Annotated in this window: 36 protein-coding genes (2 of these 36 running past the window's edge); 20 read left to right on the forward strand and 16 right to left on the reverse strand. The window is 53.0% G+C overall.

Annotated features, from left to right (window positions below; all coding sequences use genetic code 11):
- Window positions 1–7,544: the 3' portion of a hypothetical protein gene (locus KOR42_RS01500; protein ID WP_146506853.1), read on the forward strand. Its footprint begins 523 nt before the window's first position; only the last 7,544 of its 8,067 coding nucleotides appear in the window; its start codon lies off the left edge, out of view; its stop codon occupies window positions 7,542–7,544.
- Between the two features lie 54 nt (window positions 7,545–7,598).
- Window positions 7,599–8,540, forward strand: coding sequence for a DNA-formamidopyrimidine glycosylase family protein (locus KOR42_RS01505; protein ID WP_231740582.1), 942 nt, complete (start codon window positions 7,599–7,601; stop codon window positions 8,538–8,540).
- Window positions 8,541–8,544: 4 nt separating this feature from the next.
- Here KOR42_RS01505 and KOR42_RS01510 read toward each other — a convergent pair whose 3' ends face one another.
- The gene (locus KOR42_RS01510) at window positions 8,545–10,356 is read right to left on the reverse strand and encodes a hypothetical protein (RefSeq protein ID WP_146506854.1); all 1,812 of its coding nucleotides are present in this window, start codon (window positions 10,354–10,356) and stop codon (window positions 8,545–8,547) included.
- Window positions 10,357–10,575: 219 nt separating this feature from the next.
- Between KOR42_RS01510 and priA the strand changes: the two genes are divergently transcribed.
- The 3 genes from priA to yidC all read left to right on the forward strand — a co-directional run bounded on the left by priA (window position 10,576) and on the right by yidC (window position 16,404).
- Complete coding sequence (gene priA / locus KOR42_RS01515) at window positions 10,576–12,861, forward strand: replication restart helicase PriA (RefSeq protein ID WP_146506855.1); 2,286 nt, start codon at window positions 10,576–10,578, stop codon at window positions 12,859–12,861.
- A 122-nt stretch (window positions 12,862–12,983) separates the two neighbouring features.
- Window positions 12,984–13,727, forward strand: coding sequence for a metallophosphoesterase family protein (locus KOR42_RS01520; RefSeq protein WP_146506856.1), 744 nt, complete (start codon window positions 12,984–12,986; stop codon window positions 13,725–13,727).
- Window positions 13,728–14,358: 631 nt separating this feature from the next.
- Window positions 14,359–16,404 carry a membrane protein insertase YidC gene (gene yidC, locus KOR42_RS01525; protein ID WP_146506857.1) on the forward strand — a complete coding sequence of 682 codons (2,046 nt, stop codon included), beginning with the start codon at window positions 14,359–14,361 and terminating at the stop codon, window positions 16,402–16,404.
- 142 nt (window positions 16,405–16,546) lie between these two features.
- On the opposite strand, the gene KOR42_RS01530 is transcribed toward yidC, so the two are convergent.
- Together KOR42_RS01530 and KOR42_RS01535 are read right to left on the reverse strand one after the other, a co-directional pair.
- Window positions 16,547–17,404, reverse strand: a complete 858-nt coding sequence (locus KOR42_RS01530) for an IS5 family transposase (RefSeq protein WP_146506858.1) — start codon at window positions 17,402–17,404, stop codon at window positions 16,547–16,549.
- A 276-nt stretch (window positions 17,405–17,680) separates the two neighbouring features.
- Window positions 17,681–19,105: a class II fumarate hydratase gene (locus KOR42_RS01535; protein ID WP_146506859.1), complete on the reverse strand. Its 1,425-nt coding sequence runs from the start codon at window positions 19,103–19,105 to the stop codon at window positions 17,681–17,683.
- 284 nt (window positions 19,106–19,389) lie between these two features.
- Here KOR42_RS01535 and rpsU point away from each other — a divergent pair, with 284 nt between their 5' ends.
- From rpsU to serS, 4 genes are all read left to right on the forward strand, one after another.
- Window positions 19,390–19,584: a 30S ribosomal protein S21 gene (gene rpsU / locus KOR42_RS01540; RefSeq protein ID WP_146506860.1), complete on the forward strand. Its 195-nt coding sequence runs from the start codon at window positions 19,390–19,392 to the stop codon at window positions 19,582–19,584.
- 132 nt (window positions 19,585–19,716) lie between these two features.
- Window positions 19,717–20,274, forward strand: a complete 558-nt coding sequence (locus tag KOR42_RS01545) for an inorganic diphosphatase (protein ID WP_146506861.1) — start codon at window positions 19,717–19,719, stop codon at window positions 20,272–20,274.
- Window positions 20,275–20,559: 285 nt separating this feature from the next.
- Window positions 20,560–21,942 (forward strand): dipeptidase, encoded by a 1,383-nt coding sequence (locus tag KOR42_RS01550; RefSeq protein ID WP_146506862.1) that lies wholly within the window; start codon window positions 20,560–20,562, stop codon window positions 21,940–21,942.
- 136 nt (window positions 21,943–22,078) lie between these two features.
- On the forward strand, window positions 22,079–23,362 hold the full coding sequence (gene serS / locus KOR42_RS01555; RefSeq protein ID WP_146506863.1) for a serine--tRNA ligase: 1,284 nt from the start codon (window positions 22,079–22,081) through the stop codon (window positions 23,360–23,362).
- Window positions 23,363–23,450: 88 nt separating this feature from the next.
- Here serS and KOR42_RS01560 read toward each other — a convergent pair whose 3' ends face one another.
- The 5 genes from KOR42_RS01560 to KOR42_RS01580 all read right to left on the reverse strand — a co-directional run bounded on the left by KOR42_RS01560 (window position 23,451) and on the right by KOR42_RS01580 (window position 29,591).
- A complete protein-coding gene (locus KOR42_RS01560) occupies window positions 23,451–24,407 on the reverse strand; it encodes a sugar phosphate isomerase/epimerase family protein (protein WP_146506864.1) in 957 nt (318 codons plus the stop codon).
- A gap of 77 nt (window positions 24,408–24,484) precedes the next feature.
- Window positions 24,485–25,879 (reverse strand): sulfatase-like hydrolase/transferase, encoded by a 1,395-nt coding sequence (locus tag KOR42_RS01565; protein ID WP_231740584.1) that lies wholly within the window; start codon window positions 25,877–25,879, stop codon window positions 24,485–24,487.
- A 254-nt stretch (window positions 25,880–26,133) separates the two neighbouring features.
- The gene (locus tag KOR42_RS01570; RefSeq protein WP_146506865.1) at window positions 26,134–26,994 is read right to left on the reverse strand and encodes a formyltetrahydrofolate deformylase; all 861 of its coding nucleotides are present in this window, start codon (window positions 26,992–26,994) and stop codon (window positions 26,134–26,136) included.
- Window positions 26,995–27,144: 150 nt separating this feature from the next.
- Window positions 27,145–28,560, reverse strand: a complete 1,416-nt coding sequence (locus KOR42_RS01575) for an arylsulfatase (RefSeq protein ID WP_146506866.1) — start codon at window positions 28,558–28,560, stop codon at window positions 27,145–27,147.
- A 182-nt stretch (window positions 28,561–28,742) separates the two neighbouring features.
- Window positions 28,743–29,591: a sugar phosphate isomerase/epimerase family protein gene (locus tag KOR42_RS01580; protein WP_146506867.1), complete on the reverse strand. Its 849-nt coding sequence runs from the start codon at window positions 29,589–29,591 to the stop codon at window positions 28,743–28,745.
- A gap of 217 nt (window positions 29,592–29,808) precedes the next feature.
- Here KOR42_RS01580 and KOR42_RS01585 point away from each other — a divergent pair, with 217 nt between their 5' ends.
- The gene (locus KOR42_RS01585; protein WP_146506868.1) at window positions 29,809–30,015 is read left to right on the forward strand and encodes a hypothetical protein; all 207 of its coding nucleotides are present in this window, start codon (window positions 29,809–29,811) and stop codon (window positions 30,013–30,015) included.
- 363 nt (window positions 30,016–30,378) lie between these two features.
- Window positions 30,379–31,008, forward strand: a complete 630-nt coding sequence (locus KOR42_RS01590; protein WP_197440772.1) for an RNA polymerase sigma factor — start codon at window positions 30,379–30,381, stop codon at window positions 31,006–31,008.
- Window positions 31,009–31,123: 115 nt separating this feature from the next.
- On the opposite strand, the gene ruvA is transcribed toward KOR42_RS01590, so the two are convergent.
- The gene (ruvA, locus tag KOR42_RS01595; RefSeq protein WP_146506870.1) at window positions 31,124–31,759 is read right to left on the reverse strand and encodes a Holliday junction branch migration protein RuvA; all 636 of its coding nucleotides are present in this window, start codon (window positions 31,757–31,759) and stop codon (window positions 31,124–31,126) included.
- 292 nt (window positions 31,760–32,051) lie between these two features.
- On the opposite strand from ruvA, the gene KOR42_RS01600 reads away from it, so the two are divergent.
- The 3 genes from KOR42_RS01600 (at window position 32,052) to glpQ (ending at window position 35,652) form a co-directional block, all read left to right on the forward strand.
- A complete protein-coding gene (locus KOR42_RS01600; RefSeq protein WP_146506871.1) occupies window positions 32,052–33,752 on the forward strand; it encodes an FMN-binding protein in 1,701 nt (566 codons plus the stop codon).
- A gap of 183 nt (window positions 33,753–33,935) precedes the next feature.
- Window positions 33,936–34,406, forward strand: a complete 471-nt coding sequence (locus KOR42_RS01605) for a PEGA domain-containing protein (protein WP_146506872.1) — start codon at window positions 33,936–33,938, stop codon at window positions 34,404–34,406.
- Window positions 34,407–34,638: 232 nt separating this feature from the next.
- Window positions 34,639–35,652, forward strand: coding sequence for a glycerophosphodiester phosphodiesterase (glpQ, locus tag KOR42_RS01610; protein WP_261342037.1), 1,014 nt, complete (start codon window positions 34,639–34,641; stop codon window positions 35,650–35,652).
- A 52-nt stretch (window positions 35,653–35,704) separates the two neighbouring features.
- Here glpQ and KOR42_RS01615 read toward each other — a convergent pair whose 3' ends face one another.
- Window positions 35,705–36,922 carry a lactonase family protein gene (locus KOR42_RS01615; protein WP_146506874.1) on the reverse strand — a complete coding sequence of 406 codons (1,218 nt, stop codon included), beginning with the start codon at window positions 36,920–36,922 and terminating at the stop codon, window positions 35,705–35,707.
- Window positions 36,923–37,141: 219 nt separating this feature from the next.
- Here KOR42_RS01615 and KOR42_RS01620 point away from each other — a divergent pair, with 219 nt between their 5' ends.
- The 4 genes from KOR42_RS01620 (at window position 37,142) to KOR42_RS01640 (ending at window position 43,815) form a co-directional block, all read left to right on the forward strand.
- Window positions 37,142–38,098, forward strand: coding sequence for a sugar phosphate isomerase/epimerase family protein (locus KOR42_RS01620; RefSeq protein ID WP_231740585.1), 957 nt, complete (start codon window positions 37,142–37,144; stop codon window positions 38,096–38,098).
- Window positions 38,099–38,514: 416 nt separating this feature from the next.
- Entirely contained in the window at window positions 38,515–41,199 is a 2,685-nt protein-coding gene (locus tag KOR42_RS01630) for a HEAT repeat domain-containing protein (RefSeq protein WP_146506876.1), read from the forward strand.
- A 225-nt stretch (window positions 41,200–41,424) separates the two neighbouring features.
- Complete coding sequence (locus tag KOR42_RS01635; protein WP_146506877.1) at window positions 41,425–42,795, forward strand: tRNA modification GTPase; 1,371 nt, start codon at window positions 41,425–41,427, stop codon at window positions 42,793–42,795.
- 45 nt (window positions 42,796–42,840) lie between these two features.
- Entirely contained in the window at window positions 42,841–43,815 is a 975-nt protein-coding gene (locus KOR42_RS01640; protein WP_146506878.1) for a ribonuclease H family protein, read from the forward strand.
- 102 nt (window positions 43,816–43,917) lie between these two features.
- Here the strand turns inward: KOR42_RS01640 and KOR42_RS01645 are convergent, their stop codons facing one another.
- The 3 genes from KOR42_RS01645 to thyX all read right to left on the reverse strand — a co-directional run bounded on the left by KOR42_RS01645 (window position 43,918) and on the right by thyX (window position 47,954).
- Window positions 43,918–45,384 carry a sulfatase family protein gene (locus KOR42_RS01645; RefSeq protein ID WP_146506879.1) on the reverse strand — a complete coding sequence of 489 codons (1,467 nt, stop codon included), beginning with the start codon at window positions 45,382–45,384 and terminating at the stop codon, window positions 43,918–43,920.
- Between the two features lie 198 nt (window positions 45,385–45,582).
- Window positions 45,583–47,001: a zinc-ribbon domain-containing protein gene (locus tag KOR42_RS01650; protein ID WP_146506880.1), complete on the reverse strand. Its 1,419-nt coding sequence runs from the start codon at window positions 46,999–47,001 to the stop codon at window positions 45,583–45,585.
- Window positions 47,002–47,033: 32 nt separating this feature from the next.
- Window positions 47,034–47,954 carry an FAD-dependent thymidylate synthase gene (thyX, locus tag KOR42_RS01655; RefSeq protein ID WP_146506881.1) on the reverse strand — a complete coding sequence of 307 codons (921 nt, stop codon included), beginning with the start codon at window positions 47,952–47,954 and terminating at the stop codon, window positions 47,034–47,036.
- Between the two features lie 204 nt (window positions 47,955–48,158).
- On the opposite strand from thyX, the gene KOR42_RS01660 reads away from it, so the two are divergent.
- Both KOR42_RS01660 and mtnA read left to right on the forward strand, forming a co-directional pair.
- Window positions 48,159–49,403, forward strand: coding sequence for an FAD-binding oxidoreductase (locus KOR42_RS01660; RefSeq protein ID WP_197440774.1), 1,245 nt, complete (start codon window positions 48,159–48,161; stop codon window positions 49,401–49,403).
- A 109-nt stretch (window positions 49,404–49,512) separates the two neighbouring features.
- Entirely contained in the window at window positions 49,513–50,577 is a 1,065-nt protein-coding gene (gene mtnA / locus KOR42_RS01665) for an S-methyl-5-thioribose-1-phosphate isomerase (RefSeq protein WP_146506883.1), read from the forward strand.
- A gap of 417 nt (window positions 50,578–50,994) precedes the next feature.
- Here mtnA and KOR42_RS01670 read toward each other — a convergent pair whose 3' ends face one another.
- From KOR42_RS01670 to KOR42_RS01680, 3 genes are all read right to left on the reverse strand, one after another.
- Window positions 50,995–51,612: a hypothetical protein gene (locus tag KOR42_RS01670; RefSeq protein ID WP_146506884.1), complete on the reverse strand. Its 618-nt coding sequence runs from the start codon at window positions 51,610–51,612 to the stop codon at window positions 50,995–50,997.
- 47 nt (window positions 51,613–51,659) lie between these two features.
- Complete coding sequence (locus KOR42_RS01675) at window positions 51,660–57,011, reverse strand: WD40 repeat domain-containing protein (RefSeq protein WP_146506885.1); 5,352 nt, start codon at window positions 57,009–57,011, stop codon at window positions 51,660–51,662.
- A gap of 63 nt (window positions 57,012–57,074) precedes the next feature.
- On the reverse strand, window positions 57,075–57,671 hold the 3' portion of the coding sequence (locus tag KOR42_RS01680) for a serine/threonine protein kinase (RefSeq protein WP_146506886.1). Its footprint extends 1,593 nt past the window's final position; 597 of the gene's 2,190 nt are visible here — the last part of the coding sequence; its start codon lies beyond the right edge, outside the window; the stop codon is at window positions 57,075–57,077.

The following is a 57,671-nucleotide window of genomic DNA, read 5'->3' on the forward strand; positions in this document are numbered from 1 at the left end:
TCTTTGTTGATGAGCCCGGCGAGCACGTATTGAAGCTGAGCGTGTCGAGTCCTTTGCAGTCAGCGGGCAGCGATCAAGCAGTGAAAGTCAGTCTGGTGGAAGCCAGTTCGGGCGTCTTTCAACTTTCTCTCCCGGCCGGAATACGATTGGAACTGGATCAGTCATCCGTCGACCGTCCGACTTCACTGGAAGAGCCGGCCACATATTCGATTCCGATCGGCGGACAGCAGGAATTGAGTATGACGATCACGGATCGGCAGAAAGAGACAAGAGGGGAAGTTCTGACATTCGCGAACACAGCGATGGCCATTCGTCTATTCCCGAGCGAACTCAGTTGGTCCGCGCAAACCGAGTTGCAGGTCTTCGGGCAAGAGATTGAGAAGTTGGTTTGTTCCGTTCCGAACACGTTAGAAATCACGGGGATTGATTCGAACGGACTGGAGTCGTGGGAACTCTCCGACGATCCTGACGATGCCTCTCAAACTCGCATCACGTTGAATTACCGACAGGGAATCAGTTCCCGCAGAACGCTGAATTTTCGCGGCATCCAGTCGTTTCAGCCGTCTCAGCCATGGACCGCTCCGACGCTGAAGATCTCGGGACTGACTTCACATTCTGGCTCCGTGACGGTGGATTATCCGTCCAGTCTCAGGCTTCAGGTTCTTCAAGCAGCAGGCGTTCGAGCAGCGGAAGCAGAAGCTCTTCCATCTCCGCCGGTCAATGGAGAAATCTCTCGCGTCGAATATCTTGTCTGGGACGAAAGCTTCACGTTGCAGTTTCTGACGAACTTGAAACAGCAGGAAGTTCAAGCGGCGATGACCAATGTATTGGACGTTGGAACTTCGGAATTGAAACTCTTTACGAGCGTCAGTCTGGAAACAAAAGTCGTTCCGCTGTTCGATGTTCGATTGCTCATTCCATCCGACTGGGAAGTCGAAATGGTCCAAGTCAACGGGGCCGATTCCGATTGGAACACTGTTTCCAATCAAGCTGGAATCAACGAAATCCGCATTCCTCTGGCCACTCCGCTCGCTCCCGGTGAGACTCGTGATGTGCTCATGCAGTCACGCAGAGTGCCGGACGGATGGCCGCTTCGCACGCAATTGCAGCGTATTTCCATTCCGGAAATTCGACTACCACAAGCAGCAATGGTGGAAGCACTTTACGGAATGACAGCAAGCGACGAGTTGACGTTAACTCCTCAGGATGTCACCGGACTCGATCCTGCCGGTCAAAGCGATCTTCAAGTCCTCAACGAGAAAGTCGCGGTCCTCAACAAGAGTGTCAAGTTGGGATTCACCTATCAGGACACCACATTTGAGGGTGAACTCGAAATCGAGCGGAAACCGAAAAACGTGACCGTTGAGACGCTGACGTTCTTTCGTGTCGACGATGAACAGATCTTCACGCGACTGGAAGCTGTGTTGTTGCTTTCGGGAGGAGGCGTTCAGGAATTGACCATTCAGGTTTCGGAGTCGGCCGGAGATTCGCTTCGATTCTCGCTCGCGCCGGACATTAAAATTCAGCGACAGCAACAGGCAGTGTTTCCCAATGCCGGGCGACTCGTGGAGCAAATTCCCGGGGAGGTCGCGGATGGATTCCGAACCTGGACACTGCGTTTCGATCGATTTCTCAAAGGCCAGTATCGTTTGAGCACGGATGTCATTCTTCCTCGTGATTCGGAAGTGACGCCGTTTCAGCCGGCGCAAATGCTGTTTCCTGATTTCTCAATCGTCAGCGGGCACGTGGCGGTTGAAGGAGGACTGGAGGAATTTGTTCGAGTTGAAGCAGTCGACCAGGCCGGACAACCGCTCGTCGTCGTTGATCCGGTCGATTTTCCAGCGGCGCTCTATCATCCGGACGAGCGTGTGATTGCCGGTTTTCAGTATGTTCATCCGGGTTGGAATTTGACCGTCACACAAGACGAGTTTGAACGCAGCGCGGTTCCGACAGTCGTCGGCCACGTCGCACAACTTGAAAGTGTGATCAGCAAAGCTGGACAGTTTCAGCATCAGGTCACATGGACCTTCACCGCAGTCGGGGCGCAGTCGCTGGTTGTTGTTCCTCAGACGGGAGCAGAATTGTGGTCGATGCTGATTGACGGCGTTCCCGTTGAAGTACGGCGTTCGAGGCACGGAGTTGAAGTTCCTGTCTCGAATCTCGATCCACTCAAGAAGCATCAGTTGCGAGTGTTGTACTCAACGAATTCTCAATCGTTGGCCACAATCGGTGAGCTGTCAGCGGTTGCTCCCACAATTGCCGTTCTGGACGGAAGTGGCGAGCTTCAACCTGTTGAGATTCTCAAACAGGACTGGGTGCTCCATCTTCCTCACGAGACAATGGTCATCGGAAGTGAAGGGGATTTTCTTCCGAAAGAGCAAATTGCACAGGCTGGTTTGTTTCACGAGTTTCGATCTCTTCTCCGTCTGCCTCGAGCTTCCGATGCTGTCGGGAAAGGGATTGCTCTGCTTGTGACGGGGCTGATCCTGCTGTTGATCGGATGGTGGCGAGTCCGGTGGCAACGTCACTCCGCGAAGAAAGAACCGGCTGGATTCTCAATGTGGCGGACACTTGTTCTGCTCGGGGTTTTGATTTGTGTGATCTCTCCACTGCTCTATTTCAGTTTGCTGTCACGTCCTGCTCGTGAAGCGAGCGTCGCCAGTACGTACTTCGCCACATCTGATGCAGAATTTATTGAGCCATCTGCTGCGGAGGGAATCGTCCAATTCGAGTCGGAGGAAGCTGAAGCAGAAATGAAAGCAGGACAACCCGCGAGTGGTGGAGCTGAGTTCGGTCGGGACAATCTATTGGGACTCAGCGACATGGACATGGATGGCGCTGAGCAAATGTTTGACTATGCCGGCGGATATCGGCAGAACGATTTTGTACAGCCACAAGGACTTCCACCGACAGCGCCGCCGTCAGATCAACCGGTTCCTGCAACGATCATTCAACAGCCAAATCAAAGTCTCGCAGTCCAAGCAATTCCGGAGGAAGAATCGGCATCTCAATCGAACTTCGGAGAAGCCGAAGTGAGAGAGCGTTCCCGCGCTCGCGCGCAACGTGGTCGATTTTCCACAGGCGGACTGTTGTCGATGACTTTTCAACTGGAAGTACCCGAAGATTCCCGCACGGAGCGATTCACCTACCAGGGCAACGGCACAGCGGCCAGCGACGTTGATCTCCGAGTGAGATTCGCCAATCGGACCACCGGGCGCGTTCTCGTTTGGTCGGTCGCTTTGGGGATCGCACTCCTCGGCTGGTGGCTTCGACGCACACAGCCAGCGACTCGTGCATTCTGGATCTTTCTGACGCTCGTGGTTCCCGTGGCACTTATCGAAGTTGTTCCGATGCTTTGGGAACTTCTCCTTGAAGGTGTCGTCTGGGGCGGACTCCTGTCGATGGCCGGTTGGGTTCTCCGAGGCATCGTTCAGTGGTGTTGGAATTTGAGAGTTCCGCTCACGAAACAGGCAGCGGGGCTGATTGTCGCCGCTGCGGTTGTCTTCGCGGGGAATTCGACGTTTGCTCAAGACGGGGCAACTGTCGCGAGTGAACAGTCCGGTCCGGCAGTCATCATTCCCTATTCTGATATCAGCGATGTCAAGAATGCCGACCGGGTTTTCGTCAGCCATGCTCTGTACAAACAGCTTTGGGAATCGGCAAACGCTCCAAATGCTGTATCTGAAGACGGACCGATCGATTCGACGGTTTCTGAAGCAACCTATTTCGCGACTCTGAATGATTCGGGGGATGATCCGAAGATCTCGATTCAGGCACGCTGGGTGGTTTCCGTTCTCACGGATCAACCCATTCTGGTGAAGCTGCCGATTCAGGGAGTCGCCATTTCTTCGATCAGTATCGATGGCGAACCGGCTCCAGTGCTCGCTGGCTGGGACCAGTCCACAGAAGTCAGGCTCCTTGGCCGAGGCATTCACATTGTCGACGGAACACTGGTTTCACCGGCGGCCGTGAATGGACTTGTCGGTCAGTTCCAACTGAAGCTGTCTCCCGTCGGAGCGGCGAATCTGATTTTTGAACTTCCGGAAGCTGAGGGAGAGACTCGCGTTCAGGTCGATGGGCAGCAACGGTCATATCGACGCACGACCGAAGACGACAAAACACGCATCGAAATCGCTTGTGATCGAGGTGGCACTCGCTCAATCACATGGTTCCCCGAATCTCAAATCGACGGTCAGGATCGGACAGTTCAAGTCGAGACCGCGATTGCAGCCAGTTTTCGAGATGTTGGTTTCGATGTAAGTCACAGCTTTCGGGTTCGAGTCCGACAGGGAACGCTGAACGAAATCTCATTTTCTCTGCCTGAAGGCGTGGCTGTCCGTGATGTCGGCGGTAACGATCTCGGCGGTTGGGATATGATTGACGCAACGGATGACGAAGGGGCTCAGCTTCGCGTTTTCTTCAGAAGAGGTATCACGGCTGATACGAATCTCTTTGTCGATCTCTTCAAAAAGCAGGAAGTGGATGAGTCGGGGACCACTGTTACGTTGCCAACTCTGGCACCGCTCGGAGTCCTGCGAGAGACCGTTCAACTTGCTGTCTTTGTGCCGGATCATTTGAAGGTGCGTGTTGATTCCGTCGAGGGACTGTTGCAAACCGACGTGTCTCGATTCTCACCGGTTGTCGCTCCGCGCGAGACATCGGGAACATTGCAGTTGGCCTATCGGACGTCTGTTCGACCGTTTGACCTTCAGCTGACAATTCGTCGGCAGGAGGCCGATTCGAAAACGACGATCGAGTACGGAGTTCACATTGCGCGACGAAGAACGCTCGTCGCAACGCGAATTGTCTGGACTCTCACAGGGGCACCTCAACGGCGACTGGATATCGAAATCCCTGAGGATTATCTCCCCATGAGTGTGATCTGTGCGGAGAGTTCGGACTGGTATGTCCATCAATCCAATGGACGAAGGATGCTCACGATTGAATTTCCTCAGCCTCGAGTGGGAACTGTCGAAGCGGGCATTGAAGGACATCTCCCGAAAAGTCCGGGTCAGACTCGGCTCGAAGTGCTGTTGCCGCGACCTGCAGGAATCAACAGTCAATCCGCAACGCTTGGGATTTGGCTGGACGAAGGATATCAGGCGTCCATGGCACAGCCCGGCGGGTGGAGATCAATTCGACCGGGCGAACTCTCCGGAAGCTACCGAAATCTGGATCCGGATCCCGTGCAGTTCGCGTTCTCGACGATGGTGACGAATCCAGAAAATGTCATCCTTCAAATTCGGGCAGCGACTGCGAAATTGACCGGAGACTCCGTCACCTTGATTGCTGTTGGAGAAGCAACCATTGACTACGGAATGACTCTTCGGTGGAACATCTCTCAGGCTGCGGCGGATCAGTTTGTCTTTACAACTCCGTCATGGCTGCAAAACGTGGAAATGAACGGCCCGACGATTCGACAGATTACGAGTGAAGAACTGGAAGACGGCCGAACGCGCTGGACGGTTTCTCTGATTGATCCGGTGATTGATCAGTACATGCTCACGATTGTTGCGACCAATCCTCATCCGGATGACCTCATCGTCCGCACGCCTCGCATCGTTTTTGAGTCGCTCAAACCGGGTGGGGAGTACGAACGACTCACCGTGCAGCAACAATTTGCGTTCCTGGTCAATCTCTCGCACGATCAGCTCGTTGCCGAGGATCTCGATCAGTTCGAACTCGTGCCTGCTGGACGTCTTCCTTTCCGAATTCACGACAACCTTTTGAAACAGGCTGTTGAAATCACACAGGTGCGAGATGACAAAATTCCGACCTGGAAGATTCAGCGCATGGATGGAACAGGGGCTGCGAAAGCCGTTGTTTTGGGGGCGCATCTGGAAACCGTCCTGGAACTCGATCGAAGCTGGAGGATGCAGGCGAATTATGCTGTGCGCAATCGAGGACGTCAGTTTCTTGCTCTCGACATTCCAGAAGGGTCGCGAATCCTCTCGGTCTTTGTACGGAACAAGCCCTCTCGAACTGTGACAACGGATCTCGATGGACGCACGATCCATCTCATCGCATTGCCGCAAACAAGCGCCGTCGATCTTGCATTCGATGTCCGAGTATTATTGGCGGGACGACTTCCGGGAACCAACGCGGATGACTTTGACGTGATGGGAGAGTCGCTTTCGCTTCCCGCTCCGAAAGTCCTGTCGCAGAAGGAATCCGAAGAGTTCGGGATGCCTGTCACTCAGACGCTGTGGACGGTTCACTTGCCTGACGAACTCAAGGCGCGAGTCATGTCGGCAGTGAAAGATACCAATCTGACTCCCCATGCCGAGGACGCCTGGCTTGCCGCTGAAAAGCAAACACTCGACCGGCTTCAGGCGGACATCTCAGAAATGTCACGGATCGTTTCAGACCAGCAGGTCAGTCGCTCGCGCCGGGTGCAGGCCCAGAATAATCTCAAAACATTAAGCCTGACGCTTGAGCAAGTGAATGATAATTATCTTGCGAATTCTTCAAGCGGCAGTGATCAAGTTGAGTTGCTCGAAGAGCTCATCCGCGACAATCAGTTCCTGCAAAAAGAAGTGGAGAAGGCATCTCAAGGAGACATCAGCGTTACTCCATTAGACGCGGGATTCGGGAACAATCGCGATTTCATCATCGTCAACAATGGAGAGTTGCTGGCGAACAACTCGGCGAATGGAATTGTTTTCTCGGATGAAAGCAAAACCCAGAACTTCAACTTTCTACAGATCGAGGGCGAAGAACTTAATCGGAAGAAATTTGACGACACCGCGCAAGAATCAGCGTCGCGATCGAGGTTGAAGTCCAGGTTGTCGTCACAACAACTGATTGTTTCCGGATCCGGAAGAATGTCTGGAATGGGACTAGCTTCACCGGGAAGCTCGGAGGAGAGTCAACCCCGCGGCGGTGGTGTTGGTGGGGGAGGCTTCGGCGTTTCAGGACTCACGGACAATCTGCAATCGGAAATTGAGCTTCAGCAGCAAGATGCGCAGCGACATTATCAAGATGCGTTGGGACGTACGAGGCGGTACGATTTGGGTTATGCAGGAGGCGAGTCGGTCCAGCAACAGCCAAGCGATTCGCTTACATTTGATACCAACAGCTTGTCTGCTTTTGGAGCGATCGCAGAAGAAGCTCCCGGTCAATTCGGAGATGCGAGCGGACTTGCCGTTCCCGCAGCGACGCAACCTTGGACTTCCGTGGGTGGGCTGAGTGTCGAGATGGGACTGCCGAAGCATCGTCAAACGATTTCCTTCTCGAAACCGGGGGGAAGTCCAGTCCTTACGCTGAGCGTTCAACCCGCCGAATCAAACCGATTCCTGTGGGGAGTGGGCTGGTGCTTTGGCGTTTTGATCTTTGGGATGTGGTTGTTCAAGAAAGTGCGCGACGCCATCGCTGATGATCGGGCCACCCAATTTCTCAGTAGCCTCGCGATGATTCTCGGTGCACTGGCACTGCTGTTTCTTCCCGGAGACTTTGAGGCCGTCGGTTTCATTATGTTCGTCGTTGCCGGAATCGTGAAGATTGTGGTTTGGAGACCTGCGGCGACTCAGTCCCCGACGGCATAGACGAAGTGGCAACAGGGATCGACGCAGTTGAAAGTTTGTCGCTGGGGAGGTTGAATGGGATGTCAACATCCTTTGAGCTTCTGGAGCGACTGGCTTCAATCCATGCCGGAACTGCCCGACATTTCGATCTATCTCGAAGCCCTTCAGAGTCGAATTGTCGGGGCCAATCTAGTTCGGGCTCGAATCATCAGTCCGTTCTTGCTGCGGACCTTTGATCCTCCCGTTGATGCGGTCCTTGAGCATCGCGTGACCGAGTTGCGAAGGCTCGGAAAACGAGTCGCGATCGGATTCGACAATGATGTCTGGTACGTCTTCCATTTGATGATCGCAGGACGTTTTCAATGGAAGGCAGAGGGCGACCAGTTTTCGAAGCGCTATGGATTGGCTCAGTTAGAATTCACGACCGGAACGCTCATTCTCACCGAAGCAGGCTCGAAGAACCGTGCGTCGCTGCATGTCGTGACATCGGCCGATTTGGAAGATCTCGATCCCGGCGGAATTGATGTACTGACAGCGACTCTGGAAGAGTTTCAACAATCGCTTCAACTGACCAACCGGACTCTCAAGCGGCAATTGACCAGCCCGATGCTCTTTAGCGGAATCGGAAATGCCTACTCCGATGAAATTCTCCATCGTGCGGGGCTTTCTCCGATTCAGCACACACAGAAACTGACTCCTGAAGAGGTTGAAAGGCTGTACTCAGCGACTCAGGAAGTGATGACCGAATGGACGTCGCGATTGCGTAAAAAGGCCAAAGGGGGATTCCCGAAGAAAGTCACTGCATTTCATCGCGAAATGGCTGTCCATGGAAAGTTTGGAGAGCCGTGCCCGGTGTGCGGTTCTCCCGTTCAGCGGATTGTCTATGCCGACAACGAAACGAATTATTGCGCGACGTGTCAGACCAAAGGCAAAGTTCTCGCGGACCGATCGTTGTCGCGACTCTTGAAGTCAGACTGGCCTCGTCGCATCGAAGATTGGGAAGAGGGGTCTTCCTGAAGGCTCAGTCCATGATTTCGAAAGGAATGTCTGAAATTGCCTGCTTGCCTGTCGATTCGTCAACGATGGTGATCTTCAACGAGTAATTGCCAGGTGAGAGATGCTCCGGGAAGTCAATTCGATACGAGTGATAGTAGTCCGAACGCTGCGTTCGCGACAGATCCTCCGTGGACGGGAAGTCATTCGCATCAACCCGGTTTCCGGTCGTCGAGTCATAGATCTCGAGGAGTGACCGAATTCGCGTTGAATACTCTCCGTCGGAAGTCATCTTGCTCGTAAAGTTTTTGATCTCTGCATAAATCAAAACTCGTTGCCCCGCCCGAAATCGATCACTCAGGTAGGTTTCGTAATTCCCGAATCCGTCGATTCGCTGACAGAAGAGAACATTCTTTAGCCGCAGACGCGCGGTCACTTCGAGATGACTGGTTGCCAGCCGAAGCTGACTGATGGCCTGAGACGTGCGTTCAGCGACGTCGGGGTTTTCCTGATCGATGTAAGACGACAAACCCCAGAAGAGAGCCGTCCAGAATTCCTGTTCGGAGGCGGACAGTCCGGGAATGGGCTCTTGAGCGAGTTCGGGTTGGCCGTTGATCAGCATCAACAATCGCAGTGCGACATGATGACGCAACTCGTTCGGCGACAGCGACGAGGTTCCGCTGGTGACGATGGACTCGGCGCTCATTAACGAGATCAAACGTTGAAGCTCATCTTCCCACAGCTTGGCTCCCGGGGCGATGTGCATTTTCTCATCGCTCGACATCGCATGCGGCGGTCGAGACAGCTCTTCCGTCGGAGTGACAACCACAACGTTCGAGGGAGTCGGTTCACTCTCATCCCGGTGGAGGAAGGAACCTCCGAGAATCTTGGGAAGACCCAAAGACTGTTTGGTGTTCGGTTCGACCGATTTGGGATTGCCGCTTTCATCTTTCCCACGCAGGCGGATTGGGTTGTCCCAGTCGGTGAGTGAGCGGAGTCGACCGGGCAACTCTCGGATGGCTTCGGGAACAGCATTTGAGCTTTCCGGCTCTTCCGACTCAGGTGCCTGGAGAAGAGGAGGGATTTTGGATGCCTCTTGCGTATGAAGAGGAGAGGACCCGCCATTAACGGCTGCGAGCTGCGGAGAGGTCTCCGAAGAGCGGTTCATGAGATGTCCAGCTTGAACGATCTCTTCCCCATCCGGTCCGGAACCGCTGTCTTCTGATTTCGGAAGCGGTTCGGGCATTTCCTCATCGAGGATTGCCAACAGCGAAGGTTGAGATTCCGTGATCTCCGATCCCGGACTCGAATTCTGTTCGGGGAGTTGGTCACGAGGTTGATCATCCCCGGCAATATGATTCTGCTTTTTGGCACTCAGGACAAATGGAATCATCCGGGAATCAACAGTCGCAAAGTATTCAAGCCACTCAGCGCGTTCTGCTTCGCTCAAATTTCGAAGGGCAGTATTGATTAACGCCTGTGTTTCGGCGTCATGAACAAAACGTTGAGAAGAAACCGGAGCGGCTTCTGGAGGATGCTCACCCGCTTGAACCGGCTCAATCTCGATATGAGAAGCGAGTTGAACGACGGGCTTTGGGGTGTCTGGAGAAACGGACGCAAGATCGGGCGAGGGTTCTTCCGGAGCTTCGGCAGGTGTCGTCTCCTCGAGATTTGCCATCGCCTGTTCGAAGGTCTGCACCTGTCGTTCAGGAGGCTGAGGAGTCGAGTTGCGGTTCAGGAACGACAAGACAGACCGGTTCTGTGTTCCTGATGTCGATTGGCAGCCAACCGACAACAGAAGGAGCAGGACAAGTTTGAAAATGGCGTCGTGCCGGAGCATGTTTTCGGCATCCTGGCCGATTTGATGTAAGGAACAGGCGCTTTGATGTGAACTTCTTCTGGACGCTAAGTCATGCGAAAATCTGGAACAAGATCAGTATGGGCTGCGGTTGACGCTCTTTGCTGAAGTGGAAAGAATTGCCAAAAGTTTTCCCGCGAAGTGATCGCTGCGTTTTCTTCTAAAGTCGCTATTTTCTCTATTTGGTCGTATTGGCGCGCCGTGTCCGAAGCTCGACAACCAGGTTTGTTTGACGATCAGCCGGACTTGTCCCCGTGGGAGATTGAAGCAGCCAACGATCAACTGATCGCAGAAGTTGTTTTCAACCGTCCGCTGGATACGGTCTATCGATATATCGTTCCCGATGAGTTTCGCGAACTGATTCAGCCCGGCCAGCGAGTGCGGGTTCCCTTCGGAAGAGGAAATTCATCGACGCTGGGATTTTGCGTGCGAACTCATGTGGGGGGGACGCCCGGGAAGAGACTGAAGTCGCTTGCAGAGATCTGCGATCGGGAACCGTTGTTGTCTCAGTCCATGCTCGATTTGACCGAATGGATTGCGGGCCGATATCTCAGCGGTTGGGGGCAAGTTCTCGAGTCAGTGATTCCCGCCGGGGTGAAGCGTCAGGCGGGGACTCGTGAGATTGTTTTCTATCGGGCTGCTGATTCGCTTCCCGACATCGACACCTTGAAGTTGCCGTCCAAGCAACATGCTGTTCTGAATCTGCTGCTGCAATCGGATGACCCGATGAGAGTCGATGAGTTGACCGCAGCTGCCGGGTGCGGGGTGTCGCCGATTGACTCTCTCAAAAAGAAAAATTTCATCATTCCCGAACGACGACGGGTTTCCACTCACTCGATCGGAGGGGAAATTGCCACACGTCAGGAGGATCTGAAACTCAATTCGGAACAATCGGCAGCCCTTCAGGAGATTCTGAAAGTGCTGCGTGAGTCCCGTCACGAAACTCTTCTTCTCCACGGGGTCACCGGCAGCGGCAAGACCGAGGTTTACATTCAAGCGATTCGAGAAGTCATCAGCTACGGCCGACAAGCAATCGTGTTGGTTCCGGAAATCAGTTTGACTCCTCAAACGATCCGCAGGTTTCGTGCGAGATTTGATTCCGTCGCTGTCCTGCATAGCCATTTGAGCGACTCTGACAGACATTGGCACTGGCAGCAGATTGCCAGCGGAGATGTCCAGGTGGTGGTCGGGGCACGAAGCGCGGTCTTCGCTCCGGTTCCGCATCTTGGACTCATTGTGATCGATGAGGAACACGAAACGACGTTCAAGCAGCAATCCGTCCCGAGATATCACGCTCGGGAAGTGGCCCGTGAACGAGCACGACGAGACAACATTCCTTTAATTCTGGGGACAGCCACTCCGACACTCGAAACGCTCAAGCGGACCATGGACGGAGAAGATCGGCGAATTGTCCTCAAAGAACGGGTCGAACAACGTCCGCTCCCTCCGGTGAGTATCGTCGATATTCGCAACGATCCCTTTATTCAGCGGCGGCACTCTCTCGGTCGAGCGATGACCAATGCCATTCAGGTTGCGCTCAAGGCTGGGGGGCAGGGGATTCTGTTTCTCAACTTGCGTGGATATTCTCCTGTTTTGTGGTGCGGCAAGTGCAAGGGGGTGACGTGTCCCGATTGCGATGTCAGTTTGACATGGCACAAAGATCGCAGCCGTTTGGTCTGCCACAGTTGCGACTTCGAAATGGAGTCGCCCGAACGCTGCCCGACCTGCCATCAGCCCGGACTGAGATTGATCGGGACAGGCACACAGCGATTGGAAGCTGAAGTCATCAACAAATTTCCCGCTGCGCGAATCGCCCGGATGGACAGCGACTCGATGCGCAAGCCGGGAAGCCATGATGAAGTTCTGGAGCGGTTTCGCGAACACGAGATCGATCTGTTGCTCGGCACACAGATGATCGCCAAGGGGCTCGACTTTCCGAATGTCACGCTTGTCGGGGTGATCGACGCGGACACTCTGTTGTATCAACCCGATCTCCGTGCTGGCGAACGAACCTTTCATCTCATTTCTCAGGTCGCGGGACGAACCGGACGGGGAGACAAGCAGGGCCGCGTTCTTGTTCAGACACTCAATCCGGATGAGCCGATTATTCAGTTTGCGGCTCACCATGACTTTGATGGGTTCGCGAAGTACGAACTCAAGCAGCGAAAGGTCATGCAAGCGCCGCCGTTTCAATCGATGGCCCGAGTCATTCTGCGTGCACTGGATGAGAGGATTGTGCAGGCAGAGTCGCAACGCATCTGTCAATTGCTGCGAGAGCGAATTCAGGCCGGCAATCGCCCGATTCGTGTTTTAGGGCCGGCTCCGGCGCCGATTCTCCGTCTCAGGAAGTATTTTCGTTATCATTTTCAGCTGACAAGTCCCGAACAACAACAGATCGAAGAAGTTTGGAGAGAGTTTGTGCCGACTATGAAATTAGCGGCCGAGGTCGACATGGTGATTGACATGGATCCCGTGGACTTGCGATAAGTGAGTTGTCTCTCCGCAAGGGGAGCGCACGGAGGTTGACCGTCGATCGTTCCCTCACTTAAACTTCTCTTTGCCTTTCTTAACGTGTTTTTTTGACTCAAATGACGAAGTGAGATATCCGGTTGCGAGCCATAATCAGCGACATTCATGGCAACCTCGAAGCTCTTGAAGCGGTTTTGAGCGAGATCAAGTCGAAAGGCATTACAGAGATCTACTGCCTGGGCGACATCATTGGGTACGGGCCAAACCCACGTGAATGTATCGATCTGGTGATGGAAAACTGTCAGGTGACCATTCTGGGGAACCATGATCAGGCTGCTTTATTCGATCCCGATGGTTTCAATGCAGGAGCGGAACGGGCCATCTTCTGGACCCGCACAATGCTCGAGCAGGGTGATCCAAACGGAAACGAGAATCGCTGGGAGTTTCTCGGAGAACTTCCGCGAATGAAGCGGGAAGAACCGTTTCTCTTCGTTCACGGATCCGCGCGAAATCCGTTGAATGAGTACGTCTTTCCGGAAGATGTTTACAATCAGCGGAAGATGGAGAGAATCTTCGGGCTTGTCGACAACTTCTGTTTTCAGGGGCACACTCACATCCCGGGCGTCTTTACCGAAGACTACAACTTCTATTCACCGGACGAGATTGGGCATCAGTTCCAGCTTGAAACGAACAAAGTTCTGGTGAATGTCGGTTCGGTCGGTCAGCCTCGCGACGGCAATCCGAAAGCGAGTTACGTCGTTATCGAAGATCGAACGGTCCACTTCTGTCGCACCGGATATGACTTCGAGAAGACAATTGCCAAGATCTACCCAATTCCCGATCTTGACAATTTCCTCGGTGACCGACTTCGAGATGGGCGATAATTCGCTTCGTCTGAGTTCTTTGGTCTGACTCGAAAATTTCTGTCACTTTCATCTGCAGAGTGCGATTCCTGAGAATTGCCCGGTCCTCTGCTGGTCATTGGCGGCAAGTTTCTCATAATGTCAGCACTTGCGGAGCGTCGGGCCTTGTTGTTGCCTTGGTTCTTGCCTTTCTTCCTGGAAGGTCTGCCAGAGGAAACGACAGGCTCGCACGAAACTCCGGAGGAATGCAGAAAATTCAAATGTGATCAAGAGAATCTTTATCTCTGGTTTGCAGCGATTTGCACGAGAAAACACCGCATTCATTTAGAGGAACGAGTTCAGGCGAGTGCAGAGAAACCATGAAAATGGTCTAAGAGTGGGGCAATTCCAGCGAATGTCTTGCCAGGCATTCTTGCTCGCCCGATCCCGCTTCAGATGATTCCACAGGTTGTCCTGAAACCGTTTTAGACTCAGTGAGTGTTTTCGAAATCACTCGATTTGCAGGTTTGGGGATCCCCCCTCGAAACCTGTTTTGTGCCGGACTTGCGGGTTCAGGACAGAACAAGTGAAATCTGCAGTGTGAATTCTGGCTTGCAGAACAGGCAGTTGTTGACTTCGAAAGGAACGGTCATCCGGACCGTCATTGCGTCTCATGGACCAGCGTCGCTACATGTTCTTCGTCATACTGACGATGATCTTCTTCCTTGTCTGGTCGAAGGTCGCGCCTCAGTTGTTTCCGGGAATGTTCCCTCCGCCTCAAAAACAGGTCGAAGAGCAGGTCGATCCCGAAGCTGACGACAACGCGCCGCTCGCGAACTCGGATCCAGCAGAATCCGACGAAGAGCCCGAATCTGTCGACGAAGATCCATCCCCTGAAGACGATGAGTCGAAACCGAGCCTCACAGAGTTTCCCAACAAACTGGTGACACTGGGGGAAGAAGGCTTTGATGCGGGCTATCTGATTCAGGCTCAGGTTAATTCGCGAGGCGGGGCCGTCGATTGGGTGATTCTGACAGACCCGCGATACACATCGCTCAACCGCAAAGAACAGCTGAAAGTCATCGGCAATCCGATCTCAGGCGGGCTCGACGAGAGAGTTCCGAATTCGTTCGAGATGTCAGTGGCCCAAATTGACAGCCAACTGGCGGAATACAAGACATCACTGAATGAGGTGGAATGGGAAGTCGTGGAACAGACTCCCGAGTCTGTCACTCTCCGCTATCCAGCGCCTGATGGCTCTTTCGAAGTCGTGAAGACGTATCGGATTTCAAAAGCTGAGTTGGAGTTGCGCGACGAGTCCCCCACCGGCTACATGCTGAACATGGACGTCGTCCTGCGGAACCTCAAGGACAAGTCTCTGGAAACTGCCTACTCGTTACAGGGACCAGTGGGAGTTCCGCTCGAAAATGTTGACAACACGCGATCGTTTCGGGAAATCGATATCGCCACGATCGATGATCCGAATGATCCTACGGATTTTACATCGATTCATCTTCAAGCTCAGGAAATCGTCAAACAGTTTGACCGGGCCAGAGAAGGTGGAAAACCGGTCACAGCGTGGCGATTACCAATCCACTATGCTGGGCTCGATGTTCAATTCTTCGCAGCTTTGGTGTTTCCGGAGCGAGGAGACGAAGGGACCGCCGTCCAATGGTTTGATTCCGTTGAACCTCAATTGCTGGTGGAAGCTGAAAAGCCCGAGCGAAGCGATTTCTCGTTCATGATGAATTCGCGGAAACAGACAGTTCCGGCGGGCGGCGAAGTCAAACATACGTTCGACGTCTTTTTCGGGCCGAAGCGGACACAGCTGTTGAAGCCGCTCGGTGCTGAAGAAGTTGTTCGACTTGGCTGGTTCTCACCGATTGCCAAACTCATGTTGGGAGTGCTGGGATTCTTTCACAACTGGGTTGGACTTCCGTATGCGTTTGCGATCATCCTGCTGACAGTGATGGTTCGTGGACTGATGTTCCCGATTTCCAAGAAGCAGGCCATCGAATCAGAGAAAATGAAAGTCCTGGCTCCCAAACTCAAAGAGCTTCAGGACAAACACAAAGACAAACCCGAAGAATTTGCGAAAGCCTACCGGGCGTTTCAGAAGAAGCACGACTACCATCCTCTGTTCGGGTGTCTTCCAGCGCTTCTTCAGCTTCCGATCTTCTGGGGACTCTATACGTCTCTCTATCAGGCAGTCGATCTGCGTCTCGCACGCTTCCTGTGGATCGATAATCTGGCCGCTCCGGATGCCCTGTTCCAACTGGGCTTCACCGTTCCATGGCTTGGCTATACAGAATTCAACCTGCTGCCGATTCTGACCGTGATCCTGTTCATTGTTCAGCAGAAAATGTTCACGCCACCTCCAACTTCTGAGGAGCAGGCGATGACATACAAGATGATGAATTTCATGATGATTGCGATCGGCTTTGCGTTCTATCGCGTCCCGGCTGGCCTTTGCCTGTACTTCATCTCATCCAGCTTGTGGGGAATTTGTGAACGGCTCCTTTTGAAGAATCAGAAAGGACCCGACGTCGACACCGAAGAGTTGAGCGGTCCCGTGAAACCAGAAATTGTCGACAAGCCGGATCGAGAACCGGGATTCTTTGAGAAGTTGCGAATCGCTGCCGACGAAGCTCAAGGGAATGCCCAGCGTAACGCGAGCGGACGAAAGTATTCCAAGAAGAACAAGAACCGGAAACGCTAGAGCAAGTTGCTCTTTCCTGTGCACTCGCTTGCACTGTTTCATCAAATCAAAGGCTAAGTTTGCTCGTGCGAGTGAGTGAAAAATAAATCAAAAATGCTCTAGCGTCTGCCGCTCTTCACTGAGAGCCTATCCGGAATCCTCTTCATGCTGTAAGTCGGTATTTGAACGGAGCTTGGTTGGGTGAAGGAGCTAAGCGGCGGAGCATGCGACCAATGGAAGCCACATAGATCATGGCTTCGCTCGATTTGGTGTGATGTTCATAGTCACGACTCAAGCGTCGCCAGCGACCTAGCCAACTGAACGTTCTCTCAGCAACCCAGCGTTTCGGCAGTAAAACGAAACCTCGGACGCCGGCCGGTCGGCGTACAATTTCCAATGTCCAGGGGATGTCATGGTGCCTGCTGAGCCAATCGTTCAAGGCATGATTGTGGTACTTCGAATCCGCCCACACGACTTCCAGCCGGGGCTGACGAGCTTGCGTGAGTTGCTGCATCACTGGCCGTGCGGCTTGGGCATCATCTATCGACGCCACGGTCACCGTCACGGCCAACAACAAGCCCAAAGTGTCGACCGCAATATTTCGTTTTCGCCCGGTGATTTTCTTACCACCGTCATACCCACGGCTGTTTGAGCGCTCACTGCTTTTCACGCTTTGACTGTCGATGCTCGCAGCACTGGGGTCGCACTCTTCGCTGAGAGCTTCCATCGATCGAACTGTGCCGACGAGGATGTCATTGATTCTTTGCAGTGTTCCATCGTCACGCCAGCGTTTGAAATAATCGTACACCGTGCTCTTGGGCAACAGGTCATGCGGAAGCATATCCCACTGGCATCCCGATCGGCATTGATAGAGGATCGTGTTGATCACTTCCCGCACGTCCACAGTTTGTGGTCGCCCGCCTTTCTTGCTGCGGCGGGGCTTCGGAAGAATCATTTCGATCATCTCCCACTGAAGGTCAGTCAGGTCACTTGGGTACGCTTTTCGAATCGCCTCGGACACCGTGCACTCCTTTGCGTTGATGAACCGCAAAGTGTGAACAAAACCAGACTTTCACAAAACCTCAGTTTCCGGATAGCCTCTGAGCGCTGAATCTGAGTATCGATGACGTCTCGAGGTTGCAGCAAGACTGCTGAAGATCCGTGATGAGTTCACTGTGATAAATAGAAAAAGCCCGCAATCTTGCGGCCTTTTTCATTACTCGTGTTGCGATCGTTTGAACTGATCAATGCAACTCTTGCTCGTGCGAGTGCGAAGAGTGCATCCCGTCACAACGCTTTATGCGTGCGGCTCGGTCATGCTCATCGGGTCGAGGGCCTCTTTGAGCACGTCCTCAGGAAGGATGTTCTGTTCGGTGCAGAGTTCACGAATCGTCTTGCCGGTCTTGAAGGCTTCTTTGGCCAGTTGAGCGGCTCGTTCGTATCCGATGTGAGGATTCAGGCTCGTCACCATCGACAAGCTCTTCTCGACGGCAGCCTCGCAGGCCTCTTCGTTCGGCTTGAGGTCTTTCAGGCAAAGGTTCACGAATGCATCGGCTCCGCTTGCGAGAATCGAGATCGACTCCAGTGTTGTTTGTCCCATGACCGGCATCATGATGTTGAGTTGGAAATTTCCGCCCGCTGCTCCGCTGAGCGTCAGGCAGCCGTCGTTGCCAATCACCCGAGCACAAACCTGCATGAGGCTTTCGCACATCACAGGATTGACCTTTCCGGGCATGATGGAGCTTCCCGGTTGAAGGTCTGGAATCTGGATCTCGTAGAATCCGCAGCGTGGTCCGGAACCAAGCCACCGAATGTTGTTGGCGACGTTGAAGAGCGTCGTTGCGATGGCTTTCAACTCGCCGTGACATTCAACCAGCCCGTCACGCTGAGCGTTGGCTTCGAAATGGTTGGCTGCTTCCGTGAATGGAATTTTCGTCTGCTCTGCAACAACCGCAGCGACACGTGCGCCGAACTCGGGATGAGTGTTAATTCCGGAACCGACTGCTGTGCCTCCGACGGGCAATTCGAGGACCGATTCGAGGGCACGTTCGGCGCGATCGATGGAAAGAACGAGTTGTCGGGCGAATCCGGAGAATTCCTGTCCGAGGCGAAGCGGTGTCGCATCGGCGAGATGAGTCCGGCCGATCTTGATGATCTGATCCCATTCCTGAGCTTTTTCCTCAAGGGAGGCAGCGAACCTTTTGAGTGCGGGAATGAGCTGATTCTTGAGACTCTGGCCGACAGCGACATGAATTGCGGTCGGGAACGTATCGTTCGTGCTTTGCCCCATGTTCACGTGATCATTCGGGTGAATCGGTTTCGCGGACTCGAGGCGATTCCCTCCCTGAATTTCGATGGCCCGGTTGGAAATGACCTCGTTCGCATTCATGTTGCTCGATGTGCCTGACCCGGTCTGAAAAACATCGATCGGAAATTCTGTGTCGTGTTTTCCATCGGCGACTTCCAGGCAAGCGGCGATCAGTGATTCCACCTGTGAGTCATCGAGCGGGTTTTTCCCGGTTCCGGTCAGTTTGCCGAGATCTCGATTCGCAACAGCACACGCCAGTTTCACCGTTCCGATGGCATGAATCAGATTCGGATGCAATGTCCATCCGGAAACGGGAAAGTTTTCGACAGCTCGCTGGGTCTGTGCGCCGAAGTAAGCATCAGCGGGGACGCGAACTTCGCCCATTGAATCGTGTTCAGTGCGATACTCGGTCATCGTTGGATTCTTGTAAGTTGAATTGAGGTTGCAGGTTACAGAGAACGACCGGACGTCGTGTCGAAGTGGCGGCCGCCTGTCTGAAAAGATAGCGTTTTCGTGACGATTTCTCGAATCGCGTGGTCGGGGATTCCCGCTTTCAACACGGAAAGTTTACGGAAGTTTCAGCGATGAAGCATCTTGCGTGAGTGCTGAAACTGGTTATACTTCCCATCTTGGGTCAATTTGTGTCGTAATATCAAAGGCAGGACGTTCTAGCTCCTGGTCAGAATTTTGGAGGAATAGTGGTTCGGTTGCGTTTGCGAGATAATGAATCTGTTCAAGATGCCGTTCGTCGGTTTCGGAAGTTAGTTGAGCACAGTGGAATCAAGAAAGAACTCCGTAAGCGAGAGTTCTACGAAAAGCCAAGCGAAGCATCTCGTCGTGAAAAGCGTCGAGCAAAAAATCGCGCCCGAATGAATCAGATGATGAACGGATAGTCTCGGTCTGGTCGATTTTACCGGAGAAATTGAGACTTCAGCACGCTGCAAGGCGTGCTTTTTTTCTGTTCGATCCCTTATTTCAGCGGTTTCCTACGAAATTGACATGCTGTCTTTGAAAGTTTGGAAGCAATGACACACGCGTGGCACGATGTCGTTCCGGGAGAGAATCTCCCCAGAGAGTTCACTTCGGTCATTGAGATTCCGAAAGGGTCCAATATCAAGTACGAGCTCGACAAAGACACCGGGTTGCTGAAAGTCGACCGAATGCTTTATTCGGCAGTCTACTATCCCGCGAACTATGGATTTGTTCCGCAAACGTACGCGGAGGATGGTGATCCGCTTGACGTTCTCGTCATGTGTCAGGAACCAGTCGCGCCGCTGACTTTGGTCAAAGCGCGGGCGATCGGGCTGATGACGATGGTCGACGCGGGGAAAAAAGACCACAAAGTTCTCGCCGTCGCTTCGAACGATCCTGAGTACAGCCATGTGGAGCATTTTAACGAGCTTCCCAGCCACCGACTGGCAATGGTGAGACGGTTCTTCCAGGACTACAAAATGCTGGAAGGCAAGACGGTCGAAGTCGATGAATTTCAGGATGCAGACGTTGCGATCCCGATCATTGAGAGAGCTTTAGAGGCTTACAGTAATCTGCGACGCCGAGGGTTCTCGGAACTGCGCGAACATTAAGATCGGTCGAAAGGTTTCTCGAGATCATTCAGAGTTCGCTTTGGTGATGTGATCAATGAATGTCTCGTGATCAATGAATGTCACGTGATCAATAAATTCTGGCAGCCTCAGCAGCGAGAAGGCCGTCGGTGATCGGCAGATCCTTCGGAAGTGTTCGAGGTCTGAGCACGCAAGAAGGAACTTTCTCTGTGAACTCCTGACCAGCGATCCCTCATCCTCTATGATGCGGGGCCAATACATGTCTTTGCAATTGCAAACTTCGCCGTCAGTTTGAGGGAGCTTTCCATGGTCGAAAAGGTTGAACAGTATCTCCAGAAAAATTCGGATCGCAATCTCAACGAACTGATGGATCTGCTTCGCATCCCGAGCATCAGTGCCGACTCCAAATACGTCTCTTCCATGCAGGAAGCGGCCGAGTTTCTCCGGAATCAACTCGCGGGGAGCGGGTGCGATGCGGAAATCGTGGAAACGGACGGACATCCAATCGTCTACGGAGAGTGGACTCAAAAACCGGATGCACCGACGGTAATGATCTACGGACATTACGATGTCCAGCCGCCTGACCCGCTCGACGAATGGATCACTCCGCCGTTTGAGCCGACGATTCGCGACGGCGAAGTTTTCGCTCGCGGAGCGACGGACGATAAGGGGCAGATGTACACGCATGTCAAATCGGTCCAGGCCTGGCTCGATTCCGTCGGTGAGCTTCCCGTCAATGTGAAATTCGTCATCGAGGGCGAAGAAGAAGTTGGCAGCGATCACCTGGAAAAGTTTCTGGCATCCAACCGCGAGAAATGTGCCTGCGATGTCGCCGTGGTCAGCGACACAGCCCAATATGCCCCCGGAATTCCTGCGATTACATACGGCCTGCGCGGGATTACCGCTTGCGAAGTTCGGGTCTATGGTCCGAATCAGGATCTGCACAGCGGAGTCTTCGGCGGCTCCATCGCGAATCCGGTCAATGCTCTGGCGAAAATGATTGGTGAACTGATCGACGACGATGGGCGAGTGCAGATCCCGGGATTCTATGATGATGTTCTCCCATTGACCGAACAGGAACGCGCAGAATTCGCGAAGCTTCCGTTCAAGGAATCCGAATATCTCGATTCGCTTGGGGTATCCAGGACTCATGGAGAAGCTGGTTTTTCCACGCTCGAACGCCGCTGGGCGCGGCCAACTTGCGACGTCAACGGAATTCAGGGCGGATATTCCGGAGAGGGGCCCAAAACGATTATCCCAGCATTCGCATCGGCCAAGATTTCGTGTCGTCTGGTTCCGAACCAACAGGAAGAAGCGATTATCGAGAAGCTGGAAGCCTTCCTTCGGGAGAGAACTCCTCCGGGGTTGCGGTTTGAGTTTAAACACTGGCACGGATGTCCTGCCGTTCTGTGTGATTTGAACAGTCCCTACATGAAGGCTGCAACGGCCGCTGTCGAACGAGGATTTGGAGCGGCCCCCATGATGATTCGCGAAGGCGGCTCAATTCCCGTGGTCGGAACATTTCAGGATGTGCTGGGAGTCGATACTCTTCTGCTTGGGTGGGGACAAAATACCGACAATCTTCATAGCCCCAACGAGAAATTTAGTGTCAATGCTTTTCATCGCGGAACGTTGTCGAGCGCCTGGCTTTGGAAAATGTTGGGTGACCTGTCATCGACTTCCACCTGATATGCAATTTTCAACCTGACACGCAATGTCCAACTTGTCCCACTCTATCAAGCTGTGCGTCGCACGATTGACTGCTCACTGTGAACTCTGACGAATTCTGGCCTTTCTTCAGCGTAAAAACGAAACTCTTGATCCTATGCTTGACCTTCAATTCATCTGCGACAATGCAGACCTGATCGAAAAAAATTGCCAGTCTCGCGGTGTCACGTGTGACATCCCCCGACTGATTGAACTGCGTAAAAAGCGAAGTGAACTGATTGTTGCGGGGGACGACCTGCGTCGTCAGCAGAAAGAAACTGCTGCGAAGATCCCGAAAGCGACATCAGAAGAACGGCCCTCTTTGATCGAGTTCGGAAAGCAGCTGAAGTCTCAGGTTGCTGATAATGAATCGACGTTGAAAGAGATCGAAACAGACCTCAACGCCGAACTCTCTCGTCTTCCAAACCTGACGCATCCCGATGCGCCGATCGGAGGAGAAGAGGATGCCGTTGTCCTTCGCACATGGGGCAAGGTTCCCGAATTCGACTTCGAACCGAAAGACCACGTCGAACTGATGTCGGATCTCGACATGGTCGATTTCGAAAGTGGAGCGAAGGTCGCTGGGTCCGGGTTTTACTTCTTGAAGAACGAAGCTGTCCTTCTCGAACTCGCAATGGTTCAATTTGCGATTGAGAAAGTCCGCGCGGCGGGATTCGATTTGTATACGACTCCGGATCTGGCACGTCAGGAAGTTCTCGAGGGAACGGGTTATCAGCCGCGTGGTCCAGAAACCCAGATTTACAGCATCGAAAATTCGGATCTCTCGCTGATTGCGACAGCGGAGATTCCTCTCGGGGGGATGCTCAAGGATCAGATTCTGGATGAATCGAGCCTGCCGATGCGAGTGGCGGGGCTGTCACACTGTTTCCGGACAGAAGCGGGCGGTCACGGCAAAGCGTCGAAGGGGATCTATCGGGTGCATCAATTCACCAAAGTCGAAATGTTCGGCTTCACAACGCCGGATCTCGAAGCATCCAATGAGTTCCATCAATTGATCGTCGGCATCGAGGAAGAAATCTTCCAGGCCCTCGAAATTCCGTATCAAGTCATCGACACACCGACTGGAGACCTCGGTGGGCCGGCTTATCGAAAATTCGACCTCGAAGCCTGGATGCCTGGTCGCGGGGAAAGCGGCGAATACGGGGAAGTGACTTCTGCGTCGAACTGCACCGACTTTCAGGCTCGACGACTCGGAATCCGGTGTCGGAATAACGAAGAGAAGGGGACGAAATTCGTTCATACTCTCAACGGGACAGCGATCGCGGTCACTCGTGCGATGATCGCCCTGATCGAGAATCATCAGCAGGCCGACGGAAGCATTCGTATTCCAGAAGCGCTCCGAAAGTGGGTCGGAATGGATGTGATTCCTGCCAAATCTTAGAGCGAACGGACGAGCACTCGCTGCTTTCAATCAAAGGAGCGAGTGCGATTCAGTCCGGAGCAACCCTGAAGAGGGGCTATGCGATGGTCTATGCTTCGGGGAAATCCATCCATTTTCGCAACGTTCGGATGTCTCTCTGGTGAGCTTTGACAGCTGATGGAATTTCCGGTTTCGAAAAGATTCGATACCCCATCCATTCCATGTGGATGCAGAGCGGCATCGGCGGGAGTCCGCTTCGAATCGTTGAGAAGACCTCTTCGTTGACGAACCCCATATCGAGAGGGACGTCTTCGTATTGATCGCCTCGCGGCCCTTTCCAAATTCCGTCTTTCACATAGATCGAACGGATGTGGTCCTTACATGCTGCGAGTGCCACCCACCACGACGATCCGGTGTCTTTTCTCAAGTGTCGGGTATCCATCGCGATTCCCAGTGCTTCCGGGGAAATTCCTTCGAGCATCATGGCTGCATCCCAGCCCAACGCTCCGAGATGACCGCGTTTGCGGCTCGCTCCAGAGTGATTCTGGTAGAGCCCCTGAATTCCAATTTCCTGATTCATCGCAGCCAGATCGCGAGCCTGTGCGGTGTAGTTGCGGAGTTGAGGAAGCATCGGCTTATCGAGATCCAGACGATAGTGCCCCATGCGGTAATGAGTGACCCCGGCTTCTTTCAGGACCTTCAGCAGTGATTCCGAATGCGGTTCATCGACACTGCGGACGGCGGTGGCTGCGATGACAATGCGGCAACCGCGTTTCTTGAGGGCTTCGGACATCTTCGGAACTTCGTCGGCAGCGACTTCCGGCTCGATATGTCCGCTGGGGCGGATCGTGGCTTCAATACCATCAGCTCCGGTTTCGGAAACTGCCTTCGCAAGCTCGTTGTAGTTGAGACCTTCGAAGACTTTTTCAAAGATTGCGATCGGCCATTCGTCGGGGTTGGGACGCTGGGATTCGTCGGCGAATCCGTTGCTCGGGAAACAGGCGAGTGCTCCCGATGTTGCGATCAGCTTCTGCAGAAAACGTCGGCGAGATTCCTTGGTCGGCATGTTGCGATCCTGTGTTGATGAGGCTGACGAATTAGATGTGCGTGTGCAATTTTGAGAAGACCATTTCCGAAGCTGTTCTATGGTCGAAACTCATGCCAGTCCATTCCGTCCTGCATGATGCTCTCGTTGATTTGAAGAAGTTTGCCTTTGAGTTCTTCAACGAGTTCCGGATGTTGGTCCGCAATGTTTGTTGTCTGCGAAGGATCACTGCTGAGATTGAAGAGTTGGAAGTTGGTGTAGCCACCGGACTTGATGGTCGGAATCCAGTTCTCGTCGAACATGTTGTTGGTCGAAAGTTCGTAGTCCGGATCGGCGACCAGTGAATAGTCTCCGTCTCTCATGGCGACGATGGGACGGGATTTCTGGAGATGCCAGAAGAGCGGTTGATGTCGATGAAAACTCTCACGGTGTCCGGTGAGTAGCGGCGTCAGATCGGAGCCGTCGAGGTGGACATTCTTCGGAGGTGTGAGTTCAAGGAGACCGCAGACGGTCGGAAAGACATCGACAAGACCGGCTGGAACATCGAGGGCTTGATCGGCTTCAATGACTCCCGGCCAGGCGAAGATGCCGGGGACGCGAATTCCGCCTTCCCAGTTCATTCCTTTGCGGCCGCGCAGACCGCCAGTCCGGTCATCGCGATAGCTTCCGTTGTCTGAGGCGTAAATGATGAGCGTCTGCTTATTGACGCCGAGTTCATCGAAGCACTTCAGCAGGCGACCGATGGCTCGATCGGTGTTGTCAATTGTTCCGGAATAGACCGCCGCTTTGTTTTTGGGGGCTCCGTATTCCTGAACGATCTCTTCCGGGGCAGCGATGGGGGCATGTGGTTCGTGAAACCAGAAATTCAGGAAGAAGGGTTGGTCGGTCGTTCTTTTGTTCGTCAACCAGTCGATTGCTTCATCGACAACAAGCTGGCATGAATATCCCTGAAGTGGTCCAACGGGGGATCCGTTGCGGATGAAATTGTTGGGATTGTGGTGACTTGGAGAGGCGTTGTTGTGGGTTGCGAACCAGTAGTCGAAACCGTGATCGGCCGGAGTCGGTTTGGTTCGTTCTTCCGTTGAGAGTCCCATGTGCCACTTGCCGACATGACACGTTTCGAATCCAGCCTGTTTCAGTTGTTCGGCGAGAGTCACTTCCCGTTCTCGCAGGTGTGACCACTGGCGTCGATCTTCGATCCAGCTGTAGACACCGGCGCGGATATGGTGTCGTCCGGTCGTTAGGGTTGCGCGCGAAGGAGAACAGACCGCGCAGCCTGAATAGAAATTCGTAAATCGTGTGCCGCGTTTTGCGATGCTGTCGATCGAGGGAGTCGACACCGGACCGTCATAGCATCCAATGTCCTGGAAACCGAGATCGTCGGCGAGCAGAATGACGACATTCGGATGGTCAGCTGCCGAGATGTCGCCAGCACAAAGAGTCGACATGAAGATCAACAGAAAGCAATCAGGAAGCACTCTTAACAATTTCATCTGTTTTCCCTATCCGCCACGAGAGCAAGTTGCTCTTTCCTGTGCACTAGCTCGTGCTGTTTCGTCAAGTAAACGGCTGTGTTTGCTCGTGCGAGAGAGTGCAATCCAAATCTGAAGATGCTCTAATCCCGATCTCATCCACGTTCATCGATGCTTCTCAGTGTGGCATCTGAACAACGAGCGTCAAGGCTCAGGAGGTCGGGAAGCGTTGCGGATCAGGGACGAAAGCCGGTGTGCGTTTCTTAGCAGTTGGACTACTTGACGCTGACGACACGATGGAAGTGCAATTCCACTTCACGATCGACCACTCGCCGCACACCTTCAGCCAGGCACATTGGCTCGTTGTCGGATTCTCCCCGGGCGATTACTTCCTTGAGTGGAGTTGCCGGAGGGACGGTGAATGCCGTTTGCTGAATAATTTGATTGCCGGCGTCGAGTTCCGGAACGATGAAGTGAGTCGTTGCTCCGTACGTCAACATGTGGTGGCTGAATGCGTCCTGATATGGTCGAAATCCCGGGAATGAAGGCAACAAGCCATGGTGGAGATTAATGATCCGTCCACCTGCGTACTCCCAGCAGGCCCGTGGCGGGATCAGTCGCATGTATCGAGCCAGCACGATGTAGTCGACATCGTATTCGTCGAAGAGATCGACCATACGGTCGTTGTCGGGGTTTCCTTTTTCGTCACCGACGTTGTGGAAGTCGACTCCGAATTGTTCGGCAATTCCGCGACAGGCGTTTCGGTTTCCGATCATGACCGGAACTGTGGCGGCAAGTTGCTTGTCGCGAATGTTTCTGAGAATGGCGAGCGAAGGTTCCGGGCGAAACGTGGTGCAGAGTGCGATACGCGGCGGACGGTCGTGTTCGTCGCGGGACCAGACGCGAATTTTCAGGCCTTTCATTTCTCCGATTTGCGCCATTCGTACGCGCAGAACAGAGATTGGTTCCTGGTCGTGCGGCCACTCCATTCGAATGAGCATCGCGAACAACTGTTCGGTGTCGCGATCGTACATCTGGATTTCGTGGAGATTGGCACCCGCTTGAGTCGCATAATGAACGATTGGGTCGGCCAGTCCACGATGATCAGGTCCGACTGCGGTGATTGTAACGTGCATTGAACATTCAGCCTTCAAAATCCATTCAGCATGTCGTTCGTGCGAGACTGCTGAGATCAGTATGCGAAGAATCTCAGCACTCACGTTGCGTGAGTTCGCTCCATCCAGTTCACATTGATTTCATTGTGTGAGGTCAAATCTCACAAGAGTTTAGTTCGATGCTTCATCAGGAAACAGCGGGTAATTGGAACTCGGTGTGTGAGACTGATCCATGATCGCAGTCAGTTCTTTGACGAGATCGGGATGATCTTTGGCCAGATTGTTTTGTTCAGACACGTCCGTGTCCAGATTGTACAGTTCCGGAGACGTCGGGTTGGCTGTGCTGACTTTTCGTTGCACGAGTTTCCACGGGCCTTTTCGCAGGGCACGTTTTCCCTGATGTTCGGTGAATTCCCAGTACAGGAAATCGTGTTCGTCCTGCTTGTCTGACTCGCCGAGAAGAGTTGGAAGGAATGAAATTCCGTCGACGTAATTGGGAACGGGGACTTCTGCGATTTCAGCAACTGTGGGAAGAATATCCTGAAACGCAGAAAGGTGATCGGTTGTTGTGTCAGGGCGAATTTTATTGGGCCAGCGAACGAGAAGGGGGACTCGGATTCCACCTTCGTAGAGATCACGCTTTTTGCCCGTGAGATGGCTGTTAGAATCGAAGAACTCCATGATGTGACCTCCCTCCTGATGAGGCCCATTGTCGCTGCTGATCAGAACGAGAGTGTTGTCATCAATTTCGGACTTCTTGAGTTGATCGAGCACGCTTTGCACGGATCGATCGATGTTCTGCATCATGGCTGCAAATCCTTTTTCCGGACCGGGCCAGCTTTGGTCGGCGTAGCTTCCGAAGTCCGGGACTTCCATTCCTTTTTCCGGTGAAGGATTGTCTCGTCCCCCTTCATTATTGGTGTGCGGGACGTTCAATGCGTAGTAGAGGAAAAACGGCTGGTCATCACTGGCGCTGATATAGTCGACGACTGCCTGGCTAAGAATCTCGGGCGCGTAATCAATTCGGGTCACAGCGACGCCGCGGCCATCTTGCCCCCGGTATTTTTCCATCACGACATTTCGGAGAGGGATTTCTTCGCCGTCACGGACGAGGAACTCGGGATAGAAATTGTGGGCGTGCCACATACTCACATAACCGAAGAAGTGATCGAACCCGTTCCGGTTTGGATCGTCGAGGGGAATTCCGGCACCGACGCCCCATTTGCCGATACAAGCTGTTCGATAACCGGCCTGCTGCAAGACTTCGGCAATCGTCAGATCCTCAGGGAGAAGTGCTCCCTCGCTGTTGCCACGGACACGGGCGTGACCGGAGTGTTTGCCCGTCAGCAGAACGCAGCGTGAAGGAGCACAAACCGTGCTGCCTGCGTAAAACTGCGTGAACTTCATGCCTTCCTTGCGGAACTGATCGATCGCGGGAGTTTTGAGGAAACCCGGGTCGTAGCAACTGAAGTCACCATACCCAGCATCGTCCAGAAGAATGAGAATGATGTTGGGCTGCGCGAACGCATTTTGTGTGAGGAAAATGCTGAGCAGCGTGAAGCAGAGCGCGATGTGAAGCCGTTTCATTACCCGTGCAAGCCTTTAGAGCGTTGAGTGGATCGTTGGTGATTTCGGATGTTGACCTCAATCGAGAATCGATTTTGCAAGTTATGAAATCGGATCGTTGTTGAACACAACGATCCGATCAACGACAAAAACGACCAAACGAAGTGTTGAGACGAATTCTCGAAGCGAGGCCAGAGTTCGGTCTACAGAACCTTCGAGCGAATCTCTTCGAGCAGACGGACAGCGGCGCCGACGTCTGCTTTTTGTTGTTCGCGGTCTTCAGGAATTTCACGTTCGATGGTGAGTGGACCGGTGTAGCCGATTTCCTTCAAAGTGCGAAGGTATGTTTCCATCCCGACGTCTCCCTGACCGAGTGCGACTTCCTGGCCCCAGCCAGTTCCTCGTTCACTTTCGGGAGCCCATTTGCCGTCTTTGCAGTGGACGCTTCGGACGAGATGGCCGACTTTCTTCAATGCTTCAATGGGATCGCCAGTGCCGTAGAGAATCATGTTGGCGGGATCGAAGTTGATAAACAAGTTGTCGCGTTCGACGTCTTTGATGAACTCAAGCAAATGGTCGGCGGTTTCCTGACCGGTTTCGAGGTTCAGGCTTTGACCGTTGGATTTCACGTGGTCGAGAAGTTCTCTCGTGACTGTGAGCAGGTCCTTGTAGTCGTCTCCGTTACGATCTTCCGGGACGAATCCGATGTGCAGGGCGACGGTGTCCACATTCAGCTGCTTCGCGAAATCGGAAATCTCTTTCATTTCCTGAAGCCGCGCCTGTCGCGTTGCCTGAGGAACGAGTCCGACGGTGCGAGCGCTTTCCGCAATGCTGGCGTAGCTCTCTCCATCGAATCCGCCGAACACGCAAGTGATTTGTATTCCAGCTGCGCTGGTTTCGGCCAGAAAGTTTTTGGCGGTTTCTTCTGTTCGCGTTGCTTGGTGCGGCGCATGAATCTGAACAGTGGGGATGTTCAGTTCCTGGACAACATCCAGCCGAACACCAAGACCGGCGTCGACAGATGTAAACACTCCGATTGGCCATGAACTCATTGAATCTTACTCCTCAGCATCATACGGCTTTTCGACACGGAACATCGGGGTCAGAGCGCACGTCCCGGGGACAATGGATCTCTTTTCGATTGTTGTCTCACGAGAGCGAAACTTATCCAGTTCCGGTATTCATTTTGAATCGAAAGCATAGCGAGTTTTGTGAACGTGGACCAATGCACAGAACAGGTCGACGACATCATCAGCGGGACAGTCCAAAGTGGGCACTCCAAACGCGATCGGTTATGCAACAGGGCAAAGCTGCCCAGTTGAGAGAAGCGAGCCGATTGCCCGGGATCGAGAGTCGATGGCAATCGGAAGCGATGGCGAAATGGGAGAGAAAGCGATCCGGGGGCTGGGAGATCAACGAGAACACGCATCGATTTCGATCTCACCCTTTGCCCTTGCAGGTGAGACAGGTGACTGAATTGTCAACAAGCTCGGTGCGTACTCTCGTTGGATGACCGATTGACCATTTTTGTTGCGTCACGCCAGTGTCGCGTAGTCAACCTTCAGCCCCCGGACGACCCGCCCCAGTTTCAAAGTACGAATGTCTACGGTGGAATCATTTCACAATTGTGATGCGAAGTGCTGGAGCAAGGACCTCACTAATCTCTTATGTAAGGCGTTACGCGAAACGGGGTGAGATCACCAAATTTTTGCAGTTTCAAACGAAATCTTTCCGCCGAAACTGACCTTAAAACGTTTTTTATAAACAGGTTGCATCAAGTTTTTGCTCTCGACTAGAATTTCTAAAACGACATACTGACCAGTGAATGGAAAACGTCAATTGGTTCAGAGACTAACTACTGTTGGGTTGATTGCCGGAATTCAGGCGCGAAAGAATGACGCCTGGATTCGAATGACAACTCTCTTCGGACCGCTGGTTCACAAATGGATTCACAGAACAGGGCTGCAATCTGCTGATGTGGCCGACATCTCGCAGGAAGTCTTTCAAGCTGCGGTCGAATCAATCGATCGATATAAACACTCGCCGGAGAAACACGGTTCGTTTACCGGGTGGCTGTTCGGGATCACGCGAAACAAGATTCGCGATTTCTTTAATCAGACAAAGAATGAGCCGCTCAAAGTCGATAGCAGGATTCTTGAGAACTGTTGGGATCCGAAGTCGATTGTCGAAGACGAAGTTCCGGAGAGTTCGATCCAGAATGCGGTCGTCGGAAGGGCGCATTCAGCTGCCAAGAGAATTCGAGGCAACTGCGAATTGCACGTTTGGCAGTCTTTCTGGCGTGTTGTGGTCAACGGAGAATCGGCCGTTGCTGTTTCAAAAGATCTTGAGTTGACCCCCGAAGCAGTCCGGCAAGCTTGTCATCGAACCGTCCGTCGGATTCAGGACGAACTCTCCAAACTGGAGAAGGAATTCGAAACTCCCGACACGTTCGCGGATGCACTCGACTGACGATTCATACACTCTCGGCGGATGTGCACTCGGTGTGAGAGCAGCTTCTCTCTTCGAAGATGATCGTATTCGAAAGCGGTCGCACTCAGATTGCGACCTTCGCTTCCGATTCGCGTCAATCGTCTTCCGGTCGTTGTTGGGAGTAAATCTGTTGGAGCAGGTCCTCGACCGATTTGAATTTCTTCTTGGAGCTTTCCGATGCTCGTTCGATTTTCTCTCGAGCGTCCTGTTGCGAGTGCCCAAGAGCGAGAAGTGCTTGAAAGCCCTCGCTGAGGACATCCTGATCTTCTCTCGGATCTCCATTCTCAGTTTGATCGACGAGCAGTGCGAACTTGGCCATTTTTCGCCGGAGTTTGGCGACGATCCGTTCCGCGACAGCAGGTCCGATTCCGGGAAGAGTGCTGAGCTGTTTGATGTCCTGTTCTTCAATGGAAGTGGCCACTTCCTGAACTGGGCGAACCATGGCCTGGAGGGCTTTGCGAACTCCGACTCCGTCGACCTGACAGATCAACTCAAAGAATTCTCGCTCCGCTCGATGAAGAAACCCGACCAGCCGGGGAGTGAGGCGACCTTTCTGAGGATTGCCGTCCAGATACTGGATAGTCATCAAGGTCACTTCCTGATCCAGCTTCGTTTGCAGATGTCGGCGGACGAATTCAGGAATGAGCACCTGATACTCAAACGCCCCGATTTCGATTGCTGCTTCCTGATCGTGCAGGTCGCAAAGTTTCCCGGTGATCTTCCGAATCATTACTGAGTGCCATCCTTGAAGTTCGACGTTCAGGCTGCATGCTTTCACCGGCAGCTTGATTGATTTTGGTGATGAAGTTTAGCAAGGTTTGTGTGATCTGTCTGTCTCTGAGATTTTCAGAACGAAAAGGACGTGTGGGTTGGAGTGTTGCCGATCAGTCTGCTGTCACGCAGAATGAGAAGGCGTCGTTCATCTTCGAATCCAATGATTAGTAACAATCAATTTTCGTTCACTCCCTCCTCTCTTCGCTCGGCCAGTTTTGAATCTTCCCATCATCGAAAAATCGGATTCAGTGCTTCCCTCACGCTGGTGGGTTTGGGGCGTTCACGGATTTCGTGTTTTGTTGTTCGCCGCGACGCTCCTTGCAATTCATTTTCATTCGAAAACTCGATCGCAATTCACGGAGCCGACGCAGCTGGAAGTCGCCCCCGAACGTCTGACGCAATGGTTTTCAGACGGAGTGATTGGCGAATACGATGCTGAGACCGGATTGTTTGACGTGCTCGATGCGTCGGGAGAGGTCGTTGGACATGTGACGATGACTTCTCCGCAGGGAGATCAATCAATCGGGTTTTCCGGGCCGACGAATGTTCTCGTGGCGTTGGATCGCGATCTTGAAATTGTCGGGCTGGATGTTCTGCAAAGTCGAGACACTCGCGAACACGTCGACGTTGTGCTCGGTTCCGAAGAGTACTGGAACCAGTTTTTGGGCACGAAATGGAATGATGTGGCTGAGCTTCCTCGCGTTGATGCGGTGTCCGGAGCTACTTTGACAAGCTACGCAATCGCGGAAGCACTGTTCGCTCGGGCAGGGGGGAGTGCACCTCGATTGAAGTTTGATCAATCGCTCGGGTTGGATGATGTCTCGGAACTTTTTCCCGAGGCAGCGACTTTGACTGCTCGAGAGGATCAGAGTTCACGCTGGGACATTCGAAATGATGCTGGCGAACTCATCGGCGAGGTTGTGAGTACTTCTCGCTTTGCCGAGTCAGTGATCGGTTATCAAGGTCCTTCGCAGACGCTCATCGCACTTGATCCAAATGGATTGGTTATTCGATTCGTGTTGCATGACAGCTACGACAATGAGCCGTACACGTCATATCTCAACGACGACTGGTCGTTTCCGGAACTCTTCTCGGGAATGACACTGGAGCAAGTGAGTAGCTATGACCTTGAAGCGGAAGGTGTGGAGGGAGTGAGTGGGGCGACGTGGACGAGTATGGCTGTTGCACGGGGGATTATTGAAACAGCGAGCCAACTCGAACGGCTCAAGCACGAATCGAGTGTTCCCTCAGAATCCCGATCAGAATGGGGAATTTCTGCGCGAGACTTGTGGACATTGGGATTTCTGGTCGTCGGAACTGGTTTGGCATTTTCGCCGCTTCGAGGGAACGGCTGGATTCGTGTCGTTTATCAGATTTGTCTGGTGGTCTATCTCGGTTTTATCAATGGAGATCTCCTCTCTCAGGCGATGCTCGTCGGGTGGGTTCGACATGGGCTTCCCGGAATCTCAGCCGCCCGCTTGATCGTCATGGCAGGAATTGCGTTTTCTGTCCCGATTCTGACGAAGAGGAATGTGTACTGCTCTCATCTGTGTGCGTATGGAGCGATTCAGCAACTGGTGAAAAATCGCTTGCCTTGGCAGATTTCCATCAAGAAGGGATTTCGCTCGTGGGTCCGATTTCTGCCGGGAGTTCTGTTGGCTTGGGTGGCGATTGTGACGCTCTTCGACTGGCCCTTCAGTCTGGTCGATATTGAACCGTTCGATGCATTCGTTTTTCAGATCGCGGGAACGGCAACAATTGCCGTTTTTGTCGGTGGGCTGATTGCTTCTTTATTTGTTCCGATGGCTTATTGCCGGTATGGGTGTCCGACTGGAGGATTGATTGAATATTTTCGCAGAAGCCGGAGAAGTGATCGTCTCGGCTGGGGAGATCTGCTTTCCGTGGCTGTTTTCCTGTTTGCAGTCAGCCTGCTGATCTCAGACGGGTAAATTCTTTCGTTTCAGTCACTCACGCAATGCGGTTCGAAACGCTGTTTGAGCTGTAATCTTTTTGAAAACAGGGGCTTACGGTGTTTGAGAATTCCTCTTGGTGAAAAACCGGGGGCCGAGCTAAACTCTCGGCGCGTTATCGTCCTTCCCCATGCGTAGTCACGCACAACCGACAACTCGGTCATGTTTTCCCCTCCAACACACTCTCTGAAACCGACACCCGCGTCGCCGTGCAATCGACTGGCGATCCTGGGATTGTGTCTCATTGCGTCGCTTTGGAGTTCGGGGTGTGTCAGTCGTCGGATGACAATTCGCTCGAACCCTCCGGGAGCCTTGGTCGAAGTTGACGGGAAACGTATCGGGTTGACTCCCGTTTCGATGGACTTTGACTACTACGGAACGCACGAAATTTCGCTCTCTGCTCCGGGCTATGAGACGATGCGTATTCATCAGCCGGTTGAAGCTCCGTTAGGGCAACGTGTTCCGATTGACTTCTTTACGAACCACTTCCTGTTCGGGCATGTCACGGATCGGCACGATTTCACCTACAATCTGGCACGTCGTCGAGAACCGATCGATGAGGAACTCAATCTGATCGATCGCGGACGAAATTTCCGTTCACAAGCTCAAATCGGCGGTGTCGCTCAGCCGTAGTTCTTCGCACGGCATCCGGGGATTCGTCTGAGAAGTTCAGAGGCTTCATTCATCTTCAGTGGGTCTGTCTTTGTTATCTTTCGATGAATGCTGCGCTTCCTCGTGTGAATCTCTTCAAACCAGAATTGAAGATGCTCTAATTGTTGTGGCCAGACTTTCGGATTGAAGAATCCGGTCTCGCACGGATGCTTGCCGCATCGACCTTCTCGCCAGAGTTCAAACGAAAACAATCTTGTTCAAGGAAAGCAGAATGGCCCGCGTTCGACAGGTTCAGGTGATTGCACATCGTGGAGCGTCCGGGTATCTGCCTGAGCATACACTTGAAGCGAAAGCCATGGCCTATGCCATGGGGGCCGACTATCTGGAGCAGGATGTCGTTCTCTCGAAAGACAACATTCCGGTTGTGCTGCATGATATTCACCTCGATACCGTCACCGACGTTGCCGAGCGATTCCCCGATCGAAAACGTTCCGATGGTCGTTTCTATGCGATCGATTTCCTGGCGGAAGAAATTCAATCGCTCCGCGCTTCTGAGCGGTTTCACCATAAAACCGGGAAAGCTATTTTCTCCGGGCGGTTTCCTCCTCACACCGGAACATTTCAAGTCCCAACGCTTGCCGATGAAATCGAACTGATTCAAGGATTAAACAAGAGCACAGGGCGGAATGTCGCGATTTATCCTGAGCTCAAACAACCGGAATTCCATCACGAAGAAGGAAGAGACCTTTCGAAAGTTGTCCTCGATGAACTCGCCAGATTCGGCTACACCTCGAAGTCATCGCCCGTCATTGTTCAATGCTTCGACGAAATGGAACTCAGGCGAGTGCGAGAGGACCTCAATTGTGAACTGACGCTTGTTCAATTGTTCTCCGCTGCAAAATGGATGACTCAGAGAGATGCAGTCGATGAACGTCGAAAGCGGCTAGCTGTCGTCGCTGAATACGCGGATGGAATTGGTCCATCGATCGATGCCATTTTCCTCGAAGATCCACTCGGCGGTGTTCCGATCAGTTCGAGTTTGGTTGTCGATGCTCACGCGGCGGACTTGATTGTCCATCCCTGGACGTTTCGCGCGGACGCGTTTCCGTCGATGTTCCAGTCGTTCGCCCAATTGCATCAGGCAGCAGTTCTGGCGGGCATTGATGGTGTGTTCAGTGATTTCCCCGATCAGAGTGTGATGTACTTTGAGAACCTTGCCGCTGAGAAAGGTCGCTGTACAAGAATGGCCGAAGCCACTGCACCTTGATTGATCATCAAAGTGAGTGGCTCCTGACGAAGCGAAACTCGCACGAAGTGATTTACTCAGCCGGGATCATTCTCACGCAAACCGGAGTCGGAACATTCACGACATTGCCTGTCGGTTCGAGTGAGCCGTCCTCTTGACTGATGCGGAAGACGACGATTGTGTCCGAGTTTTGGTTGGCTGCAAGAAGAAACGTTCCGGTGGGATCGATTCCAAAGTTTCTTGGAATTTCTCCCTGTGTCGATGTGTGTCCGATGGGCTCAATCGTTCCGTCGTCTTGAATGCGGAACCCAGCGATGCTGTTGTGGCCACGATTCGAGACATAAACAAACTTGCCGGATGGATGGACGAGAGTTTCGGCCGTGGAATTTCCTTCGAACTCTCCTTCATCCGGCAGCGTCGATTTCGTCATCAGCGGTGACAGTTCTCCACTTTCGGGATCATACGAATAAGCTGTGAGTGACGAACTCAGCTCGTTATTGCTGTAAGCGTAATTGCCGTTTGGATGAAAACAGAAATGTCGTGGCCCATCACCCGGTTTGGTGCTGACCGAAGGTGGCGAGTTCGGCGAAAGCGTTCCCGTTTCCGGATTGAGCTGATAGACGAGGAGTTTGTCGAGCCCAAGGTCAGCGACGACAACACGCTTGTTGTTTGCGTCGATGTTCGCCGAGTGGGCATGAGGAGCTTCCTGTCGTCGGGGATTGATGCTGGACCCGATGTGTCCAATAAATGACGTGATTGCATCGAGCGATCCATCTTCCAGAATCGGCAAGCTCGCGACGCTTCCGCCTCCATAATTGGCGACGACCAGACAGCTCCCGGTCTTGTCGACAACCAGATGACAGGGCCCCGCTCCACCGGTGAGTTGGTTGTTCAGCTTGGTTAAGTCACCCGTTTCGGAGTCCAGCTTGAAGGAGGTCACTCCCCCCACTTTCTGGCCACGTGGGCCGGGCAGATCGCTGACTTCGTTGACGCAGTACAGAAATTGATGATCCGGACTGATCGCGACAAATGATGGATTGGCCAGTTCGGCGGCGAGTTTTGGTTCGCTGGGCTTGCCTGTCTCCATGTCGAGAGTGAACGTGTAAATTCCCTGGCTGTCACCGCGTGTATACGTTCCGACATAGACGCGCATTGGTGAGCTCTCCTGAGCGGCAGCGACGGATGGCAAAAGGCAGCAACTCAGGATGAGGCTGGCGATGACTGGCTTGCCCCATCGGTGTTGGAAACAAAGTCTGGCCACGGATTGAGGATGACGTTCGATTCGCTGCATGCGAACTCCTTCGTTATGGAGGTAGAAAAAACGCGTGCTTGGAGAAAATCAGTTGTTGCCATCTGACACAATTCTCAGCCTCTGTTCAATGCAGTGGCCAAGTCGGGGAGCTACAATTCCGACCGTCGGTTTTGATTGGCAAAAAGGTGATTGTCTAATTTTCAGATGGCTCAGGCTGGATTCCCTTTGCAGAAATTGAAAGAGGTCGCGGATATGAAAATGACACGTCGGACATGCTTGACTGGCTTGAGCGGAATCGCCGCAGCCGGATTAGTGTCATCGCCGGGAACTGTTCACAGCCACGAGACGACATCAGAGAAGAAAATTCGCTTTTGCCTGAATACCAGTACGATTCGAGGACAAAAACTGCCGCTGGAAGAGGAAGTCGACCTTGTTTCTGAAACGGGTTACGACGGCATCGAGCCATGGATTCGGGAAATCGAAACCTATCAGCAGTCAGGCAAGTCTCTGTCCGACTTGAAGAAGAAAATTGCTGACAAAGGGCTTCAAGTAGAGAGTGCGATCGGGTTTGCTCGGTGGATCGTCGACGATGCCGGAGAACGCGAAAAGGGGCTTGAGCAGATGAAGCGTGATATGGAACTGGTCAGTTCCATTGGCGGAACGCGCATTGCGGCACCTCCAGTCGGGATGCACGGACAAGATTCCGCCGCCCTCGATCTCTTCGCAGCTGCGGAACGATATGCGGTTCTTCTCGAATTGGGGCGAGAGATGGGTGTGACTCCGCAAGTGGAAATTTGGGGGCCGTCCCGAAATCTCTCTCGATTGGGAGAGGCGGTCTTCGTCGCAGTCGAAAGTGGAGATCAGGATGCGTGTGTCCTGCCGGATGTCTATCACATCTTCCGTGGGGGCTCAGATTTTGAGGGCTTGAGTTTACTCAACGGTTCGGCGATTCACTGCTTTCACTTCAATGACTATCCCGCAACACCGGACCGGGAGAAGCTGGGAGACGGAGACCGGGTTTACCCCGGAGACGGTGTGGCTCCGTGGCAGCAGCTCGTTGACATTCTCGATCACATCGGGTTTGCAGGAGCCGTCTCGCTGGAATTGTTCAATAAGAGCTATTGGGCGGAAGATCCACGACAGGTTCTTCAAACCGGATTGAGCAAAATGAAAGCAGTTTTCCAATCACATTCTCATTCGGAATCCGCCTCGTAATTGCGGTCTCGTTCGATTCAGACATGTGACTGCCTTCCGAATGAAATGCGATTTTACGTGAGAGATGGAGTGGGATGAACATTCCTGTGACATTGCCAACGCTCTGTCACACCTGCAGTCATTTACGGATTGTGGTGTCCGGATCCGGTTCGCGATTTTACTTGTGCGAAAACTCCCAACGGGACAAAAAATTTCCGCGCTACCCTCGTCAACCGGTTCTCGAATGCGATGGCTGCACGTCCGTTTCCGACTCCGCAGAACAGAAACGTTTGAACGGATGATCGCGTGTTTCTGAGAGGAGATCTCGGCGACTTGGGCAATCGACGAGAAATTCGCGCAGAAATTTTCGATCCTTCTGGTCTACAATACTGAGACCAGACTTCCTCTCAGATTCTTGACCAGTCGATGTGGTGTTAATGAGACGCTCGCCATTTTCATTGTTGTTGCTGATCCATCTCCTGGTGACTTCCGGAGGAATTGGGGCAGCCGACGATTCGACTCCGCAGGCCCAGGGAAACTTCGAACAGGTCAAGCTGTCAGAAGTTCTGGAAGAAATCGACCGAATCCGAGCGTTCCCCGGTGCGGCTGACGTTCAGGATCGGGGCGAGTTGTCGATATGGGTCAATCAACTCGATCTCGGGGCGGTCAATTCATTCGACAGCGGGACCAATTTCTATCTGACCTGTCGTATTCATGTGATCAATCAAGGTGCAGAAGCTGTCGTTGTCGAGAGCGATAAAGTGACTCTCTCTGCGTGGGGACAAACGTATTCGATTCATGATGTTTCCGAACAACGCGGGATTCTGACGGTCCTCATCGGAGGAGAACCGGAATCGGTTCGAAATATTGAGACCCCGCCGGAAATCGAAGTCGCCCCCGGTGAAGCAGTCGCCTTCTGGGCGGTCTTCACGAACCTCCAACGTGTCCCGACGATCGGAGCGATGAAACTCGAACTGCCCGTTCAGGATCGTCCGACGATCACTCACAATCTTCGCACAGAACAAGAATCTCGGCTCGGACTTCGGAGCGAAACACTTGGTGCCGCCAATTCGCTTGGAATGCTGACCATTTTCGGAGAACTCAATTCGATCAATGCACAAGACCTGATCGATGCAATTCAGCAACTGATTGACTCAGGCACCCGGCGATTCCTTGTTCGCTGGGAGAGTGGCGCTGATGAAGTCGAAGAGAACCTGTTGGATTGGCTTTTGTTCACCGCAGCGAATCCCGGTCAGACGCGGAGTGTTTATCAATTCATGCCGCAACTGCCGGAGTTTGAACAACTCGTTTGTGCAGAGATTCCGGAAGAGAACGTTCCCGAATTTCAATTTGATGACGATTACGCTTCCGTTCTGTTTGAACACTCCGAAGAAGCTGCGGATGAAGTTTTGCGTCCTCTTTACGAAGTGATGGGACCGCGTTTCATTGGTGAAGAAATTCGGACGGGGCATCCACTGTCGCGATCCGCGGCACTGCACGTGTTGAGTTCGCGACGCGACACAGCAGCGTTTCAAAATTTGTTCCCGACTCTGCTGAGGCTTTATGAGTCAGGCAATGAAAGTGATCGACGGAATGTCCTGCTGGCGATGAGTCAGCAAACCGATCCTCGCGCGTGGCAGCTTCTCACGGAAGTCGCGACTCAAGGAAACTCCCGGGAATCTATTGCGGCCTTTCAGGCAATGTTGCGATCGAATCATTACGGAATGGTCCGCGAAGTACGTCAGCTTCTTTCCGAGGACGCTTTTGAGATTCCACTCGAACAACAGATTGAAATTCTCAGTGCCAATTTTCGTCCTGAATGGACGCGATTTCTGGCAGCGAGTTTCGAAGACGACAACGAACTGGTTCGAGCAGCTGCGTTGAAGAGTCTGGTCGATGTTGGTCATCCCAGAATCATGGAAATCCTCGAGAAGGCGTTGGCTGATTCGTCAGAAGACGTCCGGTTGATTGCGTTTGAAGCACTGGCTTCTCGGGGAGATGTTGTCAGCAATCGCATCGCTCATGAATACGCCCTCGAAATGCTGTCTGAGGGGAAGGCGTCCGCATCGGTGATGTCGATCATCGAGGACAACCGTGATACACGGGCAGCGACGGTCATTGTCGATCGGATCAATATAGACAGTTCTCAACGACTGCAGCTGATCAATTTGTTGGGAACAGTCGGAGATGATGAAGATGTGAGGCAGTTGTTCCCACTCTATGAGGAATTCACTCCCGACGAACAAGCGGCCCTTTTGAATCTCGTCGATCAACTCGAACTCCCCGAAATTGTCACGATGAGCAAACTCGCTTTGGAGTCCGAGCACCAGGACGTTCGACGGACCGGGATTGCGATTCTGACACGTTTGGGCAGCGACGAAGCGACGGAAACACTTTACGAATGTCTATACGAAGCTGACCCCTCGGAACTTTCCATCATTTGTGCGGCGATTGGACAAATCGGAACGATGCACGCGAGGGATCTCTTACGGGAATTTCGTTCGGAAATGTATCAAGAGAAGAATGATGAAGGGCTGAGCGCAGCCCATGCTGGATTGTACTTCTGGGCTCGCAATTCCCCTGCGTGGAATTCCATCGACTCAGCTTATTATCACTCACAGATGGAGAATTCCGAGAACGCTCTGAAGTACTTTCAACTCGCTGCCGAAATCGACCCGGAACTCGGAACGGCGTTTCATGGAAAAGGGAATGCTCTGTTGAAGCTGAAACGCTTCGACGAGTCCAGAGAAGCTTACAAAATCGCTCTCGAACTCGACGACTTCGACGGGCAGGCGATCACCGGACTGGGCATTGTAATGGCGATTCAGGGGGAGACTGAGGCAGCGGTTGAATTAGCACTTGAGTCGATCGACAAGTTTCCGAAAGACAACGTTTATTATTACAACACCGCATGCGTTTATGGGCGTGCCATTGAATACCTGAGAAAACAGCCGCAGACGAAAGACGTTCGCGAGACGATCAGTCAATACGAACAGGCAGCGATTGAAAAGCTGCGAGAATCGATTGAATTCGGATTCGAAGAATTTGACCTCATGCGGAAAGACCCGGATATTGATGCACTTCGAGAGGCCCCGGGATTCGATTCATTAATTCCGAACTGATCTTCAGCTGTCTCGTCGGGTTATTCGAAGCAGTAATTCCCAGCGCTTGCGTCCCCGGAATTGTTCGGCGAAAAGGTGTGTCGACGGAATCGGTTTTTTAAAGACTCCGAATCTTTAAAACGGTCTTCACGACCTCATACGATAAAGTCGGATGAAGATCCGGATGAACCGCACAAGCGAGTGCATCGTTAAGAGTAACAAGATTAAGAAAATGAATGTCGAACGATGACTGTTGAGGGAGCGACAGACGGAACAATAGCTGCGATCGCCTCTGCCCCCGGTCGTTCGCAACGTGGAATTATCCGTGTCAGCGGCGAGAACACGTTGGACGTCATCGAACAATTAACGCGGCAGAACGGTTTTCATCCCCGTAATCCACAACGATATTCGCGGAACGTTTTACTCGGAGACTCTGAACTTCAGTTGCCGGTCGATGTGTATCTCTGGCCGACGAATCGAAGCTTCACAGGCGAACCTCTTGCGGAAATCCACTGTGTTGGTTCGCCGCCACTGCTGAATGAAATCCTCGAGCAAGTCTTCGCCTTGAATGTCAAACCGGCTCAGCCGGGGGCCTTCACTCTGCGAGCCTTTCTTTCCGGTCGTATTGATCTTCTTCAAGCGGAAGCTGTGCTGGGTGTGATCGATGCCGGCAACTCCAATCAATTGGAACGCGCGCTCCAGCAACTCGCTGGAGGAATTTCTACAAAGATCGCCGAACTCCGCGAAGAGCTTTTGATTCACCTCGCTGATCTCGAAGCGGGGCTGGACTTTGTTGAAGAGGATATCGAATTTGTCGAGCGGGAAGTCTTCTTAAATCGCATTGACCATTCGATTGCGTTTCTCAATCAACTTCTGACGCAATCACTGGATCGCATGGAGAGTGTCGGCCTTCCGAGGGTCGTTCTGGCAGGGCTCCCGAATGCAGGTAAGAGCGCCTTGTTTAATGCGTTGTTGAAGAGCGAACGTGCGCTCGTTTCTAAAGTCGCTGGGACGACGCGTGACTATCTTTCATGCGAACTGACATCCGGAAGAACATCGTTCACTTTGATCGATACAGCCGGTTGGGAAATTGGACGCAATGCGATTGAGCAGCAAGCGGGAAGTCAGCGGGCCGATCAGTATCGGCGGGCGAATCTGGTGGTCTGGTGCGAAGCGGTTGATCTGGCTGATCAAGAGTTGGAAACAAACTCTGAACTTCTGGAGGAAGTCAATCAGTCGGGAGTTGCAGTTCTGAGAGTGAAGACAAAGGCAGACTTGTTGCCGGGCGATGCTGTTCTTGCCGAAGCCGAGCTAGTTGTTTCGGCCTCGAAGAGTCTTTACTTGAATGAACTGTTGCAACGAATCTCGCAACAGCTGTCAACGTCTTCAGATGAAGTAGAACTGCTGGCGTCAACGTCGGCACGCTGCCGCGAAAGTTTGAGCAGAGCAGTCGAATCGCTTGAGAGGACGCGAGAGATGATGGCTTCAGGGGCAGGCGATGAACTCATTTCCATGGAACTTCGTGAGTCGCTGGATCATCTCGGGAGGATTGTCGGAGTCGTCTACACAGATGACATTCTCGATCGAGTGTTCAGTCGATTCTGTATCGGGAAGTGACCTCCGTTCGGGGATGGTGAGATTCTGACAGACGGGATGAAAAGCGTGCGTACGAATGGTTGCGGTTGTTTTATTGGACTCGATGAGGCGGGTTATGGGCCGAATCTTGGTCCGCTGGTGATCGCGACCTCGGTTTGGGAGACGCCTGGCTCTCCGGATGGATGTGATTTTTATTCGTGTCTGGGGCAGGTGATTGATTTGAAGGCCTCTTCGGATTCGTCGCGAATTCAGGTCGCCGATTCCAAACAGGTGAATGTCGGCAAGAACGCTTTTCGAAATCTGGAACGCTCAGCGCTTAGCCTTCTTCGATCGACGGGAATTCAGCCGACGACGAACCATGAGCTTTGGCGCGTTTTGTGTTTAGGCGATGAGACTTCGGCGAATGACTTCGAAAATTCACTCGCGGATTGGGAACGAGGTTCGATCACGATTCCAGTTGAGGCTGACGAAGATGACATCGCGGAGATGGCAGATCGGCTCAGCAACTGTTTTGCAGAGCAGGGGATTGTCTGTCAGGAATTTGTCGCTCAAATTGTTCCGGCAGCGAGATTCAATCGACTACTCGATGAACACGGGAGCAAGGGAGTTGTGCTGTCGACGCTTGGGGTTCAACTTCTCCAGTCGGTGTGGGATTCGGAGTCCATCACGCCAACTGTCATCGTGGGAGACAAGCACGGCGGGCGGAATCGCTACGATGGATTTATCGAGGGGATTGTCGGTGATGCAATGATCTTCCGAATTGAAGAAGGCCGCCAGATGAGCCGGTATCGAGTCGGTTCGACTGAGCTTCGATTTCAAGTGCAGGGGGAACGTCATCTCCCCGTTGCAGCTGCATCGATTGTTGCGAAATACTTTCGGGAACTCGCAATGATGCAGTTCAACGAATACTGGAAAACGCACGTCCCGGAGATTCGTCCTACCAAAGGGTACCCGACGGATGCCCGTCGATTTCTGAAGGACATCCAACCGGTACTGACTGAGTTGGAATTGAATCTCGACGACTTGTGGCGTCGTCGCTAGAGCAACTTGCTCTTTCCTGTGCACTCGCTTGCGCTGTTCCACAAGATAGAAGGCTGTGCTTGCTCGTGCACATCGAATCAAAAAATGCTTTAAGTCTGCGGACTATTTCCGCTTCCTGCTTTCGTACTCAGCGATTGGTTTGGTTCCTTCTTCGGTCAGAAGGGGATCATCCGTTTCCTTGCGCCAGTTCATCAATGCGTCCTGCATTCGGGCGAGTTCCGACTGATACTCAGGCAACTCTGCAAGGTTTCGGAATTCCCAGGGGTCAGCCTGCAAGTCGTAGAGTTCAAACTCGGTGGGGTTGGCATAGGTTTGGAAGGCTCGCTTTACTTCCGCGGGGACGGAGTCTTGCTGGCTGAACCGGGCAGCTTTGTCGCCATCGATTCCCTGGTTAGGTTTTCGCGATCCCGCAAGAAGATTGTGAATCAGTTTGAACCGTTGATCGCGGATCGCTCTTCGCGGGAAGAATGGAGTCGACCCGTGATAGTGAAATTCGCCAGCGAGGAATGACCGCCATGATGCGTCATCTCCAGTCAAAACTGGTTTGAGTGATTTGCCTTGAAGATTTTCAGGCTGGTCGAGGGAAGTCGCATCGAGGATCGTTGGCAGAATATCAACGGTACTGACGAAAGATGATGATCGCGGAATCTGCTCCATTTGCGGCCACGAAACGAGGAATGGAACGCGCAAGCCAGCTTCGTAGCATGTCGTCTTGCCCCGGTCGAACGGAGGACCGTGATCGCCGACGAAGATGATCAGCGTGTTGTCTCGCTTTCCGGAGTCTTCGAGTTTTTGCATCAGCAACCCGATGCCGTCGTCGACTCGGAGCACGGTGTTGTAGTAACCGGTGACTCGCTTCATCTGTTCGGGTGTGTCGATTTGTTGAAACGGAAACGGCGGAACTTCGCCAACCTGCTTCGGAGTCTTGGGATGTCCCTTCAGTTGGTTCGGGAAATACCGTTCGCTGCTTTGTCGACTCGATCGTGCAACGTGTGGGTCGGTGTAATTCACCATCAGGAAAAATGGTTCTTCTTCATTCATGAAGGGAGCTACGGTGTTCGCAATCTTTTCAACGTCGCGGCCATCGACTCGGTAGCGATTATCAAACGGAAAAGAAGATTCGGGACCGACGTGAAGCTTCCCGATAATCCCGGTGCGATATCCCGCTTTCTTTAAGAGGACGGGGATTGTCTGCTTCTGGACGAAATCATGAAGTTGAAACCCGACGTCGGCGTTGAGGAGGCCGTATTGACCGTTTGTGTGCGGATACATTCCCGAGAACATGCTGCTGCGTGACGGGCTGCAGGATGCTTGAGTGACGTAAGCTGTCTCGAAAAGTGTTCCAGATTCAGCGAGTCGATCGAGATTGGGGGTTTCGATTGCTGTGTCACCATAGCAACCAAGTTGAAGGCCAAGATCGTCTGCGGTGATCAGGAGCACGTTTGGACGTTCGTTGGCGGTCGCTTCTTTGAGATGCGACAAGCAAGCGAGTGTGAATCCCGCGAGGAGCAGCAGGGTCGAACGGGAAGCCAACTTTCCAATTCGGCAGGAAATGAAAGACAACAACATGTGATGTGCTTTCTGTGTTGATGGAGATCGGTGGAGGGATGGTGCTCGCGTCTCCGCAGTCTGACGAGGTCAGACGACGGCACTGTGAAATCCAGTCGACACGAACGATTGTCATTCTGCGCAGAGACTGACGGATTCACAAGGATTGATGAGTCTTGATTCCCAGCACGAGGGGAGAAAGTTTGAGAGTGCCCGCACCTACGGAAGTGGAATTCCCCCGGGAAGAGCCATGTCGTCAGGCTCGTCGTCCCAGAAATCCTCGTCATCGTCGTACTCGTTGTCACTCAATTCGATTCCGAGGATGGAGTCGACTCGCCGTTCCAGCATTGGGGTAAAGAACTCCATCTCATCAGCGAAGTCACGTGTGATTCCGCTGTTGATGGAGAAGTCTCCGTAAAACTGACTTCCGCTGCTGCCCAGGCTGATGGAATTGAGAACGTCTTCCATTTTGTAAACGAAGGAACGAGCCTGGACTGTCAGCACGAAAGCCATGTTTTCGAGGTCTTGTTTCTGAGCTTCTAACGCTTCCTTAGCAAGCCGGATCCCTTCTTCTCCTTCTTCGACAGCCTGCTGAGCACTGGCTGCGTCTCCAAAATCGACAGCGAATTTTCCGGTGATTTCATTTCGAAAATTGAAGATGAGAAGAGTATTGAGCACGGACTCGGAATCGATCGAGGCGTCTTCCGAAAGAAACTGACTTGGATCGGCACCGAAGTTGGCGTCTGGTGAAATTGATCCCATGACGAGATGGCCGTAGGAGGGCAGAAAAGAAAACTGCTCAGCGACAGCACAGACACCATTCGCGTCGATGGACTTTTCAATCATGTGTCTTCGACCGACGACGAGGGAGTGTTCGTCAGCAAGCATTCGGGAGAAGCCGTCAGCATGATCGAAGATCGTCTTGCCAGCATAAGATGACGGAGTTACTTCACCTTTCATGGTGGAGGGATCGATCGGTGATTTCGTGCGGACCAGCACAATCGGAGTCGTCTCAGTGGCTGATGTGCCGACGACGATCGAATCGATCTGATCGACCTCAATTCCCGAGAGCGTTCGCAAACGCGTTTCGAGTGTCCGCCAGAATTCACTCCCGCGAACAGGTCGAAGAACTGCTGACTTCCAGACGTCGTCGACCTGCAACTCGACATAGCTTTCCATGTCACTTGGAAGCCAGGCGAACCGTTCCTCGTCGACAACTCCCAGCGATGTTGCTGCCAGGTACAATGCGCCGATAATCAGACTGAGCATGAGCAGCCCGCCCCCGATGATCGCGATGAGTACGCCAGCCGGGAGTTTGTCCGAGTCTCTTTTCTTTCCTTTGCCCTTTTTCGATTTCTTTCCGGAAGACTTTTTCCCGGTCGATTTCGATTTGCTGGGTTTTACCGTGGGAATCGGTGTCCCATAGTCTTCCCACTCATCGTCCAGGATTTCATCGGAGTTGTCGTCGAAGAAGCCTCCGTCGTCCCATTCTTCATCGTCGGAGGTCGAAGAAGCGAGACTGGCAACGAAGACTTCGCGACACTTCGGGCACCGCACCTTCGTTCCAAGTCTCGATTCGTCCTTCAGATTGAGCGAAGCTTCGCATTGCGAACACTTGACCGTCGGTGACTTTGCCATGATAGCTGGTCCCTGTGGGGGAGGAGGTGACGTCAACCGTTCTCAGAAGTCTTCGCAAGTAGTCCCATCTGCGTGAGTTTCTGTCGACACTCGTCTCGTTCACGCGACCGGCTTAATTCTTTCCACGACGGATGCTGGCATTCCAGAAAAACCGCCAGGTCGTAAGGAGCGGTCAATTCATTCGCCGAAGCATATTCGTTGAGTCGCTGAATTACTTCGACATCCAACCCGGTCAGGAACATGGCGTTCTGGCGATAGTCCTGAAATGCTTCCCAGGCGATGGGGAACAACGGTTGAACGATCTTTTCTCCGATCGTCGTCGCGTACTGTCGGATTTCCAGTTGGGCGTGCGAATCCATGCGGAGTGCAAGAAAATGCAACAGGTTGTGAAGGTCGACTTTCCAGTATGCTTCCGTGTATGTCGACAGCGGCAGGTCCTTGCGTGCCTGTTCCCGGGCGATGCCAGCGTCGATTCGCTCTTGATAAAGCTTCCGTGAGGCCGCCTGAAACTCTGCCTCTGCCGCAGTCAGTTCGGCCCCGGCTTTCTCGTCGAGAAACCCCGCGCTGCCTTGTCGGTTGACAGTGGCCTGAGTTCTCCACTCGTCGGGAGCAGTGGTCTGAGCTGAGTCGATGGCGACGGAATAGCGGGTGCTGTATTCATTCACGTTCGCGGTACGGTGACGAATCCACTGTCGCCAGCAGTCCATCGGAGAGCGGACGAGCAGTTTGATTTCTGCCATCTCGAATGGAGTCGTGTGTCGATGACGCAGAAGGTAGCGGATCAGCGTTCGGTCGTCTGAAACTTTTCGTGTTCCAGCACCGTAGCTGACTCTGGCGGCCTGGACGATAGACCCGTCATCTCCCATGCAGTCGACCAGACAGACGAAGCCGTCATTGAGGACCGGAAACTTTTCCCATCGAAGACGATCAATTTCAGAAGCGTTCGCAGACATGGATTTCCTTATGGCTGCATCGCGCAGCAGGGCAGTAAGTATTCAAAACCGGATTATGGGTTGCTTCTATCCTGCTTTCAATGTTCGGTTCTTTGCGATTCTCGTGCTTTCGGAATCTTCATTGATCGGTCACACTTGAACTCTGCAGGTCCAGTAGTCATTGTCTCAGGTCCGAAATCCCGTCACTCCAGCAGAATTCTCGCCGTGTCTGATTCCGAATGGACCCCGACAACTGTCGCCGAATTGAGTCGATTGATTGGCGAAAACGCCCGTGCTGATAGATGTCCCATTGTTCCCGTTGGGGGAAGAACCGCTCTGGGCATCGGGGGGCGAATTGTAACGGAACCCCAGTATCTGTCGACGATTGAGTTGAATCAAGTTCTGGACTATCCCGCCCGAGATATGACGGTCACCGTCGAGTCGGGGATACGCATGGACAGGCTGCAGGAGGTGCTGCGGGAGCAAAATCAAACTCTGCCCATCGAGACAGCCCATTCTTCCCGAGCAACACTCGGCGGGGCGGTTGCGTCGAATGCGTGCGGCCCCTCCCGGTTTGGAAACGGAACCTTTCGCGATTATGTGATTGGGATTTCGGCGGTCGATGGCCGGGGACGTCTGTTTTCGGCAGGAGGCAGAGTTGTCAAGAATGTCGCCGGGTATGACCTCGGCAAGCTGTTGGTCGGGTCCCTCGGGACGCTCGCTGTGATTACAAGTGTGACGCTCAAGCTTCGCCCGCTTCCGGAACAGAAGCGATTCGTCATTGCAGCAGTTTCACCGGGAACGATCGAACCGGTGCTCGCTCAACTTAACAAGTCTGCCACGCGTCCAGTGGTTTTAGATGTGTTGAACGCAAAGTGTGCGTGGCAAATTCAGCGGGAATTTCCTCGCGAACTGCCCGAAGGTGTTTCTCTCGTGTGGCTGGGATACGAGGGAGCTGAGTCCGAAATCAATTGGCAAATCGAAACTGTTCGAAACGAACTGAACAACTTCTCTCCGATCGAAGTGATTGTTCCGGAGGAAGACGAAGTCGAGAAAATGTGGACGGCGCTCGTGGAATTTCAGACCACGTCGGACGATCCCGCGACGTTTCAGGCTCAATTACTTCCGAGTCGATGTGAAATGTTCTTGGATCTCTGCACGAAGCACAATGTCGCGGCGCAGGTTCATGCTGGAGATGGTGTGGTGATCGGCCATTTGTCCGATGAACATTCGAGTCTCGACGCGGCGAAAAACGTTGTGACAGCTTTGCGGCGTTTCGCTGAAGACTCGAGTGGAGCGTTGACAATCTTGTCTTGCGATCCAGACTGGAAGCAAGAGTTGTCGGTGTTCGGTCGCCTTCCAGCGAGTTGGAAGTTGATGGAAGAAATCAAGAAAAAACTCGATCCCGATTCGGTCTTCAGTCCGGGACGGTTGTTCGATCACGAAACAAATCACGCACAAAAAAACTGATCGCGGCAATGACTTTGATGCTGGCGAAGAACAGAATCGCTCGAAGTTTAATCGTCCGATGATGTCTCAATCATTTTGAAGAGTGCGAAAGCAGTTAAAGAAGAGAACGATGACGACTCCCCCAAAAACAATGCGATGGAACGGCGGCCCTGACGGATGGTTGACGATGATCGACCAAACGCTTTTGCCGACCGAATTCAAGGAAATCAACTGCAAGACCGTCGAAGAAGTTTGGGAAGCGATCAAGATGCTTCGGGTTCGTGGCGCTCCCGCGATTGGATGTGCCGCCGCGTATGGCGTCATCATCGGAATGCAGCAGAAGATCGATGCATCGTCAATCCGCGACGAGTTTGATCGTCGGCTCAAAGAAGTCACAGAATATCTTGCGACAAGTCGGCCGACAGCTGTCAACTTGTTCTGGGCACTCGATCGGATGCAGGATGTCAGCCTCGAGAATCCCTCTCTCTCGCCTCAGGAAATGCATCAGCGACTTCTCGAAGAAGCGATGGCGATCGAAGAAGAAGATCGCGCCATGTGTGCAGCGATTGGTCAGCATGGGGCCAAATTGATTGAGAAAGGGACAAGCATTTTGACTCACTGTAATGCTGGCGGGCTCGCGACCGCAGGCGACGGAACCGCACTGGCTGTGATGTTCGCCGCAGCTGCGCAGGGGAAAGAGATTCAGGTTTACGCAGACGAAACGCGACCGCTGCTGCAAGGGGCGCGACTCACAACCTGGGAGCTTCAGCAGCGAGATATTCCAGTCACTCTCATCTGTGATTCCATGGCTGGGCAAGTCATGAAAGAGAAGCGAATTCAGGCGGTCATTACCGGGGCAGATCGCATCGCAGCCAACGGCGACGCCTGTAACAAGATCGGAACGTATTCCGTGGCGCTGCTCGCGAAAGCACACAACATCCCGTTTTACGTCGCTGCTCCTTCAAGCACCTTCGACCTGTCTCTGGCAACGGGTGACGAGATTCCCATCGAGGAACGACAACCTGAGGAAATCACCAACGGGATGGGCAAGCAGACAGCTCCCGAATCGACCCGGGTTTACAACCCGGCGTTCGACGTCACCCCCGCAGAACTGATTTCCGCAATTATCACCGAACACGGGATCATTCAACCGGTCACAACGGAGCAGGTGCGATCACAAATTGAAAAGACCTGATCGCTGAATTGACTCTCCGGACGATTGAGTGAACAATTGAATGAGACGCCTGAATGATGTGTTCTGCGAGATCCTGTTCTCGCAGCTTCTCAGAATCGATAGCTGTGTGATCGTTGAAGGAGAATCTCTTGGTCGACTGGCAAAGCGTCATCTCAATCGCGATTGTTTTTCTCGCAGTGATGATTCTCTGCCGTGAGATCTATCAGTTCTTCACAAGCCATTCCGGCGGCGGATGTTTCGGCTGTTCGAAATGCTCCAGTTCACGTCCCGATGAGAATTCCGGCGATCTCGTGCAACTCGATTTTGCCCCCCGATCGTGGACACACTAGTTCTGATGAAACGCAGAGAATCTCCTGGTGAGACAGCTTGAAGTGCTCTCGTGTCTCGACTGCGAACTCGAACCTGTCGAGAAACTCTCTATTGATCTTGGTTGTTGCTCTGGGCATGCAGAAGCAGATACGTGAAACGCTGTTGGTCGTCCTCTGAGAGTTGTTCGCTCGCTGAGATCAGTGTCACCTGACCGGGTGTGACGCTGACATTCGTCGACAGAGACAGCGAGACTGTGCGCGGGCTTTGAAGGTCTTCCACTTCATCGTTGTAGTCGAGCCGGGTCTGCTCGAATTCGAGTTCGAAGTTGATTTGATCTTCAAAAACTCTGGGAATGAAGGAGACGATCGTCCCGACGTTTTCAACGTTGTAAACTTTTTGAGCACCTCCGGGCGTCTTCGTCATCCCGCTGACGACGCGTTCTTTCGCTCCAATCTGGACCACGGATCGAAGTCCTTCGTCGGACGTTGTGCGCACCCGAGTCAGGTGTTTCAGGTCTTTCGAATTGGTCGCGTCTTCGACGACTTTGAGAAGACGATTCCGGTCAAGTTTTTCATCGGTGAGCTTGGGACTCTGATTGGTCGTTTCGAAAAGTGTAAATTCGACCGTTATCAGTTTGCTGGTCTCCTGACCCCAACCTTGCGGGGCACAGAGCAATAGAAAGAGCAAACAGTAGCAGGCCCGAATGGTCTGTTTATGTTTCCGCATCGGTCGACTCCTTGCACGCGGTCAGTTCAAGTGAATGAAAAATCGGATCAGTCGATTTGAGCTTTCTCACCCGCTCCGAATTCCATTCGTGAGAGGCCAGATGGTGTGTACCACGAAGTGGTGATCATGGAAAGTCCCGCAGAGAGATCTTCCAGATAGCGCGTTCTCCGGGTCAGTTGAGAAAGTGTTCGCAGCAACTGACTCGTCTCGACTTGCCTCGTGCTGTCGCGAGTCACTCGATAGACACCCAGATGTGGGTCCGTTTCGTCGCGTTCTTCGTTTTGAGTGATATTGGATTCGACATCAAGGAAGAGGAGGTGCGCCCCTTTGAGTTGGCCCATCCAGTCGACGAACAGTTCGCTGGAGATCAAGCTGTCGAGTTCGCTGCGAATCTGTTCCGGGTCTCCCTTTCCAATCAGATCGCTGCGGCCACCAGTCGCGAGAACGAATCTGTTTTCGTCGAGGAATCGGTACTCCTGACCTGCGTAGAAAATGAGAACGACGTCATTTGTGACGGACTGGTCGGTTCCAATTCGTCCTCGTCCCTGATCGATTTCTGCGCCGATCAGCGAGAACAGTCCGTTCAGGGTTGAGACTTGAAGTGCCCGTCCTGTGAGTGGGTATTCACGCACGACAGAAAATGACGGGGAGGAACACTCTCCATCCAGACAGGTGATGGACAGTGAATCACGCATCCGCGAGATCAGTCGTTCGCTGTCTTCCAGAGTCGGAGTCTCCTCTTCCGTTGTCAGCATCACAACGTGCAGCGACTGCTCGGTAATCGGATTGGTACAGGCAATCGTCAGTTCGCGCGTCGAGTTCTGATCCGCCGGGCCACCCAGAAGTTCGAGACGCAGCACATTGGAGTTTCGGTTCAGAGTGATAGGAGCGGTAAACGTCCAGATCGAGTCATCGTCGTCCGACTTCTCGAGTGGGGCGATTTCCTGAAGGAAGTCATTCAACCAGACTCGAACAAGCATTGGGCTCTCCATGGGAGAATCGAGTTCCACATGGCCATGGATTTGAGTGGTCGGCTTCTCCAGGGAAACCGATTCCTTGACCGGAGCAGAGACTGCCAGGTCACCGACGGAATCGATCCGGATCAATGATGGACGGGGAATGCGTGTCACAACGAGTCGAACCGGTTCCGATTGCTGACCGTCCTGATCAATCGCAGCGAGTCGTATTTCATTCACGCTGTCGAGGAGCGGAATCGTCGCCTGATATTCGTTCTTCTCGGCATCATATTTCACAGTGCCGTCGATTTGATAAACGTCGTTGACGGCAACAACATCGTTGACTTCGGTTTCTGTTTGGACTCTGAATCGGACGACAATCTGACTTTCCGTTGTCTGCGTTTCCGTTTCCGGAGAAAGAACACGCACGATCGGTGGCGGAATACGTTCGGGCGGAGTGACCAAGATTTCTTTCCATGGAACTCTGGATCGGCCATCTTGATTTAGCAGACTGAGTTCGATTGAGTTGGACGAATCTGGAATGAGTGACATTCCGCGGACTTCCGCAGTCCATGTGTTCTGATCGAGTTTCTGTAACGAAACTTCCGTTCCTCGGGCCAGAACTCCATTCACGAAGACCTGGACTCCGCTCTCCTGAACTGGGAGTTCCTCTGGAGTTTCGAACGTCACTTTCAATGATCGCAGAAACGGTTCGGTCTCATTCCCGGTGAGAGAGACTTCTGAAATTTTCGGTGGACGGCGATAGTCGATGACAACCGGGATCGATTCCTGACTTCCTCCCCACTCGTTTTCAATGACAAGCGACAACCGTTGTGATCCGGGGGAGATGGGGATCGTCAAATGGGTACGATCTCCATCAATGGCGACGCCAGTCGGCTGAACGGTCTCTCCGTTGATGGTCACCCGATACGTTTCCTCGTGCTTTTGATCGTCAGTTGAAGCTTCGGGACGAAAGGTGACCGCGACTGCTTGAGAATGTTCCTCGGAGTACAGAACAAGGCGTCCGGCAAGGGAGTCCGGTTGTTCTTCCGTGAGATCAAATTGTCCGTTGAGCGGAACACCTTGAACGGTTTCAATGACCGGAACACTCGGGATGGGAGTGTAGTCCACCACCAGAATTGAGCGTCCCGTCAAACCGGTTGTGGTTGTTCCTTCAATGACAATCTCATTCTTTCCGGGAGCAAGTTGAACTGTTTGTTCGAACTTGGCGGAATGCGAGACACCTGCTTGAAACTCCCCAGCTTTCGTTTCAGATCCTCCAGTTCGAAGAAGGACAGAGTTGAGTTCCGTGTCCGCATTCACTTCCCCGGTCAATGTGATTTCGGATGTTTCCACCGCAACCGATCCCACTCTTGGTCCAAGGTCGACGACGTTCCGATCTGTCAACAACTTCTCAAGAGTAATGGAAGGAGGGACAGTCGAGACAGGTTTCTTGTACTCAATAATGGTCGCCACGGTTGCTCGGTCCGAAGACTCCTGGCTGTCTTGGGGGTCTTCGTTGGTGGCCACGATTTCGATTCGATTCAATCCTTCGTCGAGAGTGATCGGGATCGTGTGGAGACCCTGATCGAACAGCTTGTCGATGATGGTTTGTTGCGCGCCGAGCCCATCAATTTGAGTGATTGTGACTTGCGATTGATCCTCATGATTCGTTTGAAGATTAAACTGAAGGTCGACTTCCGGTTGTTCTGTCGTCTCTGGAGTCGGAGCGAGAACAAGAACCGGGGCCGGAACCTGATAGCGGATTGGGATCGAGTCTCTGAAGACTCGCGGTGAATATTCGCGTGAAATTACGTTTGCGTTCAGATTTGCAATTCCACTCTTCCAGCCTTCCGTTGGAAACTGGATCGTCCATTCGCGTACGCCGGATTGCACAGCGGTCCCGGTCAATTTTGTTCCGTTTGAGAATTCAAGCAGTGCATTCACGGAACCGATCGCTTCGATTGGAAACGGGCTGCGAACTCTGAGGATCGCTGTGACGCTCTTGTCACGAATCAACCAGATTCCTCTTTCATCAGGGGGAATCATGTTTCCATCAGGCGATCGGAGTTCGAGAGAAAGTTGCGCTGGGGGAGGTGGTTGTCGCGGAGGAATTTGCTCATTCTCAAAGAGGGCGCGAATCAATCCCGGACGATGAAAACGCTCGCGGTATTCGGAGATCTCTGCGAACCGAGCTACGCTGTCCGGATCGCTGGTGTTGAAGTGCCAGCCGAGGAAGGTCTCTGCTTCTCGTCGATTACTTTCAAAGACTCCCACTGGATGCCAGCCGATCCAATCAAGCTTGTTTGGGTTCGTCTGACTGGGAACAAACATTAGCGAGAAGAGCGGTTTCTTTTCTTTGATCGCATCGCCGACTTCGACCGGACTTTGCTGGCGATTTGTGACGAGTTCAAAGCTCATCCCCGGAGGAAACAGATGCACGAGTTCATAGAATTCCTCTACGTTTTCGAGGCTCACTCGTTCTCCGGAGACCTCGACAGCATCCACTCTTTCTCCGACTTCGAAGTTGGCGAATGGCTTCTGAAACACGATTTCGCCGTCTTGTGAATGAACCGAGAGAATTTCGTTTCCGTTTCGAATCAGTCCATGATCGCTGGGCGAGACCTCACCGAGTTGGAAGACCTGAACCGTTCCCGCATCCGTTCCGACGGCAATCAGTCGCTGATCACCGAGAACATCGATCGAGACGATCCGACCTTCAACCCCTCGCATGCGACGGCGTAGTTCTCCGGTTTCAAGATCGTACAGATCGAATCTCGGTTCTGCTCCTTCCAGCCACGCGATGAGCGCCACTTGATCAGTGGTCGCTGTCGTTAAGATTCGCACGGGGCGATCATTGAATCGGCAGAGTGTGAGTTCCTTCGTCTGGCCGCCCATCTTCAGCGTGAACCTGTCGCTTGTCGGTGATTCAGGGATCAGTTCGGTACGCGACTGGGCAGATGCTGAATACCGCTGCCAGTTATTCTGGTCGTTTGTGATCGTTCCGCTTGTCAGTTCGTACACAAAGGGACCACGGCTTGTGTCTGTCATGCGCAACCCAACGTCATCGCCACGACGAACGAATTGAGCGGACTGAAACCGTACCTGCGATGCTTCGAGAAGTTGGAAAGGCTGCGAGAGTTCGCCTTGCGAACTCATATTCAAGACTTGAATTCTTTGACCGTTTGGATCGACGACAGCCACATCACCTGCGGCCGAAGCAGCCAGAACGGGATTCTTCGGATGGCCTTTCCAGACATTCACTTTTTGAAGCGATGGAGATCGTTCAGTCTTGGCGACAATACTGTATTGAGGATTGGCGACCCCGAATTGCCCGGAGAGTGCGACAGTCGCTTGTAATGATCCGGAAATGTGATCGATGCCATAGGCCAATGTGCGATTGGCGAGATTGACTTGCGGTCGAAACTGAATGGACGCCACCGCATTCCCTGCCGTCGGAACTGTGATTGATCCAATGCTGCACTGCCCGGTGCGACGATTGACGGCTGAGATTTCCAGCTTGCCGGACAATGATCTCCCTCCCGCGAGGGCAATCCAGTCTTGATTGTTACTCAGTCGAGCCCAGCGATTTGTTGCGGGTGTCCAGACAAACAGGCCCGCTTCGTTGTCGAAGGGAAAACAGATCCCGATTTGCAGCGGTTGCGAAACGTCACTCTCTTGCGAAACAAACAGCTGTGGGACCGCGTTTTGCGATGGCGGTTGAATTCCCATCTCCTGCCGAATGGTCGGGATTTGCAGTGATTCGAAAATGGACTGCTGGCTGGCAACATCCCAGACTCGAATCTCCGGTCCGAATTCTTCGTTGAAGTTGGTTCCAAGCTCAACGTCCGCGAGAGAAACGAGAGTCGGAGCGGAATTCCCTCGAGTCGATGAATTTCCCGAGGGAACAAATTCGAGGGCGGTGACCGTTCCGGCGTGACCTTCCAGTCGAACGACCTCACGTGTTTGAGTGTTGAAAACGTAGATCACTCCTTCGGCGAGACGCTGTGAGGATGTCAGAGCGCTCCCTGGCCAGATGAACCCTTCGTCTTTCACCCCGGATGTGTCCAGCCGTGCTCCGCGCCCGCCCATGGCAATCCACAATCCGTCTTCGGAAATCGCAACGGCACTTAATGCTCCATCGAGTCCGCCGTGAATGGGAACGCGATAGCTCTCTGAAGGGGAGTACTCAAACTTCTGGTTGACCTTCGTCCAGACGTGAACCTGTTTGTCCCAACTGGCAGCGTAAAGTCTCTCGCCATCCGGAGAGAATGCGATGTCAGAGACTTGATCAAGCGGCCCGTTGAGAGTGGTCCGCAGGATCGGTTTATCGTCTCCGACTGCCTGATGTCCGACTGGTGTCACGGACGCAAAACAGAAAAGACTGAGCCAGAAACAAGCTGGAACAAGACGACCCGAGAAAGATTGAAGAGGCGATGACATAGCGGCTCCAGCGGCTGGATGATGAACATCGGAATTGGCAAGCCCGTACTGATCGCATTGCCACTAATTGGGCTCGAACACAACACGGAAACTCAGATTCCGGTTGGCTTCGCGAGCAGGATAGGACGTATAAATTCGTGAAGAGCCAATCGCAGTTCCTTCGTAGCTTCGATAGGTCAACGGCCCGACTTCAGGATCGGCACCGGCTGCCTTCAAAGGTTGGCTCGAACGATCTTTGGCCGGGTCGAATTCTTTTCCGAGAATGCTCAGAGAAGACGTCCACTCGAACCCGAGGGGAGCGATCGTTTGCATTTGAAATGGATTTGCTTTGACAACAAGATCGTCGGCCTGAACTGACGTGAAGTACCCCATGGACGCCCACCATTCGTCCCAGCTGGCCATTCGAAATCGTCCGCGATCTTCTAGCGGGTATTTCGTATTCAGCCAGTTTACAAACGCGAGACAATCGAGATAGCTGATGGAGTGCTGCGGATCGCTTCCTGTTTGTGGCGGGAGATCACCGTCGCTGGGGGATGAGTCCGCATCGGACGTCTCAGCGAGAAATTCCGCGTAGAGATCGCCGGAAATGCACGTTGTCGCCATGTAATACGGATATCGTGGTCCCTTGCGATGCAGGTCCTCCGGATTGATCAGCTTCAA

This window comes from Thalassoglobus neptunius, assembly GCF_007859735.1.
GTDB classification, from domain to species: Bacteria; Planctomycetota; Planctomycetia; order Planctomycetales; family Planctomycetaceae; genus Thalassoglobus; species Thalassoglobus neptunius.

Bases quoted from the DNA above. Each gene is read 5' to 3' on its own strand.
- KOR42_RS01505 (WP_231740582.1), top strand. From the start codon at position 7,599: ATGGGATGTCAACATCCTTTGAGCTTCTGGAGCGACTGGCTTCAATCC.
- KOR42_RS01510 (WP_146506854.1), bottom strand. From the start codon at position 10,356: ATGCTCCGGCACGACGCCATTTTCAAACTTGTCCTGCTCCTTCTGTTG.
- yidC (WP_146506857.1), top strand. From the start codon at position 14,359: ATGGACCAGCGTCGCTACATGTTCTTCGTCATACTGACGATGATCTTC.
- KOR42_RS01535 (WP_146506859.1), bottom strand. From the start codon at position 19,105: ATGACCGAGTATCGCACTGAACACGATTCAATGGGCGAAGTTCGCGTC.
- KOR42_RS01545 (WP_146506861.1), top strand. From the start codon at position 19,717: ATGACACACGCGTGGCACGATGTCGTTCCGGGAGAGAATCTCCCCAGA.
- KOR42_RS01550 (WP_146506862.1), top strand. From the start codon at position 20,560: ATGGTCGAAAAGGTTGAACAGTATCTCCAGAAAAATTCGGATCGCAAT.
- serS (WP_146506863.1), top strand. From the start codon at position 22,079: ATGCTTGACCTTCAATTCATCTGCGACAATGCAGACCTGATCGAAAAA.
- KOR42_RS01560 (WP_146506864.1), bottom strand. From the start codon at position 24,407: ATGCCGACCAAGGAATCTCGCCGACGTTTTCTGCAGAAGCTGATCGCA.
- KOR42_RS01565 (WP_231740584.1), bottom strand. From the start codon at position 25,879: ATGAAATTGTTAAGAGTGCTTCCTGATTGCTTTCTGTTGATCTTCATG.
- KOR42_RS01570 (WP_146506865.1), bottom strand. From the start codon at position 26,994: ATGCACGTTACAATCACCGCAGTCGGACCTGATCATCGTGGACTGGCC.
- KOR42_RS01575 (WP_146506866.1), bottom strand. From the start codon at position 28,560: ATGAAACGGCTTCACATCGCGCTCTGCTTCACGCTGCTCAGCATTTTC.
- KOR42_RS01580 (WP_146506867.1), bottom strand. From the start codon at position 29,591: ATGAGTTCATGGCCAATCGGAGTGTTTACATCTGTCGACGCCGGTCTT.
- ruvA (WP_146506870.1), bottom strand. From the start codon at position 31,759: ATGATTCGGAAGATCACCGGGAAACTTTGCGACCTGCACGATCAGGAA.
- KOR42_RS01605 (WP_146506872.1), top strand. From the start codon at position 33,936: ATGTTTTCCCCTCCAACACACTCTCTGAAACCGACACCCGCGTCGCCG.
- KOR42_RS01615 (WP_146506874.1), bottom strand. From the start codon at position 36,922: ATGCAGCGAATCGAACGTCATCCTCAATCCGTGGCCAGACTTTGTTTC.
- KOR42_RS01620 (WP_231740585.1), top strand. From the start codon at position 37,142: ATGACACGTCGGACATGCTTGACTGGCTTGAGCGGAATCGCCGCAGCC.
- KOR42_RS01630 (WP_146506876.1), top strand. From the start codon at position 38,515: ATGAGACGCTCGCCATTTTCATTGTTGTTGCTGATCCATCTCCTGGTG.
- KOR42_RS01635 (WP_146506877.1), top strand. From the start codon at position 41,425: ATGACTGTTGAGGGAGCGACAGACGGAACAATAGCTGCGATCGCCTCT.
- KOR42_RS01645 (WP_146506879.1), bottom strand. From the start codon at position 45,384: ATGTTGTTGTCTTTCATTTCCTGCCGAATTGGAAAGTTGGCTTCCCGT.
- KOR42_RS01650 (WP_146506880.1), bottom strand. From the start codon at position 47,001: ATGGCAAAGTCACCGACGGTCAAGTGTTCGCAATGCGAAGCTTCGCTC.
- thyX (WP_146506881.1), bottom strand. From the start codon at position 47,954: ATGTCTGCGAACGCTTCTGAAATTGATCGTCTTCGATGGGAAAAGTTT.
- mtnA (WP_146506883.1), top strand. From the start codon at position 49,513: ATGACGACTCCCCCAAAAACAATGCGATGGAACGGCGGCCCTGACGGA.
- KOR42_RS01670 (WP_146506884.1), bottom strand. From the start codon at position 51,612: ATGCGGAAACATAAACAGACCATTCGGGCCTGCTACTGTTTGCTCTTT.
- KOR42_RS01675 (WP_146506885.1), bottom strand. From the start codon at position 57,011: ATGTCATCGCCTCTTCAATCTTTCTCGGGTCGTCTTGTTCCAGCTTGT.